Origin of the sequence: Hahella sp. CCB-MM4 (assembly GCF_002260525.1) — a bacterium.
Classification (GTDB): Bacteria; Pseudomonadota; Gammaproteobacteria; order Pseudomonadales; family Oleiphilaceae; genus Hahella.
In genome coordinates this window covers 1-57,671 of record NZ_MRYI01000140.1, presented here as the reverse complement: position 1 = coordinate 57,671, position 57,671 = coordinate 1, and the positions used below count along the sequence as shown (strand labels likewise).

Annotated in this window: 51 protein-coding genes; 35 read left to right on the top strand and 16 right to left on the bottom strand. The window is 49.0% G+C overall.

Annotation, left to right across the window (positions count from 1 at the left end):
* Positions 1–163: 163 nt before the first annotated feature.
* Together BTA51_RS29545 and BTA51_RS29540 are read right to left on the bottom strand one after the other, a co-directional pair.
* On the bottom strand, positions 164–832 hold the full coding sequence (locus BTA51_RS29545) for a phosphoribosyltransferase (RefSeq protein WP_094712598.1): 669 nt from the start codon (positions 830–832) through the stop codon (positions 164–166).
* Between the two features lie 405 nt (positions 833–1,237).
* The gene (locus BTA51_RS29540; RefSeq protein ID WP_094712597.1) at positions 1,238–1,552 is read right to left on the bottom strand and encodes a hypothetical protein; all 315 of its coding nucleotides are present in this window, start codon (positions 1,550–1,552) and stop codon (positions 1,238–1,240) included.
* Between the two features lie 314 nt (positions 1,553–1,866).
* Between BTA51_RS29540 and BTA51_RS29535 the strand changes: the two genes are divergently transcribed.
* The 17 genes from BTA51_RS29535 (at position 1,867) to BTA51_RS29455 (ending at position 19,616) form a co-directional block, all read left to right on the top strand.
* Positions 1,867–2,547, top strand: a complete 681-nt coding sequence (locus BTA51_RS29535) for a heavy metal response regulator transcription factor (RefSeq protein WP_094712596.1) — start codon at positions 1,867–1,869, stop codon at positions 2,545–2,547.
* A complete protein-coding gene (locus tag BTA51_RS29530; RefSeq protein WP_094712595.1) occupies positions 2,544–3,989 on the top strand; it encodes a heavy metal sensor histidine kinase in 1,446 nt (481 codons plus the stop codon). Before BTA51_RS29535 ends, BTA51_RS29530 begins: the two co-directional genes overlap by 4 nt.
* A 157-nt stretch (positions 3,990–4,146) precedes the next feature.
* Positions 4,147–4,680, top strand: a complete 534-nt coding sequence (locus BTA51_RS29525; RefSeq protein WP_210404983.1) for a cytochrome c — start codon at positions 4,147–4,149, stop codon at positions 4,678–4,680.
* A 162-nt stretch (positions 4,681–4,842) separates the two neighbouring features.
* On the top strand, positions 4,843–5,370 hold the full coding sequence (locus tag BTA51_RS29520; protein ID WP_094712594.1) for a hypothetical protein: 528 nt from the start codon (positions 4,843–4,845) through the stop codon (positions 5,368–5,370).
* A 136-nt stretch (positions 5,371–5,506) separates the two neighbouring features.
* Positions 5,507–5,965, top strand: coding sequence for an ATPase (locus tag BTA51_RS29515; protein WP_094712593.1), 459 nt, complete (start codon positions 5,507–5,509; stop codon positions 5,963–5,965).
* A 208-nt stretch (positions 5,966–6,173) separates the two neighbouring features.
* Positions 6,174–6,755, top strand: coding sequence for a hypothetical protein (locus tag BTA51_RS29510; RefSeq protein ID WP_141215738.1), 582 nt, complete (start codon positions 6,174–6,176; stop codon positions 6,753–6,755).
* Positions 6,756–6,883: 128 nt separating this feature from the next.
* Entirely contained in the window at positions 6,884–8,278 is a 1,395-nt protein-coding gene (locus BTA51_RS29505; RefSeq protein ID WP_094712591.1) for a TolC family protein, read from the top strand.
* Positions 8,275–10,071 carry an efflux RND transporter periplasmic adaptor subunit gene (locus BTA51_RS29500; protein WP_094712590.1) on the top strand — a complete coding sequence of 599 codons (1,797 nt, stop codon included), beginning with the start codon at positions 8,275–8,277 and terminating at the stop codon, positions 10,069–10,071. Before BTA51_RS29505 ends, BTA51_RS29500 begins: the two co-directional genes overlap by 4 nt.
* Before the next feature lie 132 nt (positions 10,072–10,203).
* Positions 10,204–10,617, top strand: coding sequence for a copper-binding protein (locus BTA51_RS29495; RefSeq protein WP_168188343.1), 414 nt, complete (start codon positions 10,204–10,206; stop codon positions 10,615–10,617).
* 109 nt (positions 10,618–10,726) lie between these two features.
* Positions 10,727–13,930, top strand: a complete 3,204-nt coding sequence (locus BTA51_RS29490) for an efflux RND transporter permease subunit (protein WP_246841240.1) — start codon at positions 10,727–10,729, stop codon at positions 13,928–13,930.
* Entirely contained in the window at positions 13,927–14,229 is a 303-nt protein-coding gene (locus BTA51_RS29485) for a P-II family nitrogen regulator (protein WP_094712588.1), read from the top strand. The genes BTA51_RS29490 and BTA51_RS29485 overlap by 4 nt, the downstream gene beginning before the upstream one ends.
* Positions 14,230–14,286: 57 nt before the next feature.
* A complete protein-coding gene (locus BTA51_RS29480; RefSeq protein WP_094712587.1) occupies positions 14,287–14,856 on the top strand; it encodes a plastocyanin/azurin family copper-binding protein in 570 nt (189 codons plus the stop codon).
* Positions 14,857–14,957: 101 nt separating this feature from the next.
* Complete coding sequence (locus BTA51_RS29475) at positions 14,958–15,341, top strand: DUF3775 domain-containing protein (protein ID WP_094712586.1); 384 nt, start codon at positions 14,958–14,960, stop codon at positions 15,339–15,341.
* A gap of 746 nt (positions 15,342–16,087) precedes the next feature.
* Complete coding sequence (locus tag BTA51_RS29470) at positions 16,088–16,876, top strand: rhodanese-like domain-containing protein (RefSeq protein WP_094712621.1); 789 nt, start codon at positions 16,088–16,090, stop codon at positions 16,874–16,876.
* Between the two features lie 119 nt (positions 16,877–16,995).
* The gene (locus BTA51_RS29465) at positions 16,996–18,312 is read left to right on the top strand and encodes a molybdopterin-dependent oxidoreductase (protein ID WP_094712585.1); all 1,317 of its coding nucleotides are present in this window, start codon (positions 16,996–16,998) and stop codon (positions 18,310–18,312) included.
* A gap of 111 nt (positions 18,313–18,423) precedes the next feature.
* Complete coding sequence (locus BTA51_RS29460) at positions 18,424–18,750, top strand: hypothetical protein (protein ID WP_094712584.1); 327 nt, start codon at positions 18,424–18,426, stop codon at positions 18,748–18,750.
* Between the two features lie 221 nt (positions 18,751–18,971).
* Positions 18,972–19,616 carry a hypothetical protein gene (locus BTA51_RS29455; RefSeq protein WP_094712583.1) on the top strand — a complete coding sequence of 215 codons (645 nt, stop codon included), beginning with the start codon at positions 18,972–18,974 and terminating at the stop codon, positions 19,614–19,616.
* A gap of 537 nt (positions 19,617–20,153) precedes the next feature.
* Here the strand turns inward: BTA51_RS29455 and BTA51_RS29445 are convergent.
* Positions 20,154–22,265, bottom strand: coding sequence for an LVIVD repeat-containing protein (locus BTA51_RS29445; protein WP_094712581.1), 2,112 nt, complete (start codon positions 22,263–22,265; stop codon positions 20,154–20,156).
* Between the two features lie 281 nt (positions 22,266–22,546).
* Between BTA51_RS29445 and BTA51_RS29440 the strand changes: the two genes are divergently transcribed.
* Positions 22,547–23,173, top strand: coding sequence for a DJ-1/PfpI family protein (locus BTA51_RS29440; RefSeq protein WP_094712580.1), 627 nt, complete (start codon positions 22,547–22,549; stop codon positions 23,171–23,173).
* A 34-nt stretch (positions 23,174–23,207) separates the two neighbouring features.
* Here BTA51_RS29440 and BTA51_RS29435 read toward each other — a convergent pair whose 3' ends face one another.
* Positions 23,208–23,513, bottom strand: coding sequence for a panthothenate synthetase (locus BTA51_RS29435; protein WP_094712579.1), 306 nt, complete (start codon positions 23,511–23,513; stop codon positions 23,208–23,210).
* Between the two features lie 246 nt (positions 23,514–23,759).
* On the opposite strand from BTA51_RS29435, the gene BTA51_RS30405 reads away from it, so the two are divergent.
* The 3 genes from BTA51_RS30405 to BTA51_RS29420 are packed head-to-tail and all read left to right on the top strand — an operon-like array spanning position 23,760 to position 24,548.
* The gene (locus BTA51_RS30405; RefSeq protein ID WP_168188342.1) at positions 23,760–23,924 is read left to right on the top strand and encodes a hypothetical protein; all 165 of its coding nucleotides are present in this window, start codon (positions 23,760–23,762) and stop codon (positions 23,922–23,924) included.
* Positions 23,914–24,318 (top strand): type II toxin-antitoxin system YafO family toxin, encoded by a 405-nt coding sequence (locus BTA51_RS29425; protein WP_168188341.1) that lies wholly within the window; start codon positions 23,914–23,916, stop codon positions 24,316–24,318. Before BTA51_RS30405 ends, BTA51_RS29425 begins: the two co-directional genes overlap by 11 nt.
* Positions 24,318–24,548 (top strand): hypothetical protein, encoded by a 231-nt coding sequence (locus BTA51_RS29420; RefSeq protein ID WP_094712576.1) that lies wholly within the window; start codon positions 24,318–24,320, stop codon positions 24,546–24,548. Before BTA51_RS29425 ends, BTA51_RS29420 begins: the two co-directional genes overlap by 1 nt.
* Positions 24,549–24,732: 184 nt before the next feature.
* On the opposite strand, the gene BTA51_RS29415 is transcribed toward BTA51_RS29420, so the two are convergent.
* Entirely contained in the window at positions 24,733–25,077 is a 345-nt protein-coding gene (locus tag BTA51_RS29415) for a hypothetical protein (RefSeq protein ID WP_094712575.1), read from the bottom strand.
* A 224-nt stretch (positions 25,078–25,301) separates the two neighbouring features.
* Here BTA51_RS29415 and BTA51_RS29410 point away from each other — a divergent pair, with 224 nt between their 5' ends.
* The 5 genes from BTA51_RS29410 (at position 25,302) to BTA51_RS29390 (ending at position 33,846) form a co-directional block, all read left to right on the top strand.
* A complete protein-coding gene (locus BTA51_RS29410) occupies positions 25,302–25,976 on the top strand; it encodes a response regulator transcription factor (RefSeq protein WP_094712574.1) in 675 nt (224 codons plus the stop codon).
* Positions 25,976–27,253 (top strand): HAMP domain-containing sensor histidine kinase, encoded by a 1,278-nt coding sequence (locus tag BTA51_RS29405; RefSeq protein WP_094712573.1) that lies wholly within the window; start codon positions 25,976–25,978, stop codon positions 27,251–27,253. The genes BTA51_RS29410 and BTA51_RS29405 overlap by 1 nt, the downstream gene beginning before the upstream one ends.
* A gap of 88 nt (positions 27,254–27,341) precedes the next feature.
* On the top strand, positions 27,342–28,583 hold the full coding sequence (locus BTA51_RS29400) for an efflux RND transporter periplasmic adaptor subunit (protein ID WP_094712572.1): 1,242 nt from the start codon (positions 27,342–27,344) through the stop codon (positions 28,581–28,583).
* Between the two features lie 2 nt (positions 28,584–28,585).
* Positions 28,586–31,714: an efflux RND transporter permease subunit gene (locus BTA51_RS29395; protein WP_094712571.1), complete on the top strand. Its 3,129-nt coding sequence runs from the start codon at positions 28,586–28,588 to the stop codon at positions 31,712–31,714.
* Between the two features lie 230 nt (positions 31,715–31,944).
* A complete protein-coding gene (locus BTA51_RS29390) occupies positions 31,945–33,846 on the top strand; it encodes a pre-peptidase C-terminal domain-containing protein (protein ID WP_094712570.1) in 1,902 nt (633 codons plus the stop codon).
* A 128-nt stretch (positions 33,847–33,974) separates the two neighbouring features.
* On the opposite strand, the gene BTA51_RS29385 is transcribed toward BTA51_RS29390, so the two are convergent.
* Positions 33,975–35,954, bottom strand: coding sequence for a methyl-accepting chemotaxis protein (locus tag BTA51_RS29385; protein WP_094712569.1), 1,980 nt, complete (start codon positions 35,952–35,954; stop codon positions 33,975–33,977).
* 596 nt (positions 35,955–36,550) lie between these two features.
* On the opposite strand from BTA51_RS29385, the gene BTA51_RS29380 reads away from it, so the two are divergent.
* Positions 36,551–37,420 carry a hypothetical protein gene (locus tag BTA51_RS29380; RefSeq protein ID WP_094712568.1) on the top strand — a complete coding sequence of 290 codons (870 nt, stop codon included), beginning with the start codon at positions 36,551–36,553 and terminating at the stop codon, positions 37,418–37,420.
* Between the two features lie 113 nt (positions 37,421–37,533).
* Here the strand turns inward: BTA51_RS29380 and BTA51_RS29375 are convergent, their stop codons facing one another.
* On the bottom strand, positions 37,534–38,988 hold the full coding sequence (locus BTA51_RS29375; protein WP_094712567.1) for a hypothetical protein: 1,455 nt from the start codon (positions 38,986–38,988) through the stop codon (positions 37,534–37,536).
* Positions 38,989–39,397: 409 nt separating this feature from the next.
* Positions 39,398–40,768 (bottom strand): cytochrome ubiquinol oxidase subunit I, encoded by a 1,371-nt coding sequence (locus tag BTA51_RS29370; RefSeq protein WP_094712566.1) that lies wholly within the window; start codon positions 40,766–40,768, stop codon positions 39,398–39,400.
* 701 nt (positions 40,769–41,469) lie between these two features.
* Here BTA51_RS29370 and BTA51_RS29360 point away from each other — a divergent pair.
* The 4 genes from BTA51_RS29360 (at position 41,470) to BTA51_RS29345 (ending at position 47,540) form a co-directional block, all read left to right on the top strand.
* The gene (locus BTA51_RS29360; protein WP_094712564.1) at positions 41,470–42,633 is read left to right on the top strand and encodes an acyl-CoA dehydrogenase family protein; all 1,164 of its coding nucleotides are present in this window, start codon (positions 41,470–41,472) and stop codon (positions 42,631–42,633) included.
* Between the two features lie 93 nt (positions 42,634–42,726).
* Positions 42,727–44,118, top strand: a complete 1,392-nt coding sequence (locus tag BTA51_RS29355) for a sensor domain-containing diguanylate cyclase (protein ID WP_094712563.1) — start codon at positions 42,727–42,729, stop codon at positions 44,116–44,118.
* A gap of 277 nt (positions 44,119–44,395) precedes the next feature.
* Positions 44,396–45,619 carry a hypothetical protein gene (locus BTA51_RS29350; protein ID WP_094712562.1) on the top strand — a complete coding sequence of 408 codons (1,224 nt, stop codon included), beginning with the start codon at positions 44,396–44,398 and terminating at the stop codon, positions 45,617–45,619.
* A gap of 253 nt (positions 45,620–45,872) precedes the next feature.
* A complete protein-coding gene (locus tag BTA51_RS29345) occupies positions 45,873–47,540 on the top strand; it encodes a cytochrome-c peroxidase (protein ID WP_246841239.1) in 1,668 nt (555 codons plus the stop codon).
* Positions 47,541–47,700: 160 nt separating this feature from the next.
* On the opposite strand, the gene BTA51_RS29340 is transcribed toward BTA51_RS29345, so the two are convergent.
* Entirely contained in the window at positions 47,701–48,387 is a 687-nt protein-coding gene (locus BTA51_RS29340) for a metal-dependent hydrolase (RefSeq protein ID WP_094712561.1), read from the bottom strand.
* A gap of 317 nt (positions 48,388–48,704) precedes the next feature.
* Between BTA51_RS29340 and BTA51_RS29335 the strand changes: the two genes are divergently transcribed.
* Together BTA51_RS29335 and BTA51_RS29330 are read left to right on the top strand one after the other, a co-directional pair.
* Positions 48,705–49,220 carry a hypothetical protein gene (locus BTA51_RS29335; RefSeq protein ID WP_094712560.1) on the top strand — a complete coding sequence of 172 codons (516 nt, stop codon included), beginning with the start codon at positions 48,705–48,707 and terminating at the stop codon, positions 49,218–49,220.
* A 41-nt stretch (positions 49,221–49,261) separates the two neighbouring features.
* A complete protein-coding gene (locus BTA51_RS29330) occupies positions 49,262–49,552 on the top strand; it encodes a hypothetical protein (RefSeq protein WP_141215737.1) in 291 nt (96 codons plus the stop codon).
* Between the two features lie 51 nt (positions 49,553–49,603).
* On the opposite strand, the gene BTA51_RS29325 is transcribed toward BTA51_RS29330, so the two are convergent.
* From BTA51_RS29325 to BTA51_RS29305, 5 genes are all read right to left on the bottom strand, one after another.
* Positions 49,604–50,002 carry a RidA family protein gene (locus BTA51_RS29325; protein ID WP_094712558.1) on the bottom strand — a complete coding sequence of 133 codons (399 nt, stop codon included), beginning with the start codon at positions 50,000–50,002 and terminating at the stop codon, positions 49,604–49,606.
* 168 nt (positions 50,003–50,170) lie between these two features.
* Entirely contained in the window at positions 50,171–51,067 is an 897-nt protein-coding gene (locus tag BTA51_RS29320; RefSeq protein ID WP_094712557.1) for a LysR family transcriptional regulator, read from the bottom strand.
* Positions 51,068–51,260: 193 nt separating this feature from the next.
* Positions 51,261–52,487 (bottom strand): VWA domain-containing protein, encoded by a 1,227-nt coding sequence (locus BTA51_RS29315; protein ID WP_094712556.1) that lies wholly within the window; start codon positions 52,485–52,487, stop codon positions 51,261–51,263.
* Positions 52,488–52,533: 46 nt separating this feature from the next.
* Positions 52,534–53,112 carry a hypothetical protein gene (locus BTA51_RS29310; protein ID WP_094712555.1) on the bottom strand — a complete coding sequence of 193 codons (579 nt, stop codon included), beginning with the start codon at positions 53,110–53,112 and terminating at the stop codon, positions 52,534–52,536.
* Complete coding sequence (locus BTA51_RS29305; RefSeq protein ID WP_094712554.1) at positions 53,109–53,654, bottom strand: PspA/IM30 family protein; 546 nt, start codon at positions 53,652–53,654, stop codon at positions 53,109–53,111. The genes BTA51_RS29310 and BTA51_RS29305 overlap by 4 nt, the downstream gene beginning before the upstream one ends.
* A 205-nt stretch (positions 53,655–53,859) precedes the next feature.
* Between BTA51_RS29305 and BTA51_RS29300 the strand changes: the two genes are divergently transcribed.
* The gene (locus tag BTA51_RS29300) at positions 53,860–54,567 is read left to right on the top strand and encodes a response regulator transcription factor (RefSeq protein ID WP_094712553.1); all 708 of its coding nucleotides are present in this window, start codon (positions 53,860–53,862) and stop codon (positions 54,565–54,567) included.
* Positions 54,564–56,783, top strand: coding sequence for a sensor histidine kinase KdpD (locus tag BTA51_RS29295; RefSeq protein WP_094712552.1), 2,220 nt, complete (start codon positions 54,564–54,566; stop codon positions 56,781–56,783). The genes BTA51_RS29300 and BTA51_RS29295 overlap by 4 nt, the downstream gene beginning before the upstream one ends.
* Before the next feature lie 140 nt (positions 56,784–56,923).
* On the opposite strand, the gene BTA51_RS30830 is transcribed toward BTA51_RS29295, so the two are convergent.
* Positions 56,924–57,049 (bottom strand): hypothetical protein, encoded by a 126-nt coding sequence (locus tag BTA51_RS30830; protein ID WP_256385774.1) that lies wholly within the window; start codon positions 57,047–57,049, stop codon positions 56,924–56,926.
* Positions 57,050–57,094: 45 nt separating this feature from the next.
* A complete protein-coding gene (locus tag BTA51_RS29290; protein WP_094712551.1) occupies positions 57,095–57,295 on the bottom strand; it encodes a hypothetical protein in 201 nt (66 codons plus the stop codon).
* Positions 57,296–57,671 lie beyond the last annotated feature (376 nt).

Here is a 57,671-nt window from a genome sequence, read left to right as displayed (position 1 = left end):
AGGTCTCCTCAAATTGTCGGGTTGAGGCTAAGTTGTGATGGGCTCATCACAGTCCCGAGTAGAGGGACATGTCTTTAGTTTAAGCCCCATATTGGGGTTTGGGCCAATGTATTTGGTTTTTTATTACGGCAGGGCCGGTTTATTCCCGATTTCCAGGATTCGGTCAGGTGTGCCAGGCCTCGCCCAGAAGCTGATGAACCTCTTCGTCTGTGGTTTGGCTGAAGTCGTTATACCAACGACCGATGGCATAGAAATCGATGGGAGTGGAGAGGCAAATCACCGCATCCACTTTTCGTTTCAGATCCTCCACCACAACGGCGGGTGCTACCGGAGTCCCGACCAGAATCTCTTTAGGGTGCTGCCGACGGACTCCCTCTATTGCGGCAAGCATCGTGGCGCCGGTTGCGATACCGTCATCCACCAGAATGATTGTCCGGTCCTGGATGGAAGGTAACGGCCGGTCCTGACGGTAGGCACTCTCTCGCCTCGCCAATTCGAGCTTTTCCCGCTGCTCAACCTGTTCTATTTCATTGTCGGTCACACCGTTCATACTAATGACATCGTCGTTGAGTATGCGAATGTCCCCGGTTGTAATCGCGCCCATGGCCAGCTCCGGATGCCAAGGCAAGCCCAGTTTGCGGACAATCATCAGGTCAAGTTCCGCACCGAGTTTTTGAGCAACTGGTGCCGCTACCGGAACACCACCTCTGGGCAGGGCGAGTACGAGTATGTTTGGATTCTCGGGGGCGAGCTGGTGCATTTGAGATAGATGCTCATTGATCGCTTGAGCCAGGAGTTCTCCCGCTTCCTTCCTGTCGGTAAAGGACCTCATAGGGGGCACCTCCGTTGAATAAACGAGGATGTGTCATCTATGAGCTTATCAGAAAAGAGTGAAATGTGATGGAATCTTTTGTATTTGAGCGATAACGAAGTAGTGAAAGGGTAGGGATGAATCAGTGATGGGTCGATAGAGCAATACAGCTGTCTGGAATAGGATCAAAAAACTGGAATGATGACAATCTAAAATGCATGTAACAAACACGGGTGAAGAATTTGCGGCACAGTAATCTCCTGGTCTGATTAATAGGCTCCCGGTCTAATAAATCAGCGGAAGCGCCTTTGATCAGATGGAGATTTGTGCCACAAAGTCCTTTTTGCTATCCATTGAAAACCCCGTTAACCCAACATTGAATGTTCGATGCAAGAGTTCAATGGACAGGAATTTCGAAAAAGAGAATCAGGAACCGACTTCTTTCCTTTTATGATCTGAAGCGAAGTGATCATCGTGCTCACTTGCACTCTGTGCCGGGATGGCGTTCATGGAGTTCTGCTGAACTGATGTATTGGGCTCATCATCAAAGACATAGCGTTTGTGTTGAACCGCTGTATGGCCCATATCCTGGGCATTGCTCTGATGGATAACCGATACACTGTTCTGAGATTTAGCGGTCTTCTGCTGCTGTTTGATCTCCCAAAGGTAGCCGCCTTCCTGAGCCATTGCGGCGCCGGTCAGTGTAATGAGTAAGGTGCCAAAAACTAGGTGCTTCTTCATGATGAGTATTACCTCTTCTGATAATGAATTCCCGGATAGCGAATATCCGGATAAATGAATAACCACTCGGACGCTTTACAGTTTTGATTCAGCACGCTGTCTCGGCGATGACCTGTTCATTACCTTTCAGTAAGTTTCCTGTCATGGAGAGGAAATCCTTCAGAGGCTAGGGTTGGCACTCGAATTGAAAAGCTACTGTTAGAGCGTCGAAAGTGTATTTTTAGAGCATCGAAAGTGTATTGATGGGTAATTGAAAGGGTATTGATAGGAAACTAATAGCGTGTGGACATCTTGTTCGTAATTGTGAGGTCTAAATGAAATTGCTCGTCATTGAAGACGAAGAAAAAACCGGGCACTACCTGAAGAAAGGCCTGGCGGAATCGGGTTTTACTGTGGATCTGGCGAATACAGGTATGGATGGACGTCATTATGCCACCACGGAAATTTATGACCTGATCATTATGGATGTCATGCTGCCTGACCTTGATGGCTGGCATATTCTCAAGTTCATGCGCGACGGGGGGAATCACACACCGGTGTTGTTTTTAACGGCCAGGGACAGTGTGGAAGACCGGGTTCAGGGGCTGGACCTTGGTGCGGATGATTACCTGGTCAAACCTTTTGCTTTTTCAGAATTATTGGCAAGGGTGCGGAACCTCTTGAGACGCAGAGCGGGAACGCCACAAAGTGAGAGTATCGAAGTGGACGATCTGGTCATTGATATCCATCGTCGCACCGTGCGCCGGGGTGACTGCCAGATTAATCTCACTGCCCGAGAATTCACCTTGCTCGAGCTATTGGCGAGACGACAGGGTGAAGTGATTCCCCGTTGTTTCATTACTTCCCAGGTATGGGATATGAACTTTGACGGCGATGCCAACGTTGTTGATGTAGCGATCCGAAGACTTAGATCAAAAGTGGACGACGGATACGCCAACAGGTTGATTCATACGATCAGGGGGATGGGCTATAAATTGCAGGCCATCAAGTCATGAAGGTCCTGTTAATCCGGCGACCACCGGGATTGACCATAAGAGTCACTTTCCTCGTAGCTCTGATCATATTGGTGCTGCTTTCCGTTTATGGATGGTTAACCGAGCGGTCTATTTCCCAGCATTTTTCCGAGCAGGACGGCGCGGTGTTGCGGTCTTCTCTGCAAGGGATCGCTTCTGTGTTGGATACCCCCCGTGGCGACGATGTGACGAATTCTCTGGGAGACCGGTTGGACCTGGCAGTTTCCGGACATAACGGACTGTTGTATCGCATTGAAACGGTCGATGGAACGCCGCTGCTTCAATCAGATGGACTTAGGAATAGGCTCGGTACTTTGACGGATTCCGGACTCAGCACACTGGCACCGGGTAGGGAGTTGTTGTGGGAAGCGGCCGGAAAAAATTTTCGTGGTCTAGTTTCCATATTGCCGCCGGGTGTGGAAAACAATCGTCCAGGATATCGGATTTTGGCGGCAGTTGAGATAGATCAACACCTGGATTTTATATCCAAGTGTCGAGTCTTTCTGTGGAGCTATACGACTATCGGCACATTGATCGGGCTGTTGGCGGTGTGGGGTGCTGTTGTCAGCGGCTTAAAGCCGTTGAGGCGTATGAGCGAGCAGATTCGCGGGATCAGTTTTGAAAAAATGGATGTACGCCTGGCACCGAAAACTGTTCCCCGGGAACTGTCAGAGCTGGCTGCTTCCTTTGATCATATGGCCAACCGAATGCATGAGGTGTATCGCCGGCTGGCCAACTACTCGGCTGATATCGCCCACGAACTGCGTTCTCCTGTGACCAATCTGAAGACCCAGACGGAAGTGGCGCTCAGTCGAGCCAGGGAACTGGATGAATACCGTGAAGTGTTGTACTCCAGTCTCGAAGAATACGATCACATGTCGAAAATGATTGACGACATGTTGCTTCTGGCAAAAACGGAAAACCGGTTGGTTAACGTATCCTTTGCGAAGGTTGAACTCAAAGAGTTACTGGAGCTTGCCGAGTACTTTGAATGCTGGGCCGAAGAAAAAGGGGTAAGCCTGTGTATCGAGGGTGAACCGGTCAAGGTGCTGGGAGAAAAGTCGATGTTGCGCCGCGCCTTCAGCAATTTGATCAGCAATGCCGTCAAACATACCCCGGCTGGAGGGACGGTAAAATTGACGCTGGAAAATGACGGAGAATATGCCCGGGTTCTTATTGAAAACCCTGGCAGGCAAATTCCGCCTGAGCATCTGTCAAAACTATTTGATCGTTTTTATCGTGTTGATCCCTCAAGACATCGTAAAGGTGAAGGTGTTGGATTGGGATTGGCAATTGTTAAGTCAATTACCGAGCTTCACGGTGGTCTGGTTGCTGTAACCTCGCAGTCCATGCTCACAAAATTCGAGGTTAGATTGCCTGTTTTGATTCCAGCACCCTCTAATTTTCTTTCATTGCAAAGCTGAATTTCAATTCAAAGTTGGACAGTGCTGTCTATAGTTGTATACATCCAGCAACTGGTTATTTGATTTGTCTTGATCGGATTCGAAATAGCCTGAAAGGATTTGTGGTTGCTGTAATTTGAGATAGCAGTAGTTTGAGATAGCAATAGTGAGAAAATACGTGCCTGAATACGGAGCTACCAGACAGCCGACTATCCGGAAGCCTCTACTCTTATTGGTGTGGGCGGCGCTGCTATCAGCATGCTCTGATAATGGAGCTCAAGGTACGAAAAACCTTACAGACCAGAATCTCTCTTCGGCCATTCAGGAAGAGCTCTCTACGAAACCGCCTCAGGATACTCAGGCAGACAAGCGGTGGTATTCGGCAGAGCAAGTCTCATTGGGAAAGACCGTTTATGAGCAACACTGTATTTCGTGCCATTTACCTCAAGCCCGAGGTACTTTTAACTGGAAGAAACCTACCGAGGATGGCAGCTATCCACCACCGCCATTAAATGGCTCAGCACATGCGTGGCATCATCCTTTACCTGCTTTGCTGCAAACCATTAATGAAGGTGGGGCTGCATATGGAGGGAAAATGCCTCCATTTCAAACCCAGCTCAATGATTCTGAAAAAAATGCTGTGATTGCCTATTTCCAGAGTTTTTGGAGCAATGAAATTTATCTTAAATGGGAAAGCCTGCACGATCAGTGACATTCACGTTTTTTGTACCGAAGTAGATGTGATACGAATTGAGTTACGGCCAACACCGCAGGCTACATACTGTAGGCTGAACCACAAGTATAGCAATAACGAAGTATCTCCAAGGCGATTCGCGAGATGATTTTGCCAACTGACTTTTTCGGGAGAGAAACAATGAAAACGTCTATAGGAATTTGTGCTGTTACACTGGTTTTGTCTACACCTGCTCTGGCCCATCAGTCCGGTCAGGGATACCAGCAAGGGCAGGGCGGAATGATGGGGATGATGGGAGGCATGTATCCTGAGCATATGCAGGAAATGCATGAGCACATGGAAGAAATGGAGAATCTCATGCGTGAAATTCATCAGGAGAATAACCCTGAAAGGCACTATGAGCTGATGCAAAAGCATATGGAATTTATGCAGGAAGGGGTTCACATGATGTATGGAGATCCTGGCCAAGGAGAAGGCAGAGGACAGGGAATGGAAGAAGGTAAAGGTCGGGATCGAGATGCAGATAAAGGCAAAGATAGAGATAAGTATAAAGACAAAGATAAAGTCAGGCAGGACTCGCCTGCAATGTACATGGAAGAGCGAATGGGCAGGCTTGAACAACGCATGAACATGATGCAGCAACTAATGGAACAAATGATGGAGCATCTGAAAGAGGAAAACAGATCCAATCACAAGCCGAAGCAGTAAACCCTTTACTGGATTGGATATTTCATAGCATTCATTCCAATGCGATTTCAAGTTACCGCGAAACACGCGAAAACCCGTGTATAGTGGGGACTATAGCAAGTCAAAGCAGAAACAAGCAGATACAAAGGAGAGCCAAATGCAGGTCGAAACCCTAAAAGATGTCCTTCACTGGACCACTCGATTTCATCAGGATCTTTCCCAATGTATGGTCAGAGGGGCTGGTCACAGTGGCAATGAGCGGGCAAAGTTGTTACTGGATTATCTTTCCAAGCATGAGACTTCCCTGAAGAGAATTGTCGAAGAATATGAACAAAGTTCCAACAAAAATGCTCTGGATACCTGGTGCTATGAGTATTTGGAAAAACACCCTGTAGTAAGACATGAGCACTGTGAAGTACCTTTTGATGAACTCGACAGCGTTCAAATCATGGAAGTGGTCATGGAATATCACCGGCAGGTGATTGAGTTGTACCGCTATCTGCTTGCAAAAGCCCCCACGGGCCCAACACAAGAACTCCTGAGTTCCCTTCTTGAGCTGGAGGAGCATGAAGTAATGATCATGGCCCAGGGAGCAAACCGATTGGAGGATTTATAGACGTTGGAACAACGGTTTGGTCGGAGCCGGTATCGATAAGTCGGGGCATCCTTACACAAACATTAATTTACGGAAAGAGAGCAATTGATTTGCTTGACCGTTATACGGTGTTCTGGAAGACTTCGGCTGGTCATGATTTGACTTATGACTATTCTTACTGATTGTCTATAAATCATCAGATTCTATTTTTCTTGCGACACGACACACTATGACGTTACAGAACGCATACAAGTTTAGCCGACACCTGGTCAAGCCTATCGTGCTTGTCTGGTTGTTGTGCCAGAGTATGCTTCTGTGTGCGGCAGGTGTTTCGGCTCAGCCCAACCTGATGGGTTCAGGTGTGTCTCCGCTATCCATGACTGATGACAGCATGGGCCGCTACGCCAGTATGGACAGATTTACGGATAGCATGGACAGTTCCACGCCCTCCATAAAAATGCATCATGCCTCAGTCAACATGACGATGAATCATCATAATCACGGCATGATGGGCGATGGCTATCAGCAAAGTGGAGCTGATGGTTTATATATCCATGGAGCTGATGGCTCTTATACCCACGGAGCTGATGGCTCTCACGAGTCAGCTCAAGGCAATCAGTGTTGCGGTGAAAAGAGCAAATCCACCAATGTTGCATTTGCCTCTCTGGTTCCTGTTGGTGCACTGTTTGTTATCTTCTGGTTGATCGGGCTTCTGGTCCGTCGTCAATCTCCGGCACGCTGGTGGAAAAGCCCCACTGTCGGTTATCACTATCCCCGACATCATCTCGTCAACTGTACCTTCCTTAATTAGATCCTGACCGGTTTACCCAACGACCTTTGCATAGCCTCACGCTAAAGGGCCTTTGCCCCGCAGTGTTGTGTCTATCAGTGTGGTCGCGCGTTTAACTTATTCAACTGTTAACCGGGATCTAATCAGACATGTATCGTTACCAACCGGGTAAGCCCGCGCACGTGGGCAGGACTCATTATCGCACCGCTATTGGCGGATTACTGCTTGCCTTCAGCAGCATCGGGCATACCGCACTCACTATCGAACAGGCTCAGCATCTGGCTGTTACTTCAGATTTCGGCATCAAGAAAGTGATGCATTCAGCGGAGGCTATGAAGTCAGAGGCGGTTGCGGGTAGTCAGTTGCCGGACCCAGTGTTAATTCTGGGCGCTCAGAACCTGCCCACGGATTCATTCAAATTTGATCAAGAACCTATGACCCAGCTCAAGGTCGGGATCCGCCAGATGTTTCCAAAGGGAGACAGCCTTTCCCTGACAGAAAGCAAAATGACATGGCAGGCGGAAGCGCTGCAAGACAATGCCAAGGTGCGGTATCTGCAGGTAAGCAAGATGGTGCGGGATCTCTGGCTTGAGGTTATGTACTGGCAACAGGCGCAGTCAGTGTTGGAGCAGGACCGGGAGTTGTTTGGACAGTTGCTGGAAGTGACCCACTCGTTATACAGCGTCGGCCGGATTCAGCAAACCGATGTGCTCAGAGCCGAACTGGAACTCAGTCGGTTGGACGAAAAACTGATCAAGGCAAAAACCTCGGAGCAAAAGCAGCGGGCGATGTTGGCCCGATGGGTGGGGGAACAGGCGCAAGTAGAAACCTGGCCGCTTCAGGTTCCGCAATTGACCATGCCGGCAACCGTAACCAGTATTTATCGACAGAATGCGACGCACCCGGCAATGAAAGATCTGGCCAGGGCATTGAAAACCCACCCCATAGTCGTGTCGATGGAGAGTCAGGTAGAGGAAGCCGGCGTTGATGTCGAACTGGCCAAGACCCAGTACGATCCGTCCTGGGGAGTGGAGCTGAGTTACGGCTACCGGGACGGGCAAAATCAGAACGGCAGTGATCGAAGCGATTTCTTCAGTGCGGTTGTTACGGTCTCTATGCCGATCTTCAGCAGCGTTAAGCAGGATAAGGGCGTACAGAGCTCCAATTATCGCTACAAGTCCCGCTCTTATGCGGTGGATGATCAAATCACCCAGATGACCGGAGAAGTGGCGGGTCTGATCGCGAGGCTGAAACAGATCGACGATCAATTAGACCTGTTCGACAGAGAGATTATCCGCAAATCCAGCCAGCAGGCTGAAGCCGCACTGGCCGCCTATCAATCAGATGCTTCGGGATTCGGTGAGGTGATGCGCGCTTATCTTGGCGAACAAAAAGATCGGCTTGATTATCAGCGACTCCTGATTGACCGCCTGCAGCTGATTTCTGAATTTCAATTTTATTTTCCCGAACAACTGCCTGAATTAACCGGCATACACTTAACCGACATACTCTTTACCGACCTACAGGGAGACCCTCTCAAATGAAAGCGCTGGGTATATTGATATTGGTTGCAGCTGCCTTTGGCGGTGGTGTGATGGTTCAGGGATATCTCGCCGGGCAGGGCATGAGCTTAGCTGGATCTTCCATGTCTGCGTCTGACTCTTCTGCGGAGGGCGGCAGCACGGAGCCTCTTTATTGGGTGGCTCCTATGGATCCGAATTATCGTCGCGATAAGCCCGGTAAGTCCCCCATGGGGATGGACCTGGTGCCCGTCTACGAAGAAGACGGTCAGGGCGGTGACGAAGGTACGGTCAAGATTTCTCCGGTGGTGGTGAACAATCTTGGAGTACGCACGGCAGAAGTGCAGAAAGGTTCGCTCTCGTTACCTATTCAGACGGTTGGATATGTGGCATTTGATGAAGGCAAGCTGGTTCATATTCATGGCCGTGTCGACGGCTGGATCGAAGTATTGAATGTCACCAGTGAAGGCGACCCGGTCAGCCGTGGGCAGACACTCTATGAGCTTTATTCTCCAACCCTGGTCAATGCCCAGGAAGAATATCTCGCTGCGGTTCGCAGCAAAAACAATCTGCTGAAACAGGCTTCCCGTTCCAGGCTCGAATCTCTGGGATTATCCTCTGCCCAGATTAATGCGCTGGAGAAGCGGGGCCGGGTAGAACAGCGTATCAAAGTGGTGGCAGAGACGGACGGTGTGGTCAGCAAATTGAATGTTCGTCAGGGAATGTTCGTGAAGCCGGCAACGGAAATCATGTCAATCGGAGAGCTGGACAGCGTCTGGGTGATTGCCGAGGTATTTGAGCGGCAGTCAAACTGGGTCAAACCTGGGCAGCGAGTGGTCATGGAAGCTTCGGCTATTCCCGGAAAGAACTGGGAAGGCGTCGTTGACTATCTATACCCGGTATTGGACAGCAAAACCAGAACCCTGAGGGTCCGGGTGCGATTTGATAATCCCGAGCAAAGCCTTAAGCCGAATATGTTTGCTGACTTGACCATCTATGCCGAGGTTGCAGAACAGGCAATCAGCATTCCCCGGGAAGCTCTGATCCGAGGGGCTCGTTACGACCGGGTAGTCGTCGAAAACGGCGACGGCAGCTTCAAATCTGTGCTGGTTTCTCCCGGCCAGGAAGCCGATGGAAGAGTTGAGATACTGGAAGGGCTGTCCGCCGGCGATCAGGTGGTCACTTCAGCGCAGTTTCTGATTGACTCCGAGTCCAATATCGACGCGGATATCGCCCGTATGGAAGCACGGGAAGCCGGAGACGACAATGCGGCGACTGAAGGCAATTCAGTGATTGCCACAGGGAAGGTTGAGAGTGTCATGGCCGATATGGCAATGATTACAGTTACCCATGACCCCATCGAAGCCTGGAGCTGGCCCACCATGAAGATGGATTTCGATGTGGCACAGGGCGTCTCGCTGGATGGCCTGAAAGCCGGTCAATCGATTGAATTTGAGCTCTCCAAGCAAGGCGATTGGGAATACCTGATTACGGCAATCAAGGGGCAGGAGGTTAGCCAGGCCGCTATGTCGAATAACGAGATGACCCAGGTGGCCATGAATTCAATGACTGCCGACCCGCTCACCGGAGGCGTCATGGCTACCGGTGAGATCAAAGGCCTGATGCCTGACATGGACATGATCGAAGTCAGGCACGACCCCATTCCCGAGTGGCAGTGGCCTGCCATGACCATGTCCTTCATGGTGAAAGACTCAAGTGTTTTAAATCAGCTGAAAGCGGGGGACAAGATCCGCTTCAAACTCAGGGAAACAGAGGACGGTGACTACGTTCTGTCTGATCCTGAGAGCCGGCAATAACCGAATCGACATCAACGTGGATAACCGCCAGGAAATTTAGAAAACAAAAAGGCTGCAAGCCCACAGCACGGCAAGTTATCAAACGTTATGAGTGTACAAAAAGCAACCAAAGTTATTAATAGGAGAAATCACATGTTGAAGAGCAAGTTCATGCAATCGTTCAAACCTTTTTCTGTCGCTCTGGTTCTGGGAAGCGCGTTGGCAACCGGCGTTGCATACGCTGATTCCACCCATGGTCAGGGTGAACACATGATGGAAAACGGCGAGATGATGAAAGACAGCCATATGAATAACGGCATGGGCAAAAGCGAGCACCGTGAAGTCATGGGTATGGGGCAGATCAATAAAATCCATGCGGAAAAACACATGGTGAATATCAGTCATGAGCCTATCGAAGAACTCAAGTGGCCAAAAATGAGAATGAATTTCAAGACTGACGAAGGTGTGGATCTTTCCGCACTTAAACTGGGTCAGAAGGTCATGTTTACTTTGATGGTTGACGGCGACAACAACTATCTGATCAAAGAGATCAAAACTGCCGAATAAGGCCGTTGAGGAGAGGGACCCGGCGGTGGCACATCCTGTGTCGCTGCCGGGTCCATGCTCCTGCAGACAAGCAAGTAATGTTTAATATTTCCACAGGTTAGGGATTCCGATGATAGCTGCGATAATTCGCTGGTCGATATTGAATCGTTTCTTTGTGCTTCTGGCGACATTCATTTTACTCGGGGGGGGATATTTTACTCTTCGTAATACTCCCATTGATGCCATACCTGACCTGTCGGATGTTCAGGTCATTATCAAAACCTCTTATCCGGGGCAGGCCCCTCAAGTGGTGGAAGATCAGGTGACCTATCCCCTGACCACCGCCATGTTATCTGTGCCGGGTGCCACCACTGTCAGGGGATATTCCTTTTTTGGTGATTCCTATGTGTATGTGATTTTTAAAGACGGTACGGATCTGTATTGGGCCAGATCCCGGGTATTGGAGTACTTGAGTCAGGTGGCGGGAACACTTCCGGCCTCCGCCAAGGCTCAGCTCGGGCCGGATGCCACCGGCGTCGGCTGGGTATATGCCTATGCCCTCACAGACAAGAGTGGTCAACACGATCTGGCGCAATTACGCAGCATTCAGGATTGGTTCCTGAAATTTGAACTGCAGACGGTTCCCGGCGTGTCTGAAGTCGCTACCATCGGTGGCATGGTCCGGCAATATCAGGTGGTCGTGGACCCCAACCGTCTTCGTGCCTTCGGTATTCCAGTGAGCCATATTCGTATGGCAATACAAAGAGCCAATCAGGAATCCGGCGCTTCGGTCATAGAAATGGCGGAAGCCGAATATATGGTCCGAGTGACGGGCTATCTTCAGTCCATGGAAGACCTTCAGAAGGTTCCTCTGGGACTCAATCAAAACGGCACTCCCATTTTGCTTCGGGATGTGGCCGATGTGCGTCTGGGACCACAAATGCGCCGGGGCGTGGCTGAATTTAACGGTGAAGGCGAAGTCGTCGGTGGCGTTGTGGTCATGCGGTTTGGCGAGAATGCCCAAAAAACCATTGCCGGCGTGAAGCAGAAACTGGATGAGCTGAAGAAAGGGCTGCCAGAAGCCGTTGATATAGTAACGACCTATGACCGGTCCTCGCTGATCGAGCGGGCAGTACATAATCTCTACGAAAAGCTGATCGAAGAGTTTGTGGTAGTGACCCTTATCTGTGTGCTTTTCCTCTTTCATATACGCTCATCACTGGTGGTGGTATTCAGTCTTCCTCTGGGCATTCTCGCCGCTTTCATTGTCATGTATCAGCAAGGGCTGAATGCCAACATCATGTCCCTGGGAGGAATTGCGATCGCCATAGGCGCTATGGTGGACGGCGCGATCGTCATGATCGAAAACGTTCATAAACATATGGAACGTACTGAGCTGACAGATCAGAACCGCTGGCACGTGATTGGTCAGGCTGCCAGTGAGGTCGGGCCGCCGCTGTTCTTTTCATTGCTGATCATCACCATGAGCTTTTTACCGGTATTCACCCTGGAGGCACAGGAAGGCAAGTTGTTTGCCCCGCTTGCGTTCACAAAGACCTATGCCATGGCCGCAGCGGCTGGATTGTCGATCACTCTGGTGCCGGTCCTGATGGGGTATTTCATTCGGGGCAGAGTCATGCCCGAACACAAGAATCCCTTAAACCGCTTCTTAACGGCTCTATACCGCCCGGTAATTAAAACCGTTCTGACCACTCCGAAAACCATACTGCTGGTTGCAGGCGTGGTGATGGTTTTGGGACTGTGGCCCGCCACTAAACTGGGCAGTGAGTTCATGCCGCCGCTGGATGAAGGGGATCTGATGTACATGCCTACCACCTATGCGGGAATTTCCATTGGTAAGGCTCGTGAGATCCTGCAACAGACCGACAAGTTGATTGCGACGGTTCCGGAAGTGGTGTCCGTGTTCGGTAAAATCGGACGGGCGGATACTGCCACGGACCCGGCGCCTCTCACCATGATAGAAACCTTTATCCAGTTAAAACCCAAAGAACAATGGCGGCCGGGTATCACCACGGATGATTTGCGAAAAGAACTGGATCAACTGGTGAAATTTCCAGGCCTGACCAACGCTTGGGTCATGCCGATCAAGACCCGTATCGACATGTTGTCCACCGGGATCAAGACCCCGGTAGGCATTAAAGTGGCCGGTCCCAGCCTGCAGGAAATCGAAAAAATCGGGAAACGCCTGGAGGCCGTGTTGCCGCAGGTGCAGGGTACGGCATCGGTTTATTCTGAGAGGGTTGCCGGCGGACGCTATGTGAAAGTCGATATTGATCGGGAGCAGTCAGCACGTTTTGGGCTGAATATTGCCGATGTGCAGGACATTGTCCGCACCGCTATCGGTGGTATGAATGTCGCCGAAACAGTGGAAGGGTTGGAACGCTATCCTGTGAATCTTCGTTATCCACAGCACTACCGTGATTCTGCAGAGCAGCTGAAGCTGTTGCCGGTTGTGACGCCTTCCGGTGAGAGAATCGCTTTGAGCGATGTGGCCAGGATCTATATCAGTGACGGCCCTCCCGCCATCAAATCCGAAAACGCGCGCCTAAACGGTTGGACTCTGGTGGACATCGATGGCCGGGATCTGGGTTCTTATGTAGAGGAAGCGCAACGAGTTGTGGCAGAGCAGGTTGAGCTGCCACCGGGCTACTCCATCGCCTGGTCCGGACAGTACGAATACATGGTGCGGGCCAAAGAACGTCTGGCCCTGGTGGTTCCGTTGACCATTGCCATCATTGTTGTGCTGCTTTACCTGAATTTCAGGCGCTTCGGGGATGTGCTGATCATCATGGGGACGCTGCCTTTTGCCATTATCGGTGGACTCTGGTTGATGTACTGGATGGGCTACAACATGTCGGTAGCCGCTGGAGTCGGCTTTATCGCTCTGGCCGGTGTCGCTGTGGAGATCGGTGTTCTGATGCTGGTGTATCTGAATCAAGCCTACGAAAAGGCCAAAGCGGAAGCTACCCATAAAGGGCATGCAGTCACCGAAGCGGATCTGCGTCAGGCGGTGATGGAAGGTGCCGGTCTACGTGTCCGCCCGATCATGATGACAGTGTGTGCGATCGTCATTGGCCTGATCCCGATTATGTACGGCACGGGAACAGGTTCGGAAGTGATGCAGCGTATCGCCGGGCCGATGATCGGGGGAATGGTGAGTACCGTGATACTGACGCTGTTGGTTATTCCGGCCATCTACTTCGTCTCCAGAAGGTTCTCTCTGAGTACTCAAAAAGGCTTTTCCCTGGCAGGTAACAAGAATATTCCCCGCAGCGAAAAACAAGAAATGAAAACACAGGAGTCAGGAATATGAGTTTTATTCGAGTCACCTTGCTGGTTCCGTTGGACAAGGAACAGGCATTAGAAGAGGCCATAAAGCAGATTGAGCTCGCTGCAATGGTGGTCGTCAAGGTCAGGGGATATGGCGATCATCCCAATTTCTACTCAACCAACTGGACCACGGAAAGCGCCATGTTTGAGCTGTATCTCGCCAAGGACTACATGGAGCAGCTAAAGAAGAAGATTAGATCGGTCTGCAATGTCGATGGTGATAACGAGGGCATTATGATCGTCTCCGATGTTTCTGAGATGTTAGCAATTAAGAATATTTGAGAGTTAAAAAACTAGATATAACAATACTATATACATAATACTTAAAGGAGTTTCTTAATGAAGAGTACACTGGTTTCAATTCTTGTTGGTTCTTCTCTGGCAACCAGCCTGACACTGGTTGCCAGCATGAATGCAGCGGCGAGTTCAGACCATCAGGAATCCCACCAGCATCAGGAGAATGTTGTGGCGGTAGAGGATAGCTCCGCCCAGGGGCACGGCGAACACCATCATGGAGGCCATATGGACACTTTGGCCGGAAAGCCTGGGATCCGGGGGGAAGTTGATAAAACCATCGAAGTCACGGCTGACGATACGATGATTTTCTATCTCGACCAGCCGTTGCAGGTAAAGGACGGTGAAACCATTAAATTTGTGGTGACGAACAATGGACATGTTGAACATGAATTTGCCATTGGCACCAAAGATGAACATGTGGAACACGGTGCAATGATGATGCAGAACCCTGGCATGGTGCATGCCGCCGGAGGTAATGCCATTACATTAAAACCCGGTGAAACCAAAGAGTTAATCTGGACATTTGAAGAAGCCTGGCAGGTTCAGGTGGCTTGCAACATCCCAGGCCATTACGAGGCTGGAATGCACAAACTGGTTTCCTTCGTGGAATAATCTGTCAGTACGGCGAAAACGAGTGGATATGCAAAAACCAATAGGGTATTGCCTTGATTTGGCGATAAAATGAACAGGCGTCCCCGAAAGAGGAGTCTGTCATGCTCGATATCAACCCTGAAATCATTCGCAGACTTATTCAACTCGCCCAGGAATTTCATGCCAAGGAAGGCGTCGTATTTCCCGATGATACCCCCGATTCCTCCGACGATTGGGCCATGCAGGTATTGGCGGACCATAGCGGTGACCAGAGTGTCAGGGAGTTTCAGTCCATCATCAGCGATCTTGATCCCGACCAGCAGCAGGAAGTGGTGGCTCTCATGTGGCTCGGAAGAAATGATTTCGACCTGGAGGAGTGGAAACAGGCACTCACCGAAGCAGAGGAAAACTGGTCAGGAAATACTGCGGAGTACCTACTGGCACATCCAATGTTGGCTGACCATCTTAGCGAAGGTCTCTATATTCATGGCTATGATGGTGACTGACATGGCTATGATCGTGACTGACTGGCAGGTTCGCTAAGCCGTTAGAGAAAAGTGATACGGAATCGCTTTAACAGGCGTTTGGTTAGCGCTGCGGGCAAAAAAATTGATTTATGTTATTTATTCGAAGAAAACCGGAGATTTCGGTTGATCTGTAACACCCAATTGCTTTATTAATGTGTCCCACGGAATTGAATCGTTAGAAGAAGGCACTTAAAGGCTGATTCGGAATTGTTTGTCGCATACTTGGAATGCGATAGCGATTGTGGTCGCTTTCATGCCTGAGCGTACGAAACTTCTAAAATGGATAAAGAGGAACAAGATGGACTTTCCCATGGATAGAATTCTCACCACTTCACTTCTCATCAATACACCCAAACCAGGTTCAACGAAACCTGAAATGTCCCCCCACGAATTCCGTCCCTAAGTAGCCACTTCATAGGGGCTAGCACGCTATTTGGGCTATCACGATATTTAAACTATCGCGTTACTCGTCCCGCTAGATCTGCTCTTCAATGAAAGAACAGGTGATCGTCGGGTCTAGAGAAACGAATATTTGAATAATCAGGGGAGGAATTTTCAGCAGCATCTTTTTGCAACATTTATTCGCTATAACAAACACCCATTTCAATCTAAATCGACATAAACAGCTTAATTACAAAGGATGTCATAAGATGTTTACCCGACCGCCACTTCGCGTGGCCCGCCAATTGAGTTTCCAATTTCCAAGTCATTCAACCAGGGGACTGATGAGACAAGTCATCGCTCTGTTTGCGCTTACGCTTCTTGCACTTTCCGCACAGGCAGAAGAAGAATTCCCCGGACGACGCCAGTATCCGGCTGTGGAATACATTGAGCTCCAAGACTTCTATCAGAAGTTGAATGAGGAAAAGATTGTGGCCGTAGATGTCCGGACGGACTACGAGTACAACACGCTGCATATCAAAGGTGCCGTTAATATCTCTCTGACATCGGATACCTTCATCGATGATATGAAGATTCTTCAGGGAATGCATAAAGACAAAAAACTGGCGCTGTACTGCAACGGTAAGACCTGTCTCAAATCATACAAAGCCGCCTCCAAATGCAGGAAATATCATATCAATGACATCGTCGTATACGATGCCGGTGTTTTTGATTTTGCCAAGGCCTATCCCAACGACACCTACCTGTTTGGTGAGGTGTTGGGTGATCCGTCGCGTTTGATCGGAAAAGACAAATTACTGTCCCACTCCATCTCCATTCCGGAATTCGAAGAAAAGATCCTGCAGACAAACGGCATCGTTCTGGATGTTAGGGATAAACAACAGCGGGATGGCATTTCTATTTTTTATATGCGGGAAAGACGGGCATCACTCGATCGGCCCGATTTGATTGATCGCTACATCAGTCAGGCCAAAAAACGCGGAGTTCCCTTGCTCATTTATGATCAAGCGGGTAAGCAGGTCAGGTGGCTGCAGTATTACCTGGAAAAACAACAGGTACCTTCATATTTCTTCATGGCCGGGGGAATCGACGAGTATTTCAAGACATTGTAAATGACGCTGAGCCAGAGGATGAGGCAAGTCGTATATACCTTTTGGCTCTATGTATATTCAAAGTTTCCGGTTGTTAAAAACATCCTTGAAAAAGGAAATAAAAAAAGAGAGGAACTACCATGACGAACGATAAAAAAGAAAGAGGGCTATATGAACTTTATGCAGAAGATCCGGAACGCGCGGATTATCTTGTGTTTGGAAGACGGGCGAATCCAAACAGAAGGGGATTTTTAAAAGGTGCCGGCCTGGGAGCGATGGGAGCGATGCTGGGAATGGCAATACCTTTCCATCGTAATTTCCCCTCCGGTCTGATCCCGGCGGCCATGGCTGAAGAAACAGAACTGGGTCTGTTTGCCGGTAAGGATGGTCTGACGCTCCTGAATGATCGCCCGGTCAATGCGGAAACACCTCCTCATCTTCTTGATGATGCTGTCACTCCAACCAGCCGTCATTTCGTTCGTAACAATGGCGTGGTTCCTGAAATCGCCTATACCAAAGATGTATCGGACTGGAAATTAACCATTGATGGTGAGGTGAATAACGTCCTGCAGTTCACGTTGGATGAACTTAAGAGCAAGTTCAAACCCGTGACCCTGAAGTTACAGGTGGAATGCGGCGGCAATGGTCGAGCAGCCTTTAATCCACCGGCCAAAGGCAATCAATGGACAGTTGGAGCCATAGGGAATTCCGAGTGGACAGGGGTGCGTTACAAGGATCTTCTGGAAGCCGCCGGGGTGAAACCATCCGCGATATATACTGCCCATTACAGTATGGACGGTCACTTGTCCGGTGATCCGAATAAACTGCCAATTTCCCGCGGTGTTCCCATTTCCAAGGCGATGGATCCTCATTCGATTATCGCTTACGCCATGAACGGTGAAGATCTCCCTGCATTGCACGGATTCCCGGTCAGAACCATCTGTCCCGGCTGGCCTGGTTCCACTTCGCAAAAGTGGTTGCAACGGATTCAGCTGCGTGATGTCGTGCACGACGGCCCCAAAATGACCGGTTCCTCCTATCGGGTGCCGAAGTTCCCTGTAGCTCCGGGAACCCATGTGGAGAATGAGGACTACAAAATCATTGAGTCCATGCCGGTGAAGTCTCTGATCACCACGCCACAGACCAACCAGACCATCAAAACCAGAACGTTGAAAGTTCACGGTCATGCGTGGGCAGGAGATAACGTGGTTAAACGGATGGATATCTCCTACGACTTCGGCGTCACCTGGATTCAAGCCGATCTGAAAGCGCCACCCAATCCATATTCCTGGCAGGAGTGGTATGCGGAAGTTACCTTCCCAACCAAGGGATATTATGAAATTTGGGCAAGGGCGACTGATGATAAAGGCAATATGCAGCCGTTTGCCGTCAACTGGAATCCGAAAGGCTACCTGAACAATAGCATGCACCGTATTGCCGTGATGGTTGATGCCTGATTCCTGAAATCGGAGCATTCTTAGTATCGACGAGGTGGCTGGAAGAATCACCACTTCGTCGATTTGTCGTTCATAGTTTTGTCATACATAAAAGTAAAAAGAGGTGGGCGCATGAGAACTGCAATACGCCGTATTCTGGTATTTCTAGCACCTGTTGTACTCAGCAGCACCGTCAACGCGGAAGAAAGTCCGTTTGGCGCAGACTGGCCACCTGGCCCCGGCTCGATGGAAGCAGGCGGCCTATGCAGCGCCTGTCACTCCCTGGCGTTGGTAAAACAACAAGGCTTAACCCGCGAAAGCTGGAACGAAACCCTGACCTGGATGCAGGAAGAGCAGGGCATGCCTGAACTCGACCCGGCGATGAGAGAGCTAATACTGGATTATCTTTCCAAGAACTTTAATCCGGAGTCTCATCAGCAGCGTTCCGCTGCGCCCTGAGGGTGCATTCTAAGATCCATTTCCCTTCTTTGAAGCTTCCTGACTAGCCGGGTACTTGCTTGACTGCTTAATTGAGCAATGTCTGCATTGCGGTATGCAGCTACTATATTTTTATGCAAGTTGAGTGGATGAGGATGAGTTCACTTTATCCTCTTCTATTCATAGGCAACTTATGTTCAATTCGGTATCGGAAGTCACGGTAAAAGGAATGACCAATTACAATGGAATCTAAAGAACTTTCAGAACGGATGAGAGCAGCGGTATCTTACAGTTGGAGAGTATTCTCAAGGAAAGTGGGAAACGGCTTGATTCCTATTAACAAAGAAGCATCAATGCAGCTCCAATATGCGCATATACTTCAACAATTGTTGCCCTTCATAACGTTTCACGAAAACGAGAAGTTTGAAATCGAGTTAGAAAGCAATGGGATAATAAACGGCCGAAGTAGAGAAATAGACCTAACATTTAGCGGTAAAGGAAACGGCCATGAATACCATAAGATAGCAATTGAGATGAAATGCTACCGCACATTGTCAGCATCTAATGGCAATAGAGGAGCAACCGACATTTTTATGAAGGACGTATATGAAGATTTTTACCTTCTCGAGCAGTATGTATCATGTGGGATTGCTCAAGAGGGCGTTTCTCTCGTAATGAATGAATTGTCTCGGTTAGTGCAACCAAAAAATAAAAAAGCAAAGTGTTGGGATTACGATATTTCAAATGGAGCTGTTTTTGGCCCTATAACCCTAAACACGCCAATCGGCGGAAAAACAATCGATATAAGACTCGGCATGACTTATGTACTAAATTGGGTGAAACACGGAGAATTTTGGTTTTTAGAAACGCAAGGTGTTCAAGTGTAGCAAGGCTGCAAAGTTCCGTAGCTTACTTATATTCAAGGACTATTGATGAAAATAAAAAGTATATTGCCGGGAAAATCAGGTCCAAAGTTTCTCATCAGATACAACTAATTCAGCAAAGCATTAACAATGTCAAAGCACTGGAAAGAAACGTCACCTTTTCCATCACATAAGCTGCCAATAGGAGCCTTACAGGGGTTGCCTAAGTTAGAAGGAAAGGTGAGGGAGATCTACTTTATAGAGGTCTGTGATTTCAACTTTGAGTTTTACTCTGTAGCTCAAATAGAGGCTGCTTCAGAGTGGTTCGAGTCCAAAGTACACAAGTCTACCCGAATAGAAAGAAGAGCCCTTATTGAAGGCTGAGCATGATGTTGTCCAGCGATGGCATGAGAGGCTACCTGCACACATTAAAAAAGGTAGTAAAAGAGAGCGGGTCGTCAAAGCGCTTAACAGCGCATTAGCTGCCTTCGGTCAACAAGATTAGGAAAATACCCCTCTTACATGAGGGGCATTTTCCAATCGCACCTAGCGACTAACAGCTTAGTAAACTACTAATCCGTACCCCTCAGCCCCAATATACAGCTCACTATCGCTAATAAAAGCAGAATTGGCTTGGCCAATGGTATTGAGGGTAATCGCCGGAGTTAGAGTAGTGGGATCGGTGATATCAAGCACCACCAGGCCATTGTTTTGATCGGGTAGATACGCAAAGCTGCCATTAACGACGATATCTTGGGCGTAGCTGTTGTCGTTATAACTGCCAACAAGTTCTGGGGCAGAGGGCTCAGCGATATCGATTACTAACAATCCCTTGTTTCCATCTGCCATGTAAGCGTAATCGCCACTTAGGAAAATGCTGTAGGCATTACCAGATGTGTCGTAGCCGCCCGTCTCGGTGGGAGTGGTTGGATCACTTATATCAATCACCACCAAGCCATTTGTTCCATCTGCTACGTATGCATAGTTGCCCTTAGTAGCAACGCCATAGGCGTAACCAGTCGTATCGTAACTTCCTACGGGGCTTGGAGCCGTCGGGTCACTGATATCGAGGATCTGTAAGCCCTTGTTGTAGTCTGCTACATAGGCATAGTTGCCGCTCACTGCAATACCACGAGCAACTCCAGAAGTGTCGTAACTGCCGGCTAGACTAGGAGAGTACGGATTAGTAATATCGATGACAGCAAGACCTCTACTGAAATCAGCTACATAAGCATAGTTATCCCTAATGCCAACTCCAAGAGCGTAGCCGGTAGTTTTGTAATTGGCTACCTTAGTGGGCGCACCGGGGTTGCTAACGTCAACTATCTGAAGGCCGTTCTCACCATCAGTTACATAAGCATAGTTACCACTGGTGACAACATCTGTGGGATCACCTATCGTCTCGTATATGCCAGTTTGCAAAAGAGCACTTGGTTCGCTTATATCTACAACCGCAAAGCCACCATTGAAGTCTGCCACGTAGGCATAGTTACCACCAATAGCAACACCAAAAGCATTACTTGTAGTGTCGTAGCTGCTCTCTTCTGTGGGTGCCGTAGGATTACTGATATCAAGCGCAACTAAGCCATTTAATCCATCCGCTACGTATGCATAGTTGCCATTAGTCGCAACGTCATATGCGTAACCAGTTGTATCGTAAGTTCCTGCGGGACTTGGAGTCGTTGGGTCACTGATATCGAGGATTAGTAAGCCCTTGTTGTAGTCTGCTACATAGGCATAGTTGCCACTGACGGCGATACCGTGGGCGGAGCCTTCTGTGTCATAACTTCCGATAGCGATAGGTGCGGTGGGGTTGCTGATATCGACCACCACCAAGCCCATATTGTAGTCCGCTATATATGCATAGTTGCCATTGACTACTACTTTCTGAGAGATGCCTGAAGTGTCGTAGCTACCAGCGAGGGTGGGTTCTGAGGGATTGCTGATATCAATCACTTTCAAGCCTTCAAGCCGATCTGCCACATAGGCATAGTTACCATTGATTGTAACGCCGTAAGACTCTCCTGATGTGTTATAGCTGCCTACCTCAATGGGGTTGGTTGGGTCAGTTATGTCAACTATTACTAAACCGTTAGAATAGTCAGCGACATAGGCATAGCTACCACTAATAGCAACGTCATGTGCAGTGCCTGCGGTATCGAAGAAAGCTGTCTTAGCTGGCACAGATGGGTTGGATATGTCCATGACTTGCAGTCCGCCTTTTACAGCAAGATATGCGTAGTTCCCTTGTAGCGCCACCTGTAAGGGTTGTCCGATGCCATAGCTGCCAATAGGTGAATCGCTAAAGCAAGCGATATCGACATTGTCCACATTGTCCGCAGCAGTACCTTCTGAACTGCCAATTACACAGGTTTGGTCAGCCGGTTGATTCAATGTGCTAACGCGGTAAATATCGCCTTTAGACACTTCAGTACTAAATTTGAACTCCCCATTGGTGGTCAGCTCAAGATCGTCGCCATCATTGTTCTGTAACACCAAGGTGCCGTTTAACCCGTGAACATTGCCTCCAACGCTATATGTGGGGGATGACGAACTGTCATTGTTATCACCACCACTACTTCCGCCGCCTCCTCCTCCACAAGCAGTTAGGTACAAAGTGGCGAATATCGGAATAGTCAAACGTGTAAAATTGGAAGCAGGCAATCCCGTCATTTACATCTCCTTTCATACATCGGAATAACAGAGCTAACATATAGTCAGGTAGACGGGCCAGCCTATAGGGTGGGGTGATAAAGTACAACTTTTGATATGGCTATTTGAGAGATCAAGCATAAACAGGGTAGAAAAACATATTATCAGCTTAAAGCCACGATATTTCCGCTGCGGGACAGTAATGAAATATCTGTTAAGGAGAGGCTGAATGTTAAGAAATATTCTTTGGGCCAGTTCAGGTGTCTGTTAAACCCCAACTCGATCTAATCGGAGTTAACAAAATGCATATCTCAATTCTAACGTTCCAAGGCTTTAACGAACTCGATTCACTCGTTGCGCTCGGAATTCTCAACCGGATCAAGAAGCCGGATTGGAAGGTTACTCTCTGTTGCCCAGAAAGCACCGTTACCTCAATGAACGGGGTGACTGTACATGCTCAGTCAAGTTTGTCGGAAGCAGCTTCTGCTGATGCAGTGATTATTGGAAGCGGTATCAAGACACGCGAAATCGTCAATGATCCGACGATTATGTCTGCTCTGAACTTGGATCCCAAGCGACAGCTGATTGGAGCGCAATGCTCCGGTGCACTTGTGCTTGCGAAACTGGGACTGCTTGCCAATATTCCGGCATGTACCGATCTGACAACCAAGCCTTGGGTGCAGGAGGCAGGTGTTGAAGTCTTGAGCCAGCCCTTTTATGCATCTGGAAACATTGCCACTGCCGGCGGCTGTTTTGCATCACAATATCTGGCCACGTGGATAATTGCTCGTATGGAAGGCGAAGACGCTGCTAGAGACGCATTACATTATGTGGCACCAGTCGGCGAGAAGGATGAATATGTTTCCAGAGCAATAGAGAATATTCGGCCTTATATTAGGGGAGGTTTACAGAACCAGAGTTTGAAATAGAGGTGTATGGAAATACACCTCTACAGCCACACTGTCAGGACCATTGCTGTCCCAGTGAATCCAGATTGGCGCGCCCCAAGTCTTCCGGCGTCATGGCAATGCGGAATTGCACATTGGCGTTGAATGTCAAAAACCAGGGTTCTGCTAGGGCTGGAATATCGGATGGGTCGTTTACCTCAACAATCAGAATGCCACCCCTGTGACCATCCTCTTCCACAAAATAGACAGATTCAGGCTGATTTGCTTCCAGAATACTCCGTATTTTTTGGCCAGCTGAACCATCCCGAACCGCAGAATTGAAAGGTTCCAATGGAAATTGAACTTTCATTAGCATACGCATATCAGACCTCCGGGTAGTTGGTGGAGTTGCTTATTTAGTGTACACCCAAAGTTCTGGAGCTGATGGTTAATTCGGGAACATTTTTTCTATCGCATAAATTGGTAGTTCTTTTCGACCTCCATTTCTCAAGGTCAAAGAATGAAGCGATCCACCTAGACAATATTATCTAATCTTTTACCCCTATAGATTGATACAAGAGGATCTCTTATGGTTTCGGCTGATCAGTCATCAATAGGAGGTGCCACTATGGCCCATAAAGACACAGATATCAAAAATAGGGCGGTGAAACAGCCAGAAGCATTAACTGTCCATGAACTGGAAGAAATAAAGGTGGCAATGTGCAAGGCGAGAAAGGTACAAGAAACTCAGGGAGGTAGGAAAGTTAAAGGATTTAATGGTCATGGCAGTTAGACTTTTTTACGGAAAAGACATAGAACTTCAGCGACATGTTCCGGCCGTAAAAAAAGTTATTGATGCTTTTGAGTACTACGTAAATACTGGGGATCCTGGCAGGATGTTTGGCAAAGACGTTCTCACTATGCGTCCGAGACTCGCCTGGGAAGAAAAGGTGAAGCATGTTCATCTGCTTGATGAAAAACGATTCAAAATTGAGAAGTTGCATCTGAGAATACAGGATAGAAGAACCAGTGATTCATTTTTACTGTATTGTCCCGGCTACTTAAATCCAGACTATTATATGCTACTTACTATTGTATGGGATAATGGTCACGACTTTCTCAGAACAGATGAAAAGTCTCTTCAAAAATACGCTGAAGAAGCATTTGAATTTAGGATGAAGTGGTAATGTCACGTGAACCCAAAAAAGTCCAATGGACCCGTGCAGAGACTCCGAAAAAAGCAGGCCGCTATGTTGTAGCTATTGAACACGAATGTGGATTGGGTGCCTACGACTTCAGTTATTGGAGTCCTCTAGATGGGTGGGAAATTAAGGATCAATCTGGCAAGATCGTTGCCTTTATAGATTTTGACGACGTCGCTGAGCTGCTTCCTTATGCATGGGAAGACGAAGCATAGACCCAATACTCAGCCTCTTTTATTCGAATCCTTGAATGCTGAAACTGCAGTTTCGAAGACCCTGAAAGTCGGATTTAAGAAGGATAAGCGGCCCTCAAATTGAAGGCCGCGTAAATGATTACATAACGCTATTTTTCGATTTATCAGAAGTGGCATCAATATCCCCACCATTAATTAAGCAGTTTTAATCCATCACAACAAGAAATTCCTCATCACCGGTATCTTCAATAACACTGTTGATAATGGCGACAAACTCGGCGTACTGCTTGTCAGTCAGTACGGGCTTCAGCAAGGCAAAAGTTTCCCGATATAGTGCTAATACCTCTTGCCAGTCCCAAGACTTTAGAGCGAAAAATGCGTCACGCTGCTTTTCCATAATGGCGGAATAGGCCGATGCCTGTTCGCTGTTTAGCGTCAGTTGTTCAATAATGTCCTGGTCGATTTCAGCGTAGGTTTCCTGGGCTTTTGTGATGCCCGCTGTGGTACCCACTAGCATGATGACAAAAAAGATAAGTATGAACTTCTTCATAATACTTCTCCAAGCTGAAGTGAACTCATGCTTTAAGTCTGAATAGGCGCTGTGAAAAACCTGTGAAAAATTCGGAAAGAGTTAAGATTTGCATGGATAGAGGGAAAATGTTGTCGAAAATCGGTCCTAAGTAGAGCAAGAGTAGCGGAAGGGGGTAACCTTAAGTCCCTCTTAATACACGATGGGCTAAACTAAATGCAGTTTCTCCAGAACAGTTTTAAATCATGCAGGTATTAATCGTCGAGGATAACGCCGAACTGGCGGCATCAATTGCTGAGTTTCTTGAGCTTCAGGGAGCCCAATGCGACTTCGCTTATAACGGCGCGTCTGGCCTGAAGATGGCGACGGAACTCAAATTTGACGTTATTCTCCTGGATATGATGTTGCCGAAAATGGATGGCATTAATGTCTGCCAGGAAATGCGCCTTAGGGGATGTACCTTGCCGGTACTGATGCTGACAGCGATCGATACAGAAACCGATCAACTGGCCGGATTTCGGGCAGGAGTTGACGATTATGTAGTAAAACCCTGTCCGATGCCGTTGCTTTGGGCGCGTCTTGAGGCTTTATATCGGCGTACCCGAAAAACATCGTCGCTGCTAAAGGTCGGTCCACTGGAACTGGACCGGGGAACCTGCCGGGTGGTTCGAAGCGGAAAGGAAATCAGCCTCACCCCGACGGAATGGAAAATCCTGGAGTTTCTTATGTTGCAGAGCCCGAACATCGTTTCCCGTATAGATATCGAGGATTATATCTGGCCTGATCAGGACTCGGATCCGGGAAAGCTCAACGTGCACCTTCACGGACTGCGAAAAGCCGTGGACAAGCCTTTTGATTATCCGTTAATCCTGACCAGGACGGGGTTGGGATTAAGCATCGAAGATACCTCTGGAAAATAATGGCCGAAGTTAGAGTTAAAAGCCTTTCCGAGCAGCTGCGCTGGCAGTTGATTGTGATTGGGCTGGCACTGTTTGTCGTTTTTTCAGCATTACTGACGTTCTATTCTTTCCAATCGATGGAAAATGCCGGAGACAGTTGGATCAGGATGGAAGCCAGATCACTCATCAAGCAACTGGAGCTCAACAGTCAAACACCTCTCCCCGATAGTCGCACGATGCAGGCTTATCGATCGTGGCAGGAAATTCCCGAGTCATTAAGGCGCCACTTCGATCAGGAGAACCTGGTCAGCGGTGAGGTGTATGAAGTGTCCATTGAGGATCGTCCCGGCAAGGAGGAAATCCTGTTTTTGCTGTACCACAATGCCCCTTCCGTAGGAGAGCTGTATATCCTGAGTCAGTATGACGCAGATCTCATCGATGGGCTGTTAGAAGATATTTCAACGACCGTTATCAAGCAGTCACTGATGCTGACCGGCGGGATGATGCTGATACTGTTCGTCTTGGTATTCTGGCTTTTAAAAAGGACCAGTGAACCCATGCGACTGTTGAGTCAGTGGGCTGAAAAACTGCGTCAGGAGGAGCATGCGGACCGTGTGAGCTTTCCAATCGCCGAGCTGAATACGCTGGCCGGTCAACTGAGGGAAGGGGTCGATAAAATCACTGAATATAACCGGCGGGAGCAGCAATTTTTGAAGCATGCGAGTCACGAATTGCGCACGCCTCTGGCGACCATTCAGGCTTGTCTTGATACCCTGAATTTCCAGATCAAGGGGCCGGAAACAAAAACCATAGACAGGGCATTGAAAGCCAGTATGGACATGAGCCGACTGACGACAGCGCTACTTTGGCTCGCCAGAGACTCTGATAGGCCTATTGCCCGAGAGCCTTTTGAGATAGAGAGCTTTACCGTTCGGATGGTGAATGAGCATCAGCACCTCATTGTTGGTCGACAGCTTCATATTGATTATCAGGTTCACTGCGAAGAGTTGAATATTGAGAAAGACCTGTTTGCAATCGTGTTCGCCAATTTACTCAGAAATGCCTGTCAGCACAGTTCTACAGGCACGATTTTCCTTCAGATCTATGCGGATCATTTGACTATTTCCAACCCTGTCAGCCAGGAAGTCTCTCAGGAGAGCTATGCAGATTACTCTTCCGAAACCGGCTTTGGACTCGGGTTGCAGCTGGTGGAAAGAATCTGTCGCAAACTGGGCTGGGAGTTTCGCTACCAAAGGGCGCCTCATCAGGTGACAGCCTCCATTTTCTGGCGTACTTGAGAAGGCTCAAGTTAGATCTTAAGACTGCCTTAACGTCACTTTTATTAATGTATGGGCACTAAACTGCTCATGCGTAAGTGACGAACTGATGATTAAGAAACTCCGCAATAGTATCTACCTGATAACCTCTCTCCTGGTGTTTTTCTGCGTCCTGACATACCTGGACGAACTGGAAAGCCAAGCCGTCATTCCCAAGTCATCTTTTTCACCGGAGCACCCAACAGTAACAGTGTTGGAGGTCAGTTCCGGCAGCTATCAGACAGAAATTGAAGTCTTCGGAGAAGTTGAGCCTCGTTGGGCGGTCACTTTGAAATCACAGGCGAGTGGCGAGGTGATGAAGATCTCTCCCAATGTTTCACCCGGTGTTGAGGTTAGGGAAGGCCAGCCGTTAATGGCAATCGAAGCCAGTCGTTATGAGTCTGCCGTAGCCAATGCCGAGTTGGCATTGGACAACGCCAAAGTAGGTCTGCGTCAGGCTGAAGTCAAAACTGAACTGGCCCATAGCGATTGGAATAACTCCGGAATGACCGGAGAGCCGTCAGATCTTGCCCTGTTCAAACCTCAACTTTCTGTAGCTCAAAGCGAAGTGCGCTTTGCGGAAAAGCAGTTGCAGTCTGCATTAAAGACATTGGGTTACACGAAGGTCCTGGCGCCGTTTAACGGTATTGTGACGGAACGCCATGTGGGCCTCGGACAATCGGTCTCAGAAGGAGATGCGCTGTTTACGTTGCTCGATAACCAACATCTTGAGCTGCAGGTTTCCCTGGATGTGGGTCAATGGAAAAAGCTCGACCCACAATGGCAAGGAGCCGTAGTGCCTTTGCGAAACATGTCTGGCGAGTCGATTGGTAGCGCCACGATCAGGCAAGGGGGCTCCTATCTGGATAGCGATACCCGCCAGTTTAAATTGTTTCTGGAGGTACTAAAAAATCAGGAAAGCGAAGTACTTCCGGGAGAGTTCGTCAAAGTGGTCCTGCCGGGTAAGACTTTCGAAAATACAATGTTGATCCCCGAAAGTGCTATGACCAGAGAAGGGATGGTCTGGTATCTCGATGAAGAAAACCGGCTCCGCTCCTATTTGGTCGATGATGCTGTGTCAAAAGACGGCAAGCTGATAGTTTCTGTTCCGCCGGTAGATTCGTCAAAAAGTCCGTTACGGGTTCCCTCAATGAGTTCGCCTGAAAGATCCGCGAGTCAACGAGCATGGCGTATTGCGACAGTGCCGCTGGCATCCTTCCTGCCGGGAATGCAGGTTTCCCCGATGATGGAAACCGGGCAGAACACCGCTGCCAACATCGATGATTCGTCCGATTTCGATGGAGGAAGCTGAGCATGCATATGTTAACCAGTTGGTTTATTCGTAATCCGGTTGCAGCAAACCTTGTAATGGGGTTGATTCTGATTGCCGGATGGCTAACCGCGACCTCTATACGCATAGAAGGGTTCCCGAAACTGCCGGCAGATACTCTTCAGATCGACACTCCTTTTACGGATGCTTATGCCGGACAGGTAGACGAACAAATCACACAACGCATAGAGAAAGCGATAGAGGGAGTGGCTGGGATCAAAAAGGTACAGGCGGTGTCCATGGAGGGACTTTCCAGTATCTCGGTGCAAAAGCAGCCTGGATACGACCTGGATCGATTGGCGACGGATGTTCGTACCCGGCTGGACAGCATATATGGTCTCCCAGCCAAGGCTGAGAAACCGGTGATCACCCGAAATGACTTTGACCTGCCGGCTCAGATCGTTCAGCTCTATGGCAATACCGACCCGGCAACCATTCAGCGGTTGGGAAGACGGGTCCGGGAGGCGCTGCTGGCGAAACCCGAAATCTCCAAAATCAAGACCTGGGGTGAACGACAGGCAGAAATCAATGTCGAGATTAATCCGGAAAAGCTTCAGGAGTTTCAACTTACTCTGTATGAGGTGGCCGCGAAGATCCAGCAAGCCTCGCTGACCTTCAAAGCCGGTGAACTTAAAACAGTTGGAGGCAACATTCGCCTGAGGGCTGATGACCAGGCCTATCATGCGAAAGAATTTGCGGCGATCAGCATCAAGGTCAGGGCGGATGGCAGCAGAATACTGCTGAGCGATCTGGCAAGCGTCGTGGATGGGTTTGAAAACAGCGATTCTCTGGTGAGGTTTAACGGGCAACCGGCCATTGGCATGGAGGTTCAGATCGGTCGTAAGGAAAATCTGCTCGAAATAGCCGAAGTGATCAAGACTACCATTGAGGAACTTCAACCCATTCTGCCCCCGGAGGTCAGATTGGTATCCTGGGCCGATAGTAGCCGCTATATCTCTGAGCGGTTACAGCTGTTGAAAAGTAACGCAGTCCAGGGCCTGTTATTGGTATTCCTCCTCCTGGCTTTGTTTCTTAATCTCAAGCTGGCTTTTTGGGTGGCAATGGGCGTGCCGATTTCAGTGGCAGGCGCGATGGCGATCATGGGAAGCGATTGGGTGGGATATTCCCTTAATGACATCACAACGTTCGGGCTAATCATTGCTCTTGGCATATTGGTTGATGACGCGGTTGTCGTTGGGGAAAGTGTCTTTGAGGAACGCCGCAAAATTGCAGATCCCATTAAAGGGACTGAGGTCGGGGTTGGAAAGGTTGCCACTGCGACGATATTTGGGGTAATGACGACGGTCGCGGCATTCTTTCCGATGATGTTAATTGATAATGCCCTTGGCAAAGTGTTGGCCGGCTTTTCCGGTGTGGTCATTATGGCTTTGATGCTGTCCTTGTTTGAGAGCAAGTTCATCCTGCCCGCTCATCTGGCGGGTATCAGGATATCCCATGAAGGGAAATCAGGTAGCTTATGGAGTCGTGTCCAATCAGGGGCGCAAAGACTGCTGAACGGTTTCAATCATCGAATCTACGGTCCGGTGCTTGAATTCGCCATCAAACGGCGATATTCGGTCTTGGTCCTGTTTATTTCCATGGCTACGCTGGGCCTGGGATTCATGGAGTCCGGGCAGGTGAGGATGGTGTTTTTCCCGGAAATTCCCGGTCAGACGATCACGGTGAGGATGGAAATGGACCCTCGGGCACCGCATCGACTGACCGTTGCAAATGCTGACCGGATTGAAGCCGCAGGAGTGGCGCTTAACAATGAATTGGCGAGCCGGTATGCGCTTGAAAGCAATCCGATCAAACATTTTCTGGTGGCAGTGAACGATAGTGAGTCTGTCGATATCTATGCTGAACTGGCGTTGCCTGAAGACAGGCCTGGAATCGCAACGCTTGATATCATGAGGCAGTGGCAGTCTGCAGTGGGAACCCTTGAAGGCACCACCGAACTCACCTTTAACGCATCCGAAGAAACGGGGGGAGGCTTCGCCATCCAGCTATTCAGTAAAGATGAGGCTTCCCTCATATCAGCAAGTAATGAATTGCGGGACTATTTACTGGCGTTTGACGGAGTCAGTAACCTGCGGGATGACCTGAAACAAGGAAAACCACAGCTGTACCTGAAGCTTAAGCCGGAAGCGATTCACTTGGGGTTTACCAATGAAATACTGGCCAGCCAAATCGGCGCGCGATTTGGCGGAATGGAAGTTCAGCGGCTCTACCGCGACGGTCAGGAAGTCAAAGTGATGATCAAGGACGGCTTGGAGTACCGGGATACTGTCGCAGATCTGCTGGATGCAAGAGTTCTCAACGATAAAGGACAGTGGTTTCCAGTGATGTCGGTGGCGAGCATCGAATCTTCCTATGCGACGGACTATATCTCAAGAAGAGACGGAGAGAGAGTCAATACCTTGCGTGCTGCGCTCGATAAGTCTTTGGTTTCACCCTCTGAGTTAGGGGCTGCGCTGTTTGAGAATATCGTACCTCAACTCAAGCAGAGATATCCGTTGGTCAAAATTACGACCTCCGGAGAGCTCGAGGAAATCGGCAATATTCGGGGAGGATTGATCAAGGCACTGATCTTCACCTGTGTGCTGATCTATGCACTGCTTGCCATTCCCCTGAAATCCTACTGGCAGCCATTCGTTATCATGTCGGTGATTCCTTTCGGTTTTATCGGGGCGGCGATGGGGCATTTAATCATGGATGTACCGTTGAGCATTCTGTCGTTTTTTGGAATGCTGGCATTGGCCGGTGTCGTGGTGAACGACTCCCTGGTGATGATGACCCGATATAACCAGGCCAGAGAGGAGGGAGAGACCGTTCACAAGGCTCTGCAGCTTGCGGGTCTGGGCCGGTTTCAGGCGATATTTCTGACCACTGTCACCACCGTTGCAGGTTTATCACCGCTTATGATGGAGACATCAGAGCAGGCTCAATATCTGATTCCCGCCGCTATTTCTCTGGCCTATGGGGAAATCTTTGCGACGGCCATCACACTGATTTTGATTCCGCTGTTAATTGCCATAAGCCATGATCTGGCAACGCTGTTCAGGCGTCAAAACGTAGATGCCAAACCGCAAGCCTGTGATATTGAAGGTTAGGGCCTTTTCGAGCAGAGGAGGTTAAGCAGGGTGGAGGAGAACAGGTGGTGAAAGACTACCTGGGAACCAAGCCCTCCAATCTAATCCTTTCAGCAGTCTGGAGTAGGCTGTATATCATTTCGTCTATAACCCGTTGTCTATAAAGCTTGGGGCATTTACCCGATACCTTTCATTCCTGCCATGCGACAAACTAATCGCAGCTTTTTTAATCAACCTTAAAGGGATGTGGAATGAAAAAAACAATCGGGCCGATCCTCACCTGCGCCCTGACACTATTGCCGAATTTAGTGCTAAATCTGGCACACGCTGATGATCAGTACGCGCCAATATCTGACGATCAGTTTATATACAGCTATCAGGAAATGTTGAATTTTGATGTGGAGGCGTACCTGCAGGAACATGCTCCCCATCTGGCAGACAAAGCCGAAATCATTACCCACTGGGCCGGTTACTCCACCGTTAGCCCTAAAGTTCTGTTGACCATGATCGAAATGAAAACCGGTCTGCTCAGCCAAAACAAAGCCGCGTTCATGATGGCTCCTATGGGGGATTTGTCCTCTGAATCCGGATTTAGCGAACAGGTGGAAGACATCGCCTCAACCCTGGCGACCTCTTACTATCAGTCCATTGATCAGGAACAAAGTAACCTGTCTTTCGCGGGCGAAGGGTTTGCTGCGCAATCGCTTTCGACAGAGCTGAGAAATGACACCGATGGCGACCTGGACAAATTCCAGGAAGTTTACCACCGTCTTTTTCCGGAAACTCAGGAAGATCATCAGTTCCAATCATTCGATGGTGCTCCAAGCACAGGACGATTTGCAGCTTATTCCCAGAGCCTGGTGCCTCCAGCCAATATGTTTCAGCTCCCATATCCAGTTGGGGAGTACTGGTATTTCGGTGGTGCTCACACCTATACGGGCAGTGGAAGCTATCCGCTATCGTCGCTAGATTTTAACAATGGCGGCTATTGGGGGTCGGATACCTCAAACAAATGGGCGGTCGCTGCAGCAGGCGGTACCGCGATTCGTCACTCGTCCTGTTTTGTGGAAGTACTGCATGAAGGCGGCTGGTCAACCACCTACTATCATCTGGACAACATACAGTTCAGCAACCGTCAGAGTGTGTCCCGTAATCAGAAGCTGGCCAACTACGCCAACAACCGTTCACAGGCATTGTGTGATGGTGGCAGTTCTACCGGGCCTCACCAGCACTTCAGCCTGAAATATAATGGCAGCTATTATCATCTCGACGGTGTCTCCCTTTCCGGTTATCAGGTGAAAACCGGCCGCAACAGTTATGACAGCGACTGTAACTACTTCTGGCTCAGCAAGGACGGTGCAAAGCATTGTTCAGGCCGATCTTTGTATAACTCAGGAACCTCAGGATCTTCTGATCCAACGGACCCGACTGATCCGGATCCCGACAACGGCGACGATAAGGAATTGAACGATGGAGACGTTATCCGCAATCTCTCAGCCCGCAAGGGAAATGCAGAATACTATGTCATGGATGTTCCTGCAGGAGCACGCAACCTGTACTTCAGGATTACCGGTGGATCGGGTGATATGGACATGCATATCAAAAGGGGAAGCCGTCCAACATTAAGCAGCTATGACTGCCGTCCTTATAAAACTACCCAGGAGGAGGTCTGCTACTATCAGGCACCGCAGGCAGGGCGTTACTACGTTATGCTGCACGCATTCTCCAATTATTCAGGTATCACTCTGGATGCCGGGTACGACGGCGGCCAGAACACCAACCGGGAGATGTCCAATGGACAGGTGTACCGAAACCTTTCCGGCAATCAGGATGAGAAAGCCAACTTTTATGTTCGGGTACCGTCAGGAGCGACCAATCTGCGCATTGAAATGTCAGGCGGTCAGGGAGATGCGGACATGCATGTCATGTATAATTCCCAGCCGACTTTGAACAATTATCACTGTCGCCCGTACAAAACCACCCAGACGGAAACTTGTTTTTACAGCAGGCCTTATGCCGGTACTTATTACATCATGCTGAACGCCTTCAAACCGTATTCCGGTGTCCAGCTGGTGGCTCGCTACAACACCAGCTACTGGGGACGCAACCGAGAGGTGACGGTCAACCTGGGACAAATGGCTGAAGAGCGCTAGCCAGCGGGAATAGGCGTCAGCAGAAGAGACGCCAACCTGTCTCAGTTCATAAGGCCCTTCCCGAATCGGGAAAGGGCCTTTTTTATATAGGGACAGCGCCTTTTTCTATATCTGGATAGGGCTCTTTTCTATAAATGAAACTTACTTACCACCTCAGAGAGATGCTTGCTCATGGTCGCAAGCTGTTGGCTCGACTGGTTAACAAGGTTGATGTCATCTGCCAGGAGCTCTATTGCATCGCTGGTCTGGGTGACATTCCGGGTTGTTTCCTCTGCGGTAGCCCGCTGTTCCTCCGTGGCACTGGCAATATGGGTCGCCATACCGGAAATGTTAAAGACAGCGCTTATCACATTGGTTAATGCCGCACCGGCCGAGGCCGCTTCCTGGCGGCTGATATCAGCCCGCTTCTGGGATTCACTCATGGCGTTAACAGCATCATCCGACCCCTTTCTCAGCGAGTAGACGATATTTTCAATTTCTCCGGTGGACACCTGTACCCGCTGTGCCAGTCCGCGGACTTCATCTGCGACGACAGCGAATCCGCGTCCGGCTTCACCTGCCCGGGCTGCCTCGATGGCAGCATTCAGCGCCAGGAGGTTGGTTTGCTCAGCAACACTTCGTATGACATCCAGCACCCGTCCGATATCATCAGACCGGGCTTTCAACTGAGTAACAGTATCGGACGCGGAATCAATCTGGGATACGAGTTCTGCCACCACTTCAATGGTGCGGGAGACTGTTTTCTGCCCCTGTTCAGCAATGCTGGAAGCTTCGGACGCCTCGGATGCTGTACGGTGAGTGCTTTCCGCCATCTCTTGACACGTGGACACCATTTCCTGCATGGCAACGGATACCTGCTCGGTTTTTTCCCGCTGGGCGTTTGAGTTCTGCTCGGTACGGAAAGTCACTTCACCCAGCCTGGAAGATTGCTCAGCCAGCTCCGTGGATGACTCCACTACACGTGTGATGACATTCTCAAGGGTTTCCAGAAATTCGTTGACGGCATCGATAAAATCGCCCACTTCGTCAGGGCGGCCTTTGCTGAGTCGGGTAGAGAGGACACCCTCGTTATTGGCAATGTCTTTCAGGTATTTGAGCATCTCCGACCGGGACCGCGCTACGGGGCGGCTGACGAACCGGGCCATCAGGATGGAAATCGATAACCCGATGACTAACGAGATGACAAACGCCCCAATGATCATCTTCATGGAGGCAGCTGATGCTTCATCCGCCTGAATGGCAATGTCCTCCATGGCTTTGAAAACACTGGACTCAAGATCTTGTGCGAGAGACGCAATTCTAGGACCCAGAACATCCAGTGTATTGGCTTTCGCCTCTGCAACCACACTCTGGCTGGCGATCAGGTTTTCGACCTTTTCTCCAAACAGAGTCAGGTCGTTTACGGCCTTGGCAATGTCGTCCCGGGTATTGGATGACGAAGCACGGAGATTAACGATTTTTCCATTTCTTTGCAGTTTCTGGAGAAGTTCCAACAAGGTATTTTTGGAAGTTTCATCGCGGTTGGTGAAGTAGCGCTGAAGATTGATTCTCATCTCCATGGTTTGATTCTGCAGCTGTTTAACAGCCTGGGCGAGGCGTTTTTCGTCTGCATCCAGAGCAATATCAAAGGACACTCCCAGTACCTGGGTGGCGCGTGGGCCGAGGACATCGAGATCCTGTTCCTTGATGGTGCGGACGTTGCGGTTGGCAGGGACCACTTCCAGCATGAATATCTGGTGATAGTTACGAGCGGCGTTTTCGATGTCGTTCACCAGCTTGGCCTGTTCTGGTTCGGTGAAAGTCTCACGCGCTTTACCAATATTCTCCATGAAGCGCTTTTGCAGGTTTTCATATTCTGGCACCAGTTCTTCATTACCGGTTCTGAGATAGTCGTTGACCAATAGCCTCATTCGATAAATATTGACCAGTGTCTGAGTGGCTATGGCTGTGTCTGGTGCCAGGTCGGTGGCGACCTTTTTGATATTGGCATCCAGATGATCCAATTGCTTGACGGCGAGAACGATCACCAAAGCAAATAGCAGCAGAACAGCAATGGGGGCAGACAATACTTTACCTGCAATTCCCAGTTTTCTTTCTATGCTGGACATCTAACGCTCCCGGAATCTTATTTTTGTTAATCATTCTGCGGGATGACATCTGGCGACATCCCACAACCTCTTTCTATTTCATCAGCAAGAGTTAGACCAAAGTCGTAAGTCGTCCTATTTCTTCATAAATTCAGACCATTACAGGTTGAGGATGTTGCAAGTCATCATTCTTATGTGTGGAATACCGCCTCCCTGGCAAACCGAATTGGGTGGAAATCCGCACAAATTGCAAGGCGCAGTCGATAACGTTACGTTTCAATCACCGATAACGCTTCTTCATAGAAAAGTTGCAGATTGAAAACTTACATTTCCCGGAAAAACAAATAACTATCAAGACCTCCTGGAATCTCGCACGTAGCGTGAAATACTTTAAGAGAATGAAGTACAGATCTTGTAAATAGTGGACGAGTTGGAAAATGGGCAGGGATATCAGTGACACAACGGGATTTTCCTGCCAAAACCAAATGGATCTTCGACAATCCAATCCTTGGTGAGAATTCGAGGATTTCTGAAGACTATGGGAAAGCGGCAATCCATTGAGTTTGGCCGGTTTTCATAGGCTCAGGGAATATCCTGACTATAAAGGAATACTTATTATGTCCAGCCTTCAGAAAGAATTCCCAGTCATCAGTTCCGATATTGAAAGCAGCCTGGGGGTTCCCCCCCAAGATCATCCATCCCAAGATCATCCATTGATTGACCAGCTCATCCAGGAGTGTCAGGCGATGGCAAAGTATATTCTTGCCAACGGACTGAGTGTGGAATGCGCATTGGTCGCCCGTTTGGCTCTGGCCACTGATCAAAAGAAAGCGGTCTCTGAAACTCAGGTAGAAGAGCTCGTCAATATCCATCTGGCGTTGTCCAAAGTAGTATCTCCTTCAACACCCAAAGCAATACTGATGCTTGAATCAGAGGATAACGAGCGTAGCTGGACCTACATACTCGGACCGGTTCCGTTGATCCGGCGGCTGACCGTTATTGCTATTTTCTTTTTATTAACTCTGTTGGGGGTATCCATGAGCGGCTCTGTCAATCTGACAGAACTCAATGCGGGTCTGCTTGCGTCAGAGGGAAGAGTTCTGGTGCTCAATCAGGTTTTTATTCTTTCTTGCGCGGGCCTGGGAGCCTCATTCTTTGCTCTATTTCAGGCTAATAGTTATATAGCAAAAGCCACCTATGATCCGCGCTTTGATTCCGATTATTGGACTCGGATTATTCTGGGCATGATAGCCGGTATTATCATTGTGGAACTCCTGCCAAGCACGATCTTCAATCAAGGAAGTATGGCGGAGTTCGGGAAACCTGCTCTTGCAATGTTGAGTGGATTCTCAGTAACGGTGGTGTATCGCATTCTGCAGCGTCTGGTAGAGACAATGGAGACAGTCGTCAGAGGAAGAGATCGGGACAGCAAAGATAGGGGAGTTGATCCGGGATATGACCCAAACTCCCGTGAGAAGCGCGGGTAGCATTCGGCTACCATTCGGATAGCATTCGGCTTGTGAAAGGGGAAAGGGGGGGACAAAGCCAGTCCGGAGACTGGCTTTGGAGTTAAAAGAAACTGCCTTTGGAATAGAAAGCCTCAGGCGTTTGTCACTTTCAAGAACACTTCGCGGAATTTTCCGTGCTCGCCGTTATCGAACTTCTTGGCTGCATCAAGTAAGCCGTTCACCATCTTGTCGCTGGAGTGAAACAGGTAGCTCTGCTTGCCAATATATTCGGCGGAGAAGGTTTTTAATGTGTCTACATATTTCACGCCGCGGTCGAATTCGTATTGGGAGATGACGTATCCGTTGCTTCGGAACATATCAAGGAAATGCATTTTGTCTCCGCAGATTCCCGTGTTCAGGGTGAGGGCAGGGATCAGTGGAGACTTGTCCGCATAGCTTTCAAACCAGTCCTTGAAGCGGATGGGGTTCTGATGCACTCCGCGGGTTTTGCCGGAACCGACATAGACAGCCCAATGAGCTCTGGCCTCCTTACAGAAGTGCCGTATGTGGGCCACTTCGCGCAAGCGCAGGATAAAGAGCGTGACAGTTTCAAGGAGAGTGAACACCAGGTTCATGGCGGCACCGCTGATACCTCCAATGATGAAGGTTGATGCGGAAAAGGCCCCCTTTAAAACCTCATAAAGACCGGCACCGATACCTTTGCACATTTGAGTACGCAGAGAGTCGCAGATAACCTGAGGATGTCCTTCCAGAATATTCACGCCACGCCCACGCCACCAGGTGGTGACAGCTGTCACTGCCGCATCGGTACCGTTGACCAGCCCCTTGAACACATCCAGGCTGCCTGAAAGGTAGGGACCGGCGGATGCCGCAAATTTCCACACGATAGCTTTAACGGCTGTTTTGATGGCCGTTGCAGATAGCGCTACTTTGTCACTGAACTTGGCTTTCAGTGCATCAATAAGCTTGCTGATGTAGTCACCAATCCAATGCATTGCCTTAAAGAATACATTCTGGCTGCTTCCGGATTCGGCCAGATAGCCGGATCCTTCCACTGCCTGAATCACTTTTTCGCCCGGTAACATAACGTATCCCATGTTGATACGCTTTGATGTCAGGTTCTGAGCGGCAGCGGTATGGCCGGATTTGGTCAGGATTTCAGAATGCATACGCATACCGGCAGAGGCGATATTGATCGCTCCGGAGGTGAAAGCACTGAATACTGTGTCGTGAATGTGGGTGTGGGACCAAAGATAAACTGCACCCAATCGGGCATGATCCAGATCCTGACGATATTGTTTTTTGAGATCCTGGAGTTCCGGTCCCTGACCGGCCAGTCTCTTAGAGAGTTCTTCAACCGCACCATGCCGGTTACGGATACTGCTGCGCCACTCAGTGTTAGCGCCTTTACTTTTTTTCCACTCTTCAAGCTTTTGCTTGAGCTTCCACCTTGCTGCACCTCCCCCGGGGGATTGTTCATACGATCTTATATGACTGTCCAGCTGTTTGAGTAAGCGGCTACGGGGTTTCCCCGTCACAGCGGTCCGCTTCATCCATTCGTCGTACGAAATTAAATCGCTAGGCATTTCTAATTCTCCTTATTTGATGCTGAATGCGCGATAACGTCCTTTACTGAGAGGTTCGGCTCCAGATAAAGGCGTTTATTCTTTGAGACGGTCGAAGTCAGGAAGTGATTTGAGTCCTCCTCCAGGACGTGGGTTTGATCCTTAGAACCGGCAAGCTAGCAAAATAATTTTTAGGCGAATACTAAGTAATTGTCTCTCGTCTTAAAGGACTAGTCCGCGTCTTGGGTGTTTGAAATTTTGATCAGAAGTCGTTCAAATCAGGAAGAAGTATAAAAGTCAATAAGTTAGGTAACCTGGGGTGATGCAGGTTAAGGCTTGATCAAAAAACTGACTTCGGAGCGGCGGTCTATATAACTTCCGAGTATCGTGGTAATTGCTGACAGATTTCGAAGTGCACGATTAACTAACTCTACGCCTGAGAGGCCTTTGCACAAATAAGACAACTCTCTGTCATATTTTGAAGACTGATTGAACTAGAAGTTAACAGCCTGCGGGAAAAGTAGATGAAAACACTGCCAAGGAAAACGGAGATCAGGCAGAAAGCCGCCAGGGATATGAGCGTTTCATTGCTTCCATAATTCTTTACTGCGTGACTGGTTTTGAGCAGACCGTAAATCGTCCAGGGTTGTCTCCCTACTTCAGCCACACACCATCCTGAAATAGTAGCGATCAATCCGGCTGGAGTCAGGTACACCGCGCAGGTGAGGAACCGGGAGGAAAAATGAGATGATTTCCAGAGGGAATAGCATCCCCATATACCCAACGACAGAATCAGGAAACCAAGCGCAAGCATCACTCTGAAAGCATAGAACACTGGCAGAACGGGAGGTCTGTGCTGGACAGGGAAGTCGCTTAGGCCCTGAATCTGGCCCTCGGGAGAATGTGTTAGCAACACACTGGCCAGATAAGGAACTTCGATCGCGAAGTTATTACGTTCAGTCGTCGCATCCGGAATTGCGAACAAGGTAAAGGGAACTTGTTTCCCGGTATGCCATACGGCTTCAATGGCAGCAAGTTTGGCGGGTTGATATTTTTTGATATTCAGTCCGTGAAGATCTCCGGATACCAACTGAAGCACCGATGTAACAAGGATCACCTTAACGCATAGCCGGATATTGCCAGAGGCCTCAGCTTCATTCAGTTTTTTCAGTCGAAAGGCGCTGACTCCTGCGATAAAACAGGCAGTACTGATCCAGCCGGCGAGAACCATGTGCAGAAGGCGAAATAGGAAAGACGGGTTAAAGATAACCTCATAGAGGTTATCCAGCATCATGACATTGTTCTGAAAAATGTATCCGCTGGGGGTCTGCATCCAGGAGTTTCGGATCAATATCAGACATACCCCCAGGTAGATCCCGAGCGTTACAATCGATGTGGAAATAAAGTGTGCACGAGGGCTGAGTTTCTGGCGGCCAAACACCATCGGGCCAATGAATCCACCCTCAAAAATCAGTCCTACAAACAGCTCAGCCTTTCTTATTCCTCCCAGTACATTTCCTGCTTCCCTATACAGGCCCCCGGCTGAGGTATCCAATTGCAACGACAGTAATACACCGGAGAATACAGCCATACAGAAAACAAGGAAAAACCACCGTACCCAGTAATCATAGATTCGTCCGAAATGGACACTGTTGGGGATGTTTTTATACGTTCCCGGCCTGATACATCGGATATTTAAATAAAGTAACCAGGCTGACAAACCGATCAACAACGCCGGAAAAACAATATGAAAACAGGCGGTTAAAGCAAACTGAATGCGAGTGAGTAGTATGTAGTCCATAGTGTGCAGTGGTTAGTAGAGTAGTGATTCAAGGGCAAATCTCCATGTATAGACCACTGCACTGATACATGAGATCGATAAGATGTAATAGCTGTGATGATTGGCGTTGAGATATACCGATATCCTGACCGGTAATGAATCCTTTGCATGCATCCTTTTGCGAAAATAAATATTCTTCATTGAATTGAGTTCCTTTTCGCTTATTCCCAGTCGGATGACTTCCCATAATTGAGAGGTCATCGCTTTAACTGGAGTATATCGCCTCCTAAAAAATTCCAATGTAATGATTTGTTTTGGGTGTGTAAGGAGCGACTATATCTATGAAAAAGGCTATGTCTGGGCGCAACTTTATGAAATGGCTCGTTTTAGCAAAACTTCGCCGGTTAGGCTGGATTCGTCATCGGGATAGGAAACACGGCAAGGTCTTTATAGGAACTGAGGAAGTAATTCACTCCAGTTTGTTGGTCTCTGGTAGATACATTTCTTTATCTGCTTAAAACAATGAAACGAATTCATGTGAAGTATTGGCAGAAATGGCTTATCAAGCGTTAAGAAGCTATCTAATCTTATTTCAGCAATGCTGAAAAACAGGTGATAGGTTATACGTCAGGGACTTGAGCGTGCGCGTTGCTAGGGGCGGCTCCTTCGACTAGTCTTAGAAAAGGTTTAGTTGATTATCTCTCAGGTATTTCTCCAAATAGATGGAAGAACTTCTTTCAGCATCAATAGTGAATCTCAGCAATATTGCCCGGGACGTCAGTATTAGGGACATCGCCCCAAGAGCAGATGCGGTGGATTCCAATGCCGAATGGCCGAGCCATTCGATGCAAGCCCTTGCTGAGGCAGGGCTACTGGGTCTGCATGTCCCCAAACGACTGGGTGGTCATGAACAAGGGTTACTGGCGCTGGCCGTGATCGGCGAAACCATTGCCGAGAGCTGTGCCTCATCGTCCTTATGCTTCGCGATGCATTGTGTCGGAACGGCAGTCATCTCAGCTAAGGCGACCGCCTACCATGAAGAAAAGTACTTAAAGCCAATCGCAGAAAACAAACACATTACAACGCTAGCCCTGTCTGAGCGTGGTACCGGTGCTCATTTCTATTTACCCCAGACAAAACTGCTTCTTGAAAACGATGAATTTATCGTTAATGGATGTAAGCAGTTCGTGACTAACGGCGAACATGCCGATTCTTATGTGATCTCTACCATGGCAAGTGACCAGAGTGCCGCAGAGGGTGAGTTCAACTGTCTGCTGGTGGACAGTGGTACGCAAGGAATCGAATGGATGAGTCCCTGGCAGGGACTGGGCATGCGCGGAAATGCTTCGAGAGCAATGAACCTTAAAGACGTTCATGTGCCGGCGGAGAACCTTTTAGGTAAGGAAGGGGATCAGATCTGGTATACGTTTGAAGTCGTTGCGCCGTATTTCCTCATTGCAATGGCGGGCACCTATGTGGGCGTCGCCAAGCGGGCATTGGACATAGCCATACAGCATCTCAAGGGACGTCGATATGAACATTCCGGAGAATTGTTGGCCGATATCCCCACAATGCAGTATCGCATTGCCGAGATGAGTATTGCAGTCGAGAGAACCAGGGGCTTGCTTTACAAAGCCGCCTACAAGGGAGATATAGGGGATCCGCAGGCGACGGTGAATATTCTGATGGCCAAGGCGGATGCCGCGGATCTGGCAGTCAGGATTACCAATGAAGCAATGACCTGTTGTGGGGGTATGGCTTATCGCGACGATAGTGAATTGTCACGTCTATTGAGAGATGCACGAGCCAGTCATGTGATGTCTCCAACAACTGACTTGTTAAAGACCTGGACTGGAAGGCTTATGCTGGATCTACCCATTATTTGAGCAAACGTCTATTTACCAAAGACAAGTTAATCCAAGAACTAATTAACCCTACGACAATTCAACCCAGCTACAGCTTGAGAATAATCCGCAAATATGGCCGAAACTGCATTGTACATAGACAGCACGGAATCCAAAAACAACTACCTGGGGAGATTTGAGGAGGTTGTCAGAGAGCAGGGGGCGGCATTACTGGAATTTGACGATATAGATGAAATGCTGAGGTGCCTGCGGCAACCCGATCTGAATGGCAGCACTCCCTGTCTTACCCTGATAGGGACTGACCTGGGAAACCCCATTCAGACAGCCAGAAAGATTAGAAGCGTGATACCGGAAATGCATTTTGTCTTTCTTGAAACGACGGACAATCTCCTGCTGAAACAGGAACTTCAGTCGCCGGTTTCCGGTGTGGGAAATCACTGGGAAATATTGAAAGTGACTTCCGACTATTTCTCCTCAATGTTGTCCAGGTCTCTGGGAGCGGCGATAAAAAGAAAGAAGTTCAAAACCACGATTGTCGGCCTGCAGAACAAAATACTGGTTTCCGAAAAGCCCAAAGTCTCAGAGTTGCAGCGCTACTCGGTGTCGCTAAGATTCCTTTCTAACCTGTTTGAATATGCACATGACGCCATTATTGCGACGACCTGCGAGGGCACCATCGTCAAGTGGAATAATGCGGCGCAGTCACTGTTTGGCCTATCTGTCGATACGGCAGTGGGGCGATCGATATTTAAGATTGCAGGAGGCAATTGGTCACAGGAGCTCAAGGGACTTGTCAATCTATTGCTCAAGGGTGATAGCGAGCATATGGAAAAGGAAGTGGAATTTTCACGGCCTGAGGAACAGACGGTTTATGTGAACCTGATGCTCTCCGTGATACGTGGAAACGAAAATGAAGCGATTGGACTTTCAGCGACCATCCGCGACATTACCGAGCAGAAGATTGCGCAGAAGGTTCTTGATGACATGCGGAGAAACCTGGAAAGGATGTCCTACGAGGACGGTCTTACCGGAGTGGCTAACCGACGCATGTTTGACGTCACTCTCGAAAAGGAGTGGCGCAGGATGCGCCGCAACCGGCTACCGCTGTCATTAATCCTGATCGATATCGACTACTTTAAGGCATACAACGATCTATACGGGCACCAAAAAGGCGACAAATGCCTGAAGCTGGTTGCCCAGGCATTAATGGGTTGTGTTTCCCGGTCGTCCGACTTGGTTGCTCGATATGGCGGAGAAGAGTTTGCAATATTGCTTCCGGACATTGAGCTGGATGAGGCCAAAGAAATCGCCGCCAGGTGTTGCCTGGAGGTCCGGGAATTAAATCTACTGCATGAAGCCTCCAAAGCGGAACGGCATATCACTATCAGCGCGGGTCTAACCTGTGTCGTCCCCAATGAGGAAAGGTATAAAGACTTCGTCAGCATGGCAGATCGCTTGTTGTATCAGGCGAAGAAGATGGGGAGAAACAGGGTATGTAGTGAATAAGCCTCGCTAGTTCGCTCAATATCGACGACAGTTCGCTTAATATCGACGACAGTTCGCTTAATATCGGCGGTAGTTCATTAATATCGGCCTAATCTGCCGCGACCCTGTTTCTGTCATTATGCTATTTTATCAAGAAGCGCTATCTTAATAGGACAATTTATGAAGCGCTATCTTAATGGGAAGAAGCAGCTCCATACTGATTTGATAGGGGGTTCAGGCAGCCATGCTTTCTACCTGAAACCCCTGACCATTCACTCAAGCAACCGTCGGTGCTCTTATGATAGAACCGAGGACTGGGAATTACCTCAGCAGTTGTTCGAACGAGGCTGTAGAACTTTATAACCAGGCCATTGACCTGATTCTAGGGTCTCAATCCGGAGCGGCCCAAGCTCTTGATAGAGCACTCAAATTGGACGGTCATTTCGCGCTCGCAGCCGCTGCCCGTTATTTTGTGGAGAAAGACATTGGTGGCCCCGATGCGAACCGTTTCCTGTCACTTGCAACAGAATCAGCGGTACATGCAAGTGAGTGGGAGCGCGAGCATATCGATATCCTCTTTGGTTTTATGACCGATGCGGGTAACACCATAGATCGGGCGCGGGCCTACCTGAAAACGAACCCTGGCGATTTGTTGATTGTTTCGCAGCTTTCAAGCTACTTGATCTTTTATGGCGGACCAAACAAGCTGACAGCGGTACTCAATCTGCTGGAATCGGTTGGTCAGGGGCGGGAAAACGACTGGGCTTTCCTGGCTCGCCTGGGATTTGCTGCCAGCGAAGCCGGAGACCGTCAGCGTGGGCGGACCTTGATCGAACGGGCCTTGGAATTGCGCCCCGAATCTCTCTATAGCATTCATGCCCTGGCACATTTGCTTCATGACGAGGGAGAGGCTGAGGAGTCGACCCGGGTTATCCAGCGTTGGCTTTCCGAATATGAAGGCAGTGCTCGTGATGGACAGATGTATAGTCATGTTCAGTGGCATCTGGCGCTATCGGAATGGCAGACTGGCGAACGAGACAATGCGATAAAGAGATATACCGAATTCTGTTCCCCTGATGTAACCACCTGTGGACCTGTACTCGCCCTGGCAGATTGTGGTGGATTTCTCCTCAGGGATTATCTTGCAACCGGCAAGGCCACAGCTCTGCCGAAAGACGCTCTGGAGCATATTGAGCGCTTCTGGACCATGATCTCCCATCCATTTATCGCACTACACATCGCGGGTCTGTATGCATCTGCAGAAGATTCGGAGGGACTTGAAAAGTGCGTGAGTTCTATCGTGGGGTCTCCCACCTGCACGAGCCGTGAAGTGTCTCTGGCGCTAGTATCAGCATTAAGGGACTTTGTCGCGAAAGACTACAAGCACGCCGCCATGTTTTTAGCGTCCATTTCTTTGGCTGCACGTATTGGTATCGGCGGAAGTAATGTTGAGCGGATTCTGATTGACCTCATTGAGGAACATGCAAAAGACAGAAGTGCTTCTTCCTCTCCATCTGCCTGATGCGGCTGATGCTTCATCTTATTGCCATCAATAAGTGGTTCAGGTTGGCAATTTCCATGTCTTCCATATTTCTTGCACATTTCTAGCACAATTCCTCCTCATTTCTTACCTAGTGTTATGAGTCTCCGTAAAAGTCAGGTCTTTTGGGCGTGATCATTGGGAAAGGTGGATGTCACCCCAGTTGGATCTGCATAGGGATGTCGGAGCATTTCAAACAAAAAATACGTTGTGAACTCACTAGGGAGTGATGCTTATGAGTTGGGTAACAGGTGCTAACGCACCGAAAACAACCAAAGCCCTGACAGCAATACTGGGTGTCTACATGATTGGCGTTGGTGGTATGAGCCTGCCGGTCTTAGCCGCATCAGGTGATGAAAATCCATCTCCTTTTGTCACTGATAACGAACCGATCAAGCGGCAGCAGCATGAAGACCGCGTAAGGCTCGATAATGAAAGAGAAGGACAGCCAATCAGAATGTCATTTAATGAACCGGAAACTGGAGATCCTGAACTGGAAGCGGAGTTGTCAGATCTGATTGCTTTGCGTGGACTGACACCAATAGACGTTTCACCAAGAGAACTTCCCCATATCAATGATCCATTACCTCAGTTGGGGAAAAAGTTGTTTTTCAGTAAGAGTCTCGGGGGAGCATTTGACGCCGCCTGTGTGACCTGTCATCACCCTTCATTGGGTGGCGCTGATCGCCTAAGTTTTCCCGTGGGAGTGGAAGCAGAACAAACTGCCTTATTGGGACCAGGACGCGAGCCAGTTTCTGGCTTGCCTGTAGTGCCACGTAACACGCCAACGGTATTTAATACCGGGTTGTGGGACACGGGATTGTTCTGGGATTCCAGGGTGGAAAGTCTGGGCAAGGAGATGAACACCAATGGTGCCATATCGGGCATCTCAACACCGGATTCCGGGTTCAATATTGCTGATCCCGACGCAGGGCCCAATCTAGCCGCAGCCCAGTCCCGATTTCCGGTGACGGAAGTGGACGAGATGAAAACTGACCAATTTGAGTCAGGGTCCGCCAATCAGGATATTCGGGACCACTTGGCAGCACGTATAGGTGGATATGGTATAGGCGCTGATGAACTTGAAAGAAATCGTTGGCTACCTGAATTCCAGGAAGCCTTTGGCGTTAATGCCAGCGCGGAACAGCTGATTACTTTTGATGCCATTAGCGTGGCAATAGGTGAATATGAACGGTCCATGGTGTTTGTAAATTCGGCCTGGCAACGCTATTTACAGGGAGATCAGAATGCACTGAGCGATGAACAAAAACGCGGTGCCATTCTTTTCTTTACCCGTGCTTCGGATGGAGGAGCCGGGTGTGGAGCCTGTCATAACGGACCAACCTTTTCAGATGGTCGACATCATACCGTGGCATTTCCCCAGTTCGGACCAGGCAAGGGCGATGGCCAGAATGACGACTTTGGCCGTGAGAGAGTAACGGGAGATCCGGATGACCGTTATCGTTACCGAACCCCGAGTCTCTTGAACGTCGCCCTGACAGCCCCATACGGACATGGAGGTGCCTATCAAACACTCGAACAGGTTGTTCGTCATTATATCGCTCCTGAAGCGGCCATTAATCAGGTATTCACCCAGTCACCCTGTCCGATAAATCAATTTGGGAATTTTGAAAATTGTAATCTGCCATACCCGGATGCTTTGAATAACTCCCTGCAGGCGGTAGCCAAACTAAGGGCAGAGCAGGCGCAGGGAATCTCCCGCCTGACGAACCCTGTGCTCTCCCCGGACCAGGTTAGGGAACTCGTTGCCTTCTTGCATGGGCTGACGGATGACTGCGCCAAAGACAGGAGATGCCTCGCGCCTTGGGTCGCCAATACCAGAAAGGACAATCCTGATGGGGAAGTATTGATTGGTGTCGACCAGAGAGGCAGAAGGTTATGATGCTATAAGTGCTTCAAGCATGATAAAGGACCGGCCATATCGACCGGTCCTTCTGAGTCATGCGCCAGGTTAGTCAGACGCTTGGATAGTCAGACGCTTGGATAGTCAGACGCTTGGATAGTCAGACGCTTGGATAGTCAGGTGCTAGGTTAGTCAGAAACTAGGAGCGGGAATCCCAGATGTGATCCAGTTTGGCAAGTACGATCACTTCCTGATGTAACTTATGCGGCGGGGGTAACTGAATCGCACAATAAACGGCAATTGCGAGGAAGATACCGCTGGCCCACCAGTTCTGGATACTTACAGGTTTTAACGCTGTTCCGAAGGAGCGCTTAAATTCCATATCTGCCAGGTTTACGGCATAACATTCATCAAGTATCAGATGAACCATGTAGCCTGCAAACACCATAATTCCTATCGCCCAGGCAAAGTCGATGCCTTGTCCCACAAAGCGCCAGGACAGGAAAGCGGATGCCAGTCCAAAAGATATCGCAGCCAAAAGGGAATGGAATGACCCTCGGTGCTCTGTCAGATAAGCAAATATCTCCAGCAAACCAATACGGACGGCAAGAAAAGCTGCGAGCATGGCGCCCCATAAATACAGTAACGGAAGGCTTTGAAAAGTAAACAGGACAACAAACGAGGCCATCACACCTAGCGCACTAAAGAGCCCCTTCAGTATGGCGGTAGTATCGGCGTCGAGATCCGGAGCCAGGCTTGCGATGGTTCCTGCTACCCAGAATGCCATGCCCTGGCCGGGAGTGAATAACCCGGTAAGCAATATGGTAGAAGTCAGCATACCGGATGCAGCGGCGCCGCCCAAAAGATGTGTATTAAAATTAGCCATTTAGAAAGATGAATTCCTTTGTATCAGGGCAAAAATGAATGGGCGCCATGCTATAACAAAAGAGGAGGATTGGGTATTCACTAGAAGTCAGAGAAGGTGGGTGAACAATAGATCATTGCTTTAAATTTTCCTGGAAAGGAAAAATTCTATTGTTGCACCGTCTTAAGGGCTATATTGAAATGAATACGGATACCTCCGAGTGGGATGTTTAGCTGCCGAGGCTGAGGAAAGACAAAAGAGGGCCGAGGGATCTGTTTCTTAGCGACCTAAGGAAATGAGAAAAGGGAAATAGGAAGAAAGGAAAAAAGGAGAGTCATATGAAAAAGGAAGATTGGTCATGGTTGGCGGGCACATTCTGGTACGTTCCGGAGCTATATTTACCCGCACCTCAATTCAGTCCGGATGGTGAGCCGCCCATCTGGATGTCTGATCAGACAGTCTGGCAAATTACCGAATACGAAAAAGGCTACTTCTGGGGGAACTGTGCTGTTTCGGTCACTCTGGCTGAAGATGCCCCCGCGAATGACACGCCAAACGGGTTATGCCTGACAGGGTCAATAACACCGGATGGCCGTGTTCTAATGTCGTTTATGCCGATAAACCCCGCAGGGTCAGCCCTGGCAACCTCGGGTTTTGGGGTGACGACCCTACGCGAAACTGAATGGGTCTTTGAGATGCAGATGTCGGCGAACCAGAATGGCAGTCTTCTGCTTCATTGGGCCTACATGTATCAATGCCGACCTGGAGATGCCGCATGGGAAGAATTACCTGGAACGAAATATTCCGTCCCCGGATTCCTTGAAGCAGCAGGGTTCTCGACGGATGTTAACTAGGGGACGTCCCCTTGAAGATGAATAAGCTACACATGAGGTAGATGATGAGCACAGACCAGGAATTGATTCAGCAAGGATTAAAATTGATTGCCGCCCTGGAAGAAAAGGGAAGTTACTATCATGCAAAGTCCAGTATGCATGACAGCTTTATGTGGGAAGCCGTTGGCATCAAAACACGCATCGAGTCTCTGGTCAGAAAGGAGCAGGGTGCTAGAGATAAAGAAAACGTTGACGATACAACCTTTGGTGAAGGGCTAAGGGAATTCTCTCCCGAACTGGCGGACGAAGTTTCCGGCTTTTACAAACGCTATTATGGAACCGGCCATACCTGAGAAGCAGCAAAAGGGTGAAGTATCGACTTCACCCAAATACCCCGTGATGAATCAATAAACCTTAGCCACGGCTTCAATTTCAATCAAAGTGTCCGGTGTCGCCAAAGACGCGACGCCAATTCCAGTGAGTGCAGGGCGCGATATTCCCAAGTGTCTGACAATGATCGGCACCAGTTTTTCTATATGCTCAGCAACTTCGCCCCGCACATAAACTCGTAGCTGCAATATGTTTTCAGCGGATGAATTAGCCGCTTCAAGGACTTTCAGGAGATTTCTTGAAGCCCCTTCAGTTTGTGCTTCGATACCGGTATTTTTTATCTCATAGTCAGGACTCCAGTCGACTTGGCCCGATACAAAGACCAGCCCAAGGCCAGTGTCTATTTTGGCATGGGACATGCCGGACGGTGCCCCGTCGTAAAGCTCTGCAGGATTGATATTCTTGATGCTCATAGAAACCTCTGAATGTCATACGTCAATGTCGACATAGAGTAGAGGCGAAGATGGTGTGTGCCTATCAAGGGCAGCTTGTAGCTGATACAAGCAGAGCTAGTGGTAGTTTTGACAGAAGAACTAGTGAAAGTTGATAGAAGAGCCAGTTGCGACCCCATACAAGGAAAACTATCGCGTCTTGGAAATCTGTTTATGAACTTGATCAAGTAGCCAGATCATAAATGGATCTTTCCTGGTACTGGGATGATAGGCGGCAACGACTTCATAGCCCGGCGGATACTTTTTAAGGGGAATTTCAAATAGTCCGTCGCAAGGAAGAAGGCGGGAAGGGAGAAAGCCTACCAGCTTTGATTGCTTTAAATACTCCTGAGCCATAAAGAAGGATGGAACTGAGATTACCACGTTCCGATGGAGGCCTAGCTGCTCGAACCAAGTGTCTGCTGAACCTTTAAAACTGCCGGTCCCATGAGACGTTACGATGAAATCATGCTCCACAAGGCGCTCCAATGATAAGTCCTCATCAAGCCGTGCCAACTCTATATTGGCTGTCACGCAACGGTAATTTTCGGTAAATAGCGACTCAGTGACCAAACCCTCTGGAACATATCCGTGTGATGTGAAGGCCAGGTCAATCTCTCCTTGATTCATCTTTTTTGTCAGATCAGCACTCTCTATATTGCTGACTATCACCTTTACCTTAGGAGCTGTTTCGAGAAGCTCCTTAATTAACTCGCCAACGATGACTTTTTGTGTGTAGTCTGTTGCGGAAATAACCAGCGTTCTTTCTATTTGATTTGGTGTAAGGGAATTCGGTAGCGGTATTTCGTTGAAATGGGTTAGAACCTTTTGGATATGGGGTTCAATTTGCCTCGCATAGGGGGTGGGAGTCATCCCATGGCCGGTTCGAACAAACAGGCGGTCACTTAGAATCTCTCTAATTTTCTTTAGCTGAAGGCTGACAGCCTGCTGGGAGAGGTCCAGGCTTTCCGCTGCAGAGGAGATATTTCCAAATCTATATAGCGCATTGAGAGTTCTGAGATGGTGTATTTCAAGTTTTTCGATCATGCTGCCATTTAACCTTTTCGGCAGCTTTGAGCTACCAGTCATAAGACTATGATTCTAGTGCTTTGAATTTAAACTGGCGACATATTGTTATGGAAAACGAGGAGGAGGCAACCTTTTGAGTAGAGTAAAGTCGCCTCCTTGGGAGATTCAGCCGTCACGCAGGCTGTTAACGAATTTTTATTAAGGATCTCATTTAATAGGCTGGAGCCCCCTCATAGCTCAGGCCTATATCTGCTGCCTGGGCTTTCACCGTACTGTAGATCTTGTAATCCAGGGACTCTTCTTCGGCTCCCGACTCTTTTACCTTTGCTTCAATGAACTGCTGTCGTTGTTGGGTCAGCTCGGCAATTTGTTTGCGAAGAGCTTCCCGCTCCTCGGACTTCTCTTTGATCAGTTTAAGTTGTTCATTCTTGTCCAATGCCTGCATCGGTTCTGGTAAGGAGGAGGGGGCAATACTATCAAACTCCACTTTTCCTGTAGCAATATCCTCGACTAGTTCATTGTCGCCCAGGAAGTTACCTTCTCCCGCCGCCGAGGTATTAAACATGGCTCGTTTAGCTTGGGAAGCTTTTGAACTGGCAGCATGGAGTTTTTCCGTTGCCGCCTTTTTCTCGGCCATTTTTTGGCGCTCCTCCGTGGAGCCGTAGTACATGCGTGTTTCATCAAGATCCTTTGACAGACTGGCAATCTGGTCATCAAAAGGTGTTGCAATAGCGACTGCATTTCCTGACTGCGAGACTTGGAAATACTCGCCCTGATTAAGGCCGGCGATACGCATCCATTCCTGGTGAGTATCCGGAGCGGAACCTGCCTGAATGGTGTTAACAATGATTCCTCTCTGATTCGCTATTTTAAGGGTTTCCGGATATTGAACTTCATCCTGATAATCCATATGAGCCGGCGCATCACCAACCAGAAAGATCACTTTATAGGCGTTTTTATCTTCGCTCCAGGAGATTCGGTGCACCGCATCGTACAGAGCCTGGTTGACACTTTCCGGGTTATCACCGCCGCCATCGGCCTGAAAGTCCATCAATGTTGCGTACATGGAATCCAGATCAGAAGACAAATCCGTTACCCGTGTAACATAAGCGTCAGAACGGTCTCGATAAGCTACCAACCCAATCTTGATTTCCGGTGCGGGTTTCGCTGAGGCCATGGTCGTCGCGATCGACCAGATATTCTCTTTTGCCGCTTGAATAAGGCCACTCATGCTGCCTGTTGTGTCCAAAACGAATACCACTTCAACCTTGGGTTTATCCTGGGTCTGCGCCAACGGTGGTTTTATCGTCGGTGGTTGATGGGGGATCAATGGTGAAGGCGAAGCTTCGGTTTGATAGAGCGGATAAAGGGCGATCACTGATGCTGTAGAAGCAAAAAGGGTAAACGCTAGCAGTTTGGTTTTGAAAGAGGTGTTCATAATAATGTTCTCCAACAGATATCTTTATTATCTGGAAAGCCGGCTTTCAAGGACGGGCAGAGAGACGTTTAAAGGCTGCATCGGCGGTTCGATATGCCCGTTCGAACCTGTCTTCGCTAGCTGCCGGTGCTGTATCTTTCGTAGGGCTCCTGCGCAGTATTGAGCCCTTGACGGGGATATACACATAAAGCGCCTGCACCAGGAAAAAGCACCAAAGGCTGAGGAATACGCTGTGGGTGTGTATGGCGGTCGCCAGTGCGAGTAATAATGCCAATCCGTTAAGCAGGGCATCTGCTCCTGCAGTCCATAGACTTCCATAACGGTAAAGGCAACGAATCACCCAGAGCATACCGACGTAGGAACTCAGCCAAAGCAGGATCGTGGGATTGAATAGAAACAGGAGAGCTGTGGTGAAGAGCCATGTCGCCACAGACAACAACTTCCCACTGCGTGCCCTGGATTGATAGAGCAGCACCACCAGATAAATCAGGCTGAGACTGACCAGCAGTACGCGGGCACTAACGGCAGAACCAATGATGGGAGAAAATACACTGAAGGCGATGGCACCCAGGAAGCTCAAAATGAATGCGACAACGACACCACGCCAAAAGCTGATGGTATTCATACGGACCTCCGCTTTTGTTGTTCCTGGAGGTATGCCAGCTCTACATCTTCATCTGTAATCAGATGGGATCTGCTGTCAGTTCCGCCCAATGGAGTTTCTTTTTGAGAGAAATCATCGACAGACTCGAATACCGCAGCCTTCTGCTGCATGGATTCAAGTCGTCGCCGGTGATCGTTTAATGATGAGGTCTGATGTTGAATGTCCTCCTCCAGCCGGGAAGTTTGCTGGTTAAGCAACTTTAGAAGGCGATCATTCTCGAGTTTGCGACGGAGCAGTGTTTTAGCCAGAACCTCATTCCCTGCTTCAAAACACAGATCCAGTTGCCCTTGGATTTCTTCCATAGACTCCTGAATTGTTCTGATGCGGTCCTGAGTCCGTTTCTGCTCCAATTGGTGGGTTTTCAGTTGACGGACTCCCTGGTCCACTTCGTCTTCCATTTCCCTGATAGCCTGTCGAAGCAATACATCCGGCTCTTCCAACTGATCTAGCACGGCGTGCATATCGGCTTTAAACAGACGTATAAAACGATTAAATAATGCCATTTCTTCCTCCTGGTCTTGTCCGGGTATGTTGTGTCGATTGACATTGAAATCAGTTTAAGAAGGCGAGGAAGGGCAGCGTAGACAGGCTTTTGTAAAACCTTTGTCCGGATGTTTACATAGAATTTACATGTGCCGGAAAGGATTGTTGCTAGACTGTGAATGAACCGTAGAATGATGATCTGTAAATTCTGAATGTGAGCCCCTAATGCAACGTAAGCCCCGATTATTGATAGTGGAAGACGAAGCGGCCATCCGCACAGGCCTGGTGGATGTATTTGTATTTCATGGTTATGACGTGGACTTTGCAGTGGACGGAAATGAAGGCCTCGCGAAGTCCCAGAGTGGGCAGTACGATCTCATCATCCTCGATGTCATGTTGCCCGGAGTGAACGGCTTTGATATCTGTGAGGCGATCAGAGCAGAAGACCGCCATCAGCCGATAATCATGCTCACAGCCAAATCCAATGATGAGGATATCATTCAGGGGCTTTCTCTGGGGGCGGATGATTATGTGGCCAAACCCTTTTCAGTTGCTCAACTGGTGTTGAGGGTCCAGGCGGTGCTTCGCAGGACCCGGGGCAGTGAGGTCGAGGAATCCTCGTTATACCTGAGTGATAACGCCCAGGTGGACACGCTTAATTTGTCCGGCAGCTTTGATGACCGGGAAGTGACCTTCACCCGTCGGGAAATGGATATCCTGCAATATCTCTACGAACACCGAGATAGGCCGGTATCACGAGAAGAATTGCTCCATAAGGTTTGGGGCTATGCCCGTGATCTGGATATCGAAACCCGTACCGTCGACATTCATATTGCCAAGCTTCGCCGCAAGATAGAGCCGGATCCTAAACAACCATGCTACCTGATCACCGTCCGTGGCGGCGGCTATAAACTGATGGCCGAATCTCGATGAAAGGCAGGTTACGATACGGTCTCACTCCCTGGCGCCTTCGGTTGGTGGTGAGCCTGGTGTTTCTGGCTTTGGTGATTCCCTCCGGAGTGTTGATCTGGCAAACCCAAAGCCAGATCAAGTGGGAGGCCTTTCATCAGTATCGTATTTTGGCGGAAGAGCTGGCCGACAGGATTGATGAGGAGTTACAGAAGGCTGTCGCAAAAGAGGAAGCCCACAGCTATGCCGACTACCAATTCCTGGTTCTTGAGGGCGACCCAAACACCTCAAACTATGTGCAGCGGTCCCCTTTGGCCGGCTTTCCGGTTGAATCAGATATTCCTGGAGTGATGGGCTACTTTCAGGTGGATGCGGAAGGAAATTTTACGACACCTCTGTTACCGGAGACTTTGGACACATCAAATCAGTTGGGTCTTTCGGCGGACGATATCTCCAGGCGGACAGAATTGAGGGATCGTCTGCTGGAAGTGTTGAGCCGAAATCAGTTGGTACCACGTGACCGGGAAAGCGTGGTAGAGACCAAGCCGTCACCATCGGAGGATCTGGCACAAGATCAAGAGCAGCCCGAGAGTGATGCCGGGGCGGCAGTTGCCTACGATGCCGCCGAACCTCAAGTATCTGCCGAATATTCTTCCAATGATGCTATTTCAGCTCCTGAAGAAATGGCCGCTCTTGATGAAATGGCCGTTCCTGATCAAAAAGCGATAGCGCTTAATGAGGAAGCGACGGCTCCCGCCTCAGCCCCTTCGCGTTATTCGCAACAGGTGTTTGATCAGCTGAGTTCAGAAGCCACGAAAGCTCCCCAGCCTAAGTTAAAGGCACAGGCGCGGGTGGAAGATCTTAATCTGAAGAAAGATACCTTTACCAAACTGCAGCAACAGGAAACCGATCTTCTGGAGCAAAAAAAGAAGACGGAAGAAAGACAGGGAGCGGCTTCCATAGCGTTGGAGAAAGAGGTAAAACGCAATGCCTCAGCAAGAGCTTCCCGAAAAGAACAGACTGCAATGTTGGAAGGGGTGTCGGGATTGTCGGGAGGCGGCGAATCTTTTGTTCAACACAAAATACGCATATTCGAGAGTGAAGTAGACCCCTTTGAATTGGCACAGTTGGAAAGTGGCGAATTTGTCCTTTTCAGAAAGGTGTGGCGTGATGGACAGCGCTTAATACAGGGGGCGATCATCGATCAGAATGGATTAATCGAAGGGCTGTTGAGTAGACTTTTCCGTGAAACGGCATTAGCCCAGATGAGCAATCTGGTGGTGGCCTATAGAGGGAATGTATTAAGTGTCATTCCGGGAACTTCGGAACCGAACTATCGCCAAAGTGCCCGGGAACTTGATGGAACATTGCTTCATCAGGCCCGTATGTCAGCGCCCTTCGGCGAGTTTCAGCTACTTTGGAGTATCAATCATCTTCCCGCCGGGCCAGGGGCCAAAGTCGTGATATGGTCCAGTCTGGTGCTTTTTTCCGTGCTGGTTATCGGGTTCTGGGTTCTGTATCACCTGGGCATGAAACAGATATTGCTTACCAGGCAACAGCAGGACTTTGTGTCTTCTGTCAGCCACGAATTGAAAACACCTCTTACGTCCATCCGAATGTATGGCGAGATGCTACGAGAAGGTTGGGTGAGTGAAGAGAAAAAGCGAGAGTATTACGACTTTATACACGATGAAAGCGAGCGCCTATCCCGCCTGATTGCCAACGTATTGCAGTTGGCTCGGATGGAACGTAACGACTTGAAGCTCGAGCTAAAGCCATTCACCGTAAAAGTGATGATGGATATGATGCGATCCAAAATTCACAGTCAGGTAGAGCGAGCCGGTTTCAGATGCAGTTATGACATCAGCCCCGGTAGCGAGGACTGTGAACTGTTGGTGGATCCTGATGCGTTTACACAAGTCATCATTAATCTGGTGGACAACGCCATTAAGTTTTCCTCCCAGGCGGAAAGCAAAGTCATAGAAATCCGTGCTGAGCCCAGGTCCAACAAAGCCGTCATCTGGAGTGTGAGAGACCATGGGCCCGGTATCGCCAAGTCCCAGATGAAAAAGATTTTCCAGTTGTTCTATCGGTCTGGCAATGAGCTGACCCGGGAGACCATCGGTACCGGTATTGGATTGGCATTGGTGCGTCAGCTGGTCCGTGCGATGGGAGGAGAAGTAGACGTGATCAACAAGTCGCCTGGCGCAGAGTTTCAGGTGAAACTGCCTTGCCGATAGGGGCTTCCAAGCTTTTTGTTAGAGGGCCGTGTCGATCCTAAAAAGCCCCACGGAGCGGGGCTTGTATCAGTGGGCATGCCAGAAGGGTCAAGAGAAACTCTTTAAGCCCTGACTTTTAAAGCCTGGCTGAGCCCTGCCAATCAGGCGGCTTTTTTCAGCTTTTTCTTAAGCTTCTTCAGCTTGTCTTCCTGCTTGGAAATTTTTGCCTTACGGGCTTTGATTTCTTTCTTAAGACTGACCACTTTTTTGGAAGCTTTCTTAGCCATGTCACATCTCCTCAATGCTATTGACGGATAGTTTCTGGTTTATCTTCAGTCGTTCTTATTATCCTGAATAAATTTTCGGATAAACTTCCGGATTTCCCTCGCTGCACTCGTGTCCTGCTCTTCGCACAAAGCGATAAACTCATCGCGCTCTTCACTGTTGATGCGGATGAGTAGCTGGGCATCTTTCTTACCCGCTTTCTTCTTGCTCCGCTTTGTGGCCTTACCACCAGTTTCATCAACTGTCATAGAAACCTCAGATCTCTGAAGATATACAGAGTATATACAATGTATATCAAACTGCAAAAAGCGAGATCGAGACTACGGGCGACTCGTGAAGTAGAGTTGGATGAAAAGGCGGTTTCATTCGGGGATGTAAGTAATAAAGAGAGAGTTCGTAGGTACTGCTAATCTGGTTGGGATTGTCGCGGAGTATGAAGCCAGCATATCTTGAGGGATGGAAATCAATATCTTCTGATATTCTGGAGAGTTAGTGATCTAGGGAGACTCTGAATAACTCCCCAAATCAGTCATAATACGGCCAAGCTAACTCATCAGGAATACTTTCCATGGAACAGATGACCTTCTCCGAAGCCGAATACCAGAATAAGAAGCGTAAAACCCG

Excerpts from the sequence above, each read along its gene's own strand:
- BTA51_RS29305 (WP_094712554.1), bottom strand. The coding sequence starts at position 53,654 with ATGGCATTATTTAATCGTTTTATACGTCTGTTTAAAGCCGATATGCAC.
- BTA51_RS29425 (WP_168188341.1), top strand. The coding sequence starts at position 23,914 with ATGGCAGTTAGACTTTTTTACGGAAAAGACATAGAACTTCAGCGACAT.
- BTA51_RS29490 (WP_246841240.1), top strand. The coding sequence starts at position 10,727 with ATGATAGCTGCGATAATTCGCTGGTCGATATTGAATCGTTTCTTTGTG.
- BTA51_RS29515 (WP_094712593.1), top strand. The coding sequence starts at position 5,507 with ATGCAGGTCGAAACCCTAAAAGATGTCCTTCACTGGACCACTCGATTT.
- BTA51_RS29485 (WP_094712588.1), top strand. The coding sequence starts at position 13,927 with ATGAGTTTTATTCGAGTCACCTTGCTGGTTCCGTTGGACAAGGAACAG.
- BTA51_RS30830 (WP_256385774.1), bottom strand. The coding sequence starts at position 57,049 with ATGGCTAAGAAAGCTTCCAAAAAAGTGGTCAGTCTTAAGAAAGAAATC.
- BTA51_RS29410 (WP_094712574.1), top strand. The coding sequence starts at position 25,302 with ATGCAGGTATTAATCGTCGAGGATAACGCCGAACTGGCGGCATCAATT.
- BTA51_RS29375 (WP_094712567.1), bottom strand. The coding sequence starts at position 38,988 with ATGCCTAGCGATTTAATTTCGTACGACGAATGGATGAAGCGGACCGCT.
- BTA51_RS29420 (WP_094712576.1), top strand. The coding sequence starts at position 24,318 with ATGTCACGTGAACCCAAAAAAGTCCAATGGACCCGTGCAGAGACTCCG.
- BTA51_RS29390 (WP_094712570.1), top strand. The coding sequence starts at position 31,945 with ATGAAAAAAACAATCGGGCCGATCCTCACCTGCGCCCTGACACTATTG.
- BTA51_RS29455 (WP_094712583.1), top strand. The coding sequence starts at position 18,972 with ATGGAATCTAAAGAACTTTCAGAACGGATGAGAGCAGCGGTATCTTAC.
- BTA51_RS29315 (WP_094712556.1), bottom strand. The coding sequence starts at position 52,487 with ATGAACACCTCTTTCAAAACCAAACTGCTAGCGTTTACCCTTTTTGCT.
- BTA51_RS29505 (WP_094712591.1), top strand. The coding sequence starts at position 6,884 with ATGTATCGTTACCAACCGGGTAAGCCCGCGCACGTGGGCAGGACTCAT.
- BTA51_RS30405 (WP_168188342.1), top strand. The coding sequence starts at position 23,760 with ATGGCCCATAAAGACACAGATATCAAAAATAGGGCGGTGAAACAGCCA.
- BTA51_RS29480 (WP_094712587.1), top strand. The coding sequence starts at position 14,287 with ATGAAGAGTACACTGGTTTCAATTCTTGTTGGTTCTTCTCTGGCAACC.
- BTA51_RS29495 (WP_168188343.1), top strand. The coding sequence starts at position 10,204 with ATGTTGAAGAGCAAGTTCATGCAATCGTTCAAACCTTTTTCTGTCGCT.
- BTA51_RS29360 (WP_094712564.1), top strand. The coding sequence starts at position 41,470 with ATGGAAGAACTTCTTTCAGCATCAATAGTGAATCTCAGCAATATTGCC.
- BTA51_RS29325 (WP_094712558.1), bottom strand. The coding sequence starts at position 50,002 with ATGAGCATCAAGAATATCAATCCTGCAGAGCTTTACGACGGGGCACCG.
- BTA51_RS29510 (WP_141215738.1), top strand. The coding sequence starts at position 6,174 with ATGACGTTACAGAACGCATACAAGTTTAGCCGACACCTGGTCAAGCCT.
- BTA51_RS29415 (WP_094712575.1), bottom strand. The coding sequence starts at position 25,077 with ATGAAGAAGTTCATACTTATCTTTTTTGTCATCATGCTAGTGGGTACC.
- BTA51_RS29445 (WP_094712581.1), bottom strand. The coding sequence starts at position 22,265 with ATGACGGGATTGCCTGCTTCCAATTTTACACGTTTGACTATTCCGATA.
- BTA51_RS29300 (WP_094712553.1), top strand. The coding sequence starts at position 53,860 with ATGCAACGTAAGCCCCGATTATTGATAGTGGAAGACGAAGCGGCCATC.
- BTA51_RS29295 (WP_094712552.1), top strand. The coding sequence starts at position 54,564 with ATGAAAGGCAGGTTACGATACGGTCTCACTCCCTGGCGCCTTCGGTTG.
- BTA51_RS29290 (WP_094712551.1), bottom strand. The coding sequence starts at position 57,295 with ATGACAGTTGATGAAACTGGTGGTAAGGCCACAAAGCGGAGCAAGAAG.
- BTA51_RS29370 (WP_094712566.1), bottom strand. The coding sequence starts at position 40,768 with ATGGACTACATACTACTCACTCGCATTCAGTTTGCTTTAACCGCCTGT.
- BTA51_RS29395 (WP_094712571.1), top strand. The coding sequence starts at position 28,586 with ATGCATATGTTAACCAGTTGGTTTATTCGTAATCCGGTTGCAGCAAAC.
- BTA51_RS29380 (WP_094712568.1), top strand. The coding sequence starts at position 36,551 with ATGTCCAGCCTTCAGAAAGAATTCCCAGTCATCAGTTCCGATATTGAA.
- BTA51_RS29500 (WP_094712590.1), top strand. The coding sequence starts at position 8,275 with ATGAAAGCGCTGGGTATATTGATATTGGTTGCAGCTGCCTTTGGCGGT.
- BTA51_RS29345 (WP_246841239.1), top strand. The coding sequence starts at position 45,873 with ATGAGTTGGGTAACAGGTGCTAACGCACCGAAAACAACCAAAGCCCTG.
- BTA51_RS29540 (WP_094712597.1), bottom strand. The coding sequence starts at position 1,552 with ATGAAGAAGCACCTAGTTTTTGGCACCTTACTCATTACACTGACCGGC.
- BTA51_RS29320 (WP_094712557.1), bottom strand. The coding sequence starts at position 51,067 with ATGATCGAAAAACTTGAAATACACCATCTCAGAACTCTCAATGCGCTA.
- BTA51_RS29475 (WP_094712586.1), top strand. The coding sequence starts at position 14,958 with ATGCTCGATATCAACCCTGAAATCATTCGCAGACTTATTCAACTCGCC.
- BTA51_RS29340 (WP_094712561.1), bottom strand. The coding sequence starts at position 48,387 with ATGGCTAATTTTAATACACATCTTTTGGGCGGCGCCGCTGCATCCGGT.
- BTA51_RS29520 (WP_094712594.1), top strand. The coding sequence starts at position 4,843 with ATGAAAACGTCTATAGGAATTTGTGCTGTTACACTGGTTTTGTCTACA.
- BTA51_RS29350 (WP_094712562.1), top strand. The coding sequence starts at position 44,396 with ATGATAGAACCGAGGACTGGGAATTACCTCAGCAGTTGTTCGAACGAG.
- BTA51_RS29355 (WP_094712563.1), top strand. The coding sequence starts at position 42,727 with ATGGCCGAAACTGCATTGTACATAGACAGCACGGAATCCAAAAACAAC.
- BTA51_RS29405 (WP_094712573.1), top strand. The coding sequence starts at position 25,976 with ATGGCCGAAGTTAGAGTTAAAAGCCTTTCCGAGCAGCTGCGCTGGCAG.
- BTA51_RS29330 (WP_141215737.1), top strand. The coding sequence starts at position 49,262 with ATGATGAGCACAGACCAGGAATTGATTCAGCAAGGATTAAAATTGATT.
- BTA51_RS29435 (WP_094712579.1), bottom strand. The coding sequence starts at position 23,513 with ATGCGTATGCTAATGAAAGTTCAATTTCCATTGGAACCTTTCAATTCT.
- BTA51_RS29460 (WP_094712584.1), top strand. The coding sequence starts at position 18,424 with ATGAGAACTGCAATACGCCGTATTCTGGTATTTCTAGCACCTGTTGTA.
- BTA51_RS29400 (WP_094712572.1), top strand. The coding sequence starts at position 27,342 with ATGATTAAGAAACTCCGCAATAGTATCTACCTGATAACCTCTCTCCTG.
- BTA51_RS29470 (WP_094712621.1), top strand. The coding sequence starts at position 16,088 with ATGAGACAAGTCATCGCTCTGTTTGCGCTTACGCTTCTTGCACTTTCC.
- BTA51_RS29545 (WP_094712598.1), bottom strand. The coding sequence starts at position 832 with ATGAGGTCCTTTACCGACAGGAAGGAAGCGGGAGAACTCCTGGCTCAA.
- BTA51_RS29530 (WP_094712595.1), top strand. The coding sequence starts at position 2,544 with ATGAAGGTCCTGTTAATCCGGCGACCACCGGGATTGACCATAAGAGTC.
- BTA51_RS29440 (WP_094712580.1), top strand. The coding sequence starts at position 22,547 with ATGCATATCTCAATTCTAACGTTCCAAGGCTTTAACGAACTCGATTCA.
- BTA51_RS29335 (WP_094712560.1), top strand. The coding sequence starts at position 48,705 with ATGAAAAAGGAAGATTGGTCATGGTTGGCGGGCACATTCTGGTACGTT.
- BTA51_RS29535 (WP_094712596.1), top strand. The coding sequence starts at position 1,867 with ATGAAATTGCTCGTCATTGAAGACGAAGAAAAAACCGGGCACTACCTG.
- BTA51_RS29465 (WP_094712585.1), top strand. The coding sequence starts at position 16,996 with ATGACGAACGATAAAAAAGAAAGAGGGCTATATGAACTTTATGCAGAA.
- BTA51_RS29385 (WP_094712569.1), bottom strand. The coding sequence starts at position 35,954 with ATGTCCAGCATAGAAAGAAAACTGGGAATTGCAGGTAAAGTATTGTCT.
- BTA51_RS29310 (WP_094712555.1), bottom strand. The coding sequence starts at position 53,112 with ATGAATACCATCAGCTTTTGGCGTGGTGTCGTTGTCGCATTCATTTTG.